Here is a 54,032-nt window from a genome sequence, read left to right on the forward strand (position 1 = left end):
AGTAGCTCGAGGAAAAGACATCAACCGAGATTCCGAAAGTAGTGGCGAGCGAAATCGGAAGAGCCTGTTAGTGATAGCACAAGACTTAACGGAACAGCTTGGAAAGGCTGGCCATAGCGGGTGATAGCCCCGTACGTGAAAAGACCTGTGTGGTACTGAGCTAACGACAAGTAGGGCGGGACACGAGAAATCCTGTCTGAATATGGGGGGACCATCCTCCAAGGCTAAATACTCATCATCGACCGATAGTGAACTAGTACCGTGAGGGAAAGGCGAAAAGAACCCCGGGAGGGGAGTGAAATAGATCCTGAAACCGCGTGCTTACAAAAAGTCGGAGCCTCGTAAGGGGTGACGGCGTACCTTTTGTATAATGGGTCAGCGACTTACATTCAGTGGCAAGGTTAACCGAATAGGGAAGCCGTAGAGAAATCGAGTCCGAATAGGGCGTCCAGTCGCTGGGTGTAGACCCGAAACCAAGTGATCTATCCATGGCCAGGATGAAGGTGCCGTAACAGGTACTGGAGGTCCGAACCGACTAGTGTTGCAAAACTAGCGGATGAGCTGTGGATAGGGGTGAAAGGCTAAACAAACTTGGAAATAGCTGGTTCTCTCCGAAAACTATTTAGGTAGTGCCTCAAGTATTACCGTCGGGGGTAGAGCACTGTTTTGGCTAGGGGGTCATGGCGACTTACCAAACCAAGGCAAACTCCGAATACCGACGAGTACAGCTTGGGAGACAGAGCACCGGGTGCTAACGTCCGGACTCAAGAGGGAAACAACCCAGACCGCCAGCTAAGGTCCCTAAAATTGGCTAAGTGGGAAACGAAGTGGGAAGGCTAAAACAGTCAGGATGTTGGCTTAGAAGCAGCCATCATTTAAAGAAAGCGTAATAGCTCACTGATCGAGTCGTCCTGCGCGGAAGATGTAACGGGGCTAAGCCAGTTACCGAAGCTGCGGATTTGCAATTTATTGCAAGTGGTAGGAGAGCGTTCTGTAAGCCTGTGAAGGTGCGTTGTAAAGCGTGCTGGAGGTATCAGAAGTGCGAATGCTGACATGAGTAGCGTTAAAGGGGGTGAAAAGCCCCCTCGCCGTAAGCGCAAGGTTTTCTACGCAACGTTCATCGGCGTAGAGTGAGTCGGCCCCTAAGGCGAGGCAGAGATGCGTAGCTGATGGGAAACAGGTCAATATTCCTGTACCGATGTGTAGTGCGATGTGGGGACGGATCTTAATAGGTCATCCGGGTGTTGGATATCCCGGTTTAGTTGGAAGTAGGCGATGGGTAGGCAAATCCGCCCGTCATATACCGAGGCCAACGATCGAGCCAGCTTGCTGGTGAAGTGACTGAACGAGGTTCCAGGAAAAGCCACTAAGCTTCAGCTACACACGACCGTACCGCAAACCGACACTGGTGCGCGAGATGAGTATTCTAAGGCGCTTGAGAGAACTCAGGAGAAGGAACTCGGCAAATTGACACCGTAACTTCGGAAGAAGGTGTGCCCTATTAGTGTGAAGTGAACAACGGAGCATGAATGGGTTGCAAAAAATCGGTGGCTGCGACTGTTTATTAAAAACACAGCACTCTGCAAACACGAAAGTGGACGTATAGGGTGTGACGCCTGCCCGGTGCTGGAAGATTAAATGATGGGGTGCAAGCTCTTGATTGAAGTCCCAGTAAACGGCGGCCGTAACTATAACGGTCCTAAGGTAGCGAAATTCCTTGTCGGGTAAGTTCCGACCTGCACGAATGGCGTAACGATGGCCACACTGTCTCCTCCTGAGACTCAGCGAAGTTGAAATGTTTGTGATGATGCAATCTCCCCGCGGAAAGACGGAAAGACCCCATGAACCTTTACTGTAGCTTTGTATTGGACTTTGAACAGATCTGTGTAGGATAGGTGGGAGGCTTTGAAGCAGGGTCGCTAGATCTTGTGGAGCCAACGTTGAAATACCACCCTGGTGTGTTTGAGGTTCTAACCTAGGTCCATTATCTGGATCGGGGACAGTGCATGGTAGGCAGTTTGACTGGGGCGGTCTCCTCCCAAAGCGTAACGGAGGAGTTCGAAGGTACGCTAGTTACGGTCGGACATCGTGACGATAGTGCAATGGCATAAGCGTGCTTAACTGCGAGACTGACAAGTCGAGCAGATGCGAAAGCAGGACATAGTGATCCGGTGGTTCTGTATGGAAGGGCCATCGCTCAACGGATAAAAGGTACTCTGGGGATAACAGGCTGATACCGCCCAAGAGTTCATATCGACGGCGGTGTTTGGCACCTCGATGTCGGCTCATCTCATCCTGGGGCTGTAGCCGGTCCCAAGGGTATGGCTGTTCGCCATTTAAAGAGGTACGTGAGCTGGGTTTAAAACGTCGTGAGACAGTTTGGTCCCTATCTTCCGTGGGCGCTGCAGATTTGAGGAAGCCTGCTCCTAGTACGAGAGGACCGGAGTGGACACACCTCTGGTGTATCGGTTGTCACGCCAGTGGCATTGCCGAGTAGCTAAGTGTGGAAGAGATAACCGCTGAAAGCATCTAAGCGGGAAACTCGTTTCAAGATGAGATCTGCCGGGGCCTCGAGCCCCCTGAAGAGTCGTTCAAGACCAGGACGTTGATAGGTCGGGTGTGGAAGCGCAGTAATGCGTTAAGCTAACCGATACTAATTGCTCGTGCGGCTTGACCCTATAACTTTGATCTACGATCAAGGTGTTATGCCAAGTTGACGCATTCAAAACACTCAAAGCTGATTCCAAACTCTATGAATTCGTTGTATTGACCCAGTCAATACAACAACCCTTTATGCCTGATGACCATAGCGAGGTGGTCCCACTCCTTCCCATCCCGAACAGGACAGTGAAACGCCTCAGCGCCGATGATAGTGCGGGTTCCCGTGTGAAAGTAGGTCATCGTCAGGCTCTTACAGCCCCAAAAAGCCCAACCAGAAATGGTTGGGCTTTTTGCTTTTGAGCGCCTCGCACGGCCTTCTGCGCGCGCCTGGACTCCAACCAGTGCCGATGCAGGAAAGCCAGCAGCCGCGCCTCAGCGGAGTGAAGCCGGCGCACACTTTTAGTTCTGCCAGCGATCTCCTGCCAGATGTCGTTCATGGCGCCCGCATCGCCTGCCAGTTTCGAGCCGAGTGCCAGAACGGCCGGATGCACATAGGCTTTCTTGCAGACTGCCGGCGTATTGCCGAGCTGCTTGGCCATGACGCCCAGGATCTCCTTGGCGCTGTAGCGCATGGCGGGTGACGCGTCCGCCGGATCGACGTCAAGCCAGCCGTGTTAGTTCGAGCGCCTGCACGGTGCCGTGCCAGGTCCGGAAATCCTTCGCTGTGAAATTGTCGCCGGCGGCCTCGCGCAAGTAATCGTTGACGCCGCAGGTGCCGGGGGCGCGATGCGCGCCCGCCACCGCGATCACGCTCGCGATCAAGCGCAGCCTGGCGAACTGACCGCAGTGGCAGGGCGCGTGCCGGTGCGTTGAAGAAGCCTAGAACAGCGAGGCGGTAGCCGCCGCCGCTTCGGCCAGGCCGCGCGACCGGTTCGCCGCCCTTGGAAGCGCGTCGGCCGAAGAAGCCTCGGGACTGTTCGCCTTCACCAGCGCGCCCACGCGCACACCCAGGAGCCGCAGCGGCCGATCGAGCGGCACGCGCTTGAGGCACAGTCCGGCGGTCCGCCGGATCGTCTTCGCGTCGGCGGTGAAGCTCTCGATGGTCTGGTCGCGCGTGGCGATCTTGAAGTCGTCGTAGCGCAGCTTGATGCCGATGGTCTTGCCGACGTAGCCCTTGCGCTGCAGGTCCTCCGCGACCTTCTCGCACAGGTGCGTGAAGATCGCGCCCAGTTCGGCGCGGTCGCGCACCGCCTGCAGGTCGCGGTCGAAGGTGGTCTCGCGGCTCATCGACACCGGCTCGCTCTCGGTTACCACGGGCCGCTCGTCGCGGCCCCAGGCCACCTCGTGCATCCAGGCGCCGGTGGCCTTGCCGAAGTTCTCGACGAGCCAGTCGCGTTCCCTCGCCGCAAGCTCGCCGATGGTGCGGATGCCGAAGCGCTGGAGTTTCTCGTCGGCCTTGGGCCCGATGCCGTTGACCTTGCGGCAGGGCAGCGGCCAGATGCGCGTCTGCAGATCGCTCTCGAACACGACGGAGATGCCGTTGGGCTTGTCGAATTCGCTCGCCATCTTGGCCAGGAGCTTGTTGGGCGCGATGCCGATCGAGCAGGTGAGGCCGGTGGCATCGAAGATCGAGCGCTGGATCAGCCGCGCCAGCACGCGGCCGCCCTCGCGCTGGCCGCCCGGCACCTCCGTGAAGTCGATGTAGACCTCGTCGACGCCGCGGTCCTCCATGACCGGCGCGATCTCGGCGATCACCTGCTTGAACCTGCGCGAATACTTGCGGTACTCGTCGAAGTCGACCGGCAGGATCAGTGCCTGCGGACACAGCTTCGCCGCCTTCATGAGTCCCATTGCCGAGCCGACGCCGAACTGGCGCGCCGGGTAGGTCGCGGTCGTGATCACGCCGCGGCCGGCATAGTCCTTGAGCAGCGGAAAGGCCTCGACCGGAATGTCGGCCAGCGTGCCGCCCACGGGCAGATTGCGGATCGCTTCGTCGACCTTGCGCCGCCCGCCGCCGATCACCACCGGCAATCCCTTGAGTTGCGGATAGCGCAGCAATTCCACCGAGGCGTAGAACGCATCCATGTCGAGGTGGGCAATGCGGCGGATCGGGGCGGCTGTCACGGTACCGATTTTGAACGCTTCGGCGCGGGTGCTGGTGCGCGAGGGGCATCGATGACATCATCATGGCCATGCAAATCGTTGCCACCATGTTCTGGCGCCGGCTCGACCTGCCCGGCCATGACGCCTGCCGTCTCGAAAAGCACGGCAACGGGTGGCAGCTCGACGGCGCCGCGGTGTTCCGCAACGAGGACGGCCGGCCCGTGCGGCTGGACTATCGCGTGCATTGCGACAACGCGTGGCATGCGCAATGGGGCCGCGTGCGCGGCTGGATCGGTTCTGCGGCCGTCGACTTCGCGATCGCGCGTGGCAGCAACGGCGAATGGTCTTTCAACGACCAGGTGGTGCCTGGTCTGGCCCATTGCACGGACCTGGATTTCGGCTTCACGCCTGCCACCAACCTCGTGCAGTTGCGACGCCTCAACCTCAAGCTCGGCGAGAGCGCCCAGGCGCCGGCGGCCTGGCTCGACCTCGATGACGACAGCCTCGGCCCGCTGATGCAGACCTACGAGCGGCGCGCGGACAGCGAATACTGGTACCAGGCGCCGCGCTTCGACTACGAGAGCATGCTGGTGGTCACGCCGGAGGGCTTCGTTTCGCAATACCCGACGCTCTGGGCCGCCGAGGACTGAAGCCCTATTCGAACAAGGCCGCTTGGCCGGCCACCAGTGCCTGGTTGCGTTGCCGGTCGAGCGCGATCTCGCGCGCGAAGGCGTCGACGCTGCCGATGGCCGGCAGGTTGTGCGCTTCTCGAAGCCGCTCGCGCAGCACGCTGCCCTCCAGCGCACGATTGATCTCCGCATTGAGCCGCCGCACCACCGCGTCCGGCGTGTGTGCCGGCGCGAAGATGCCGAACAGCGACGCCAGGTTGGCCTGTGCGAAGCCGAGCTCTGCCAGCGTCGGCACCTGCGGCAGCGCATCGAGCCGCACCGGCGCGCCCACCGCCAGCGCCTGCAGGCGGCCGGCCTGGATGTACTGCAATTGCTGCGCGGCCACGTTGGTCGAAAGCACCTCGAACTGTCCGCTCAGCGCGTCGTTGAGCTGAGGCCCGCCGCCCTGGTAGGGGATGTGCGTGATCGTGGCGCCGCTCCTGATGCGCACCTGCACCAGCACCATGTGGCCGATGGTCGCCACGCCCGAGCTGGCCCAGCGCACGGCCCCCGGCCGCGCTCGCGCGAGCGCGATCATCTCGTCGAAGTCGCGGCTGCCGAAGGCCGGTGTGCCCACCACTAGCACCGGCGTGCGCATCACGCTGGCCACCGGCGTGAACGCGCGCAGCGGGTCGTAGCGCACGCGCGCGAGCATCGGCTGCAGGGTCAGCGGGCTGATGGCCGAGAAGGCGAGCGTGTGGCCGTCCGGCGCCGCGCGCGTCAATGCATCCATGCCGACGCTGCCGCCCGCGCCCGCGCGATGCTCGACCAGCACCGGCACGCCCAGCGACTGCGCGAGCGGCTCGGCCAGTGCGCGCGCCATGCTGTCGCTGACCCCGCCGGGCGGGTAGACGACCAGCAGACGAACCGGCCGATCCGGCCAGGATGCGGTTGCCGCCCGTGCAGCGAAGGGCGCTGCCAGCGTGGCGAGCCCCCACCGTCCCAGCGTGCGGCGCTGCAGGTGCGTCATGCCGCGGCCAGCTCGCGCAGCAGCGCGGCGAAATGCAGGGCCGGCAGGTTGTCCTCGTCCTCGCGCGACACCAGCGTGAGCGGCGCATCGAGCCGCTCGCTGCCGGCCAGCGGGCCGTAGCGGATCGCGTGCGGATGCACGCCGCCCATCGACGCCGGCACCACCGACAGCCCGACCCCGGCGGCGACCAGGTTCAGGTTGGTCATCATGCGGTCCACCTCGGCCACCACGCGCGGGCTGAGACCCTGCGCGTTGCACAGCGCCAGCAGGTCCGCGTACAGCCCCGGCGCACCGGGGCGCCGCACGAGGATCATGTCTTCCTCGCACAGCTGCGCGAGCGACAGGGGCGCGCCCGCCTCGCCGGCACCGGCGAAGCGATGGTCGCGCGGCATCGCCACCAGCACCGGCTCGCGCAGCAGCATCTCGAACCGGAACCCCTCGGGCCGCGCCACCGGCACGCGCAGCAGGCCGCAATGCAATCGGCCGGCGGCCAGCGCCTCGGTCAGTTCGGCGGCATTGTTCTCGCGCAGCCGAAGCTCCACGCCGGGGTGGCTGCGGCGAAAGGCGCGCAGCGCATCGGGCATGAAGCGGTGCGCCGCCGCCGAGCTGGTGAAGCCGAACGAGAGCACGCCTTCCTGCCCCTTCGCGACGCGTGCCATGCGCTGCTTCACCGTCTCCATGTCCTGCAGCATGCGCAGGGCTTCGGCCTGGAACTGGCGGCCCGCATCGGTCAGCGCCATGCCGCGCGGATGGCGCCGGAACAGCGCCACGCCGAGCTCGCGCTCGAGCCCCTTGATCTGCTGGCTGAGCGGTGGCTGCTGGATGCCCAACTGCTCGGCCGCGCGCGTCATGTGGCCGGTCTCGGCCACGGCCGCGAAGTAGCGAAGTGCTCTTATCTCCATATTTTTTTCGTATTGAACAAGGCTTGTTATTTTATTTGACGCTAGGTCAGGCGTCGCGCATCTTCGGTGCCCCAGCCAAGAGGCCCCCATGAGGCCTCATTCCGGAGACATACCCATGCGCCTCTCGCGCTTTCGCACCTTCATCGCTTTCGGCCTCGCCTTGCTTCTTTCCGCCTGCGGCGGAGGCGGCGGCGGCAACGCCGGTTTCGCCGGCTTCTCGAATCCGCCGGCCAGCTCGCCCGGCAGCTCGGACACCGACACCGATCCGCCCGTCACGCCGCCCGGCCCGATCGCGCCGCGCGTGGCCTGCGCCTCGCTGGCCGGCATGAGCCTGGCCGCGGCGCAGATCGGCCTGGCGACAGGCGGTGCGACCGTGAATTCCGCAGTCGAGGTGGCGGCCAACGAACCCGGCAATATGCTCGGCGCGCACTGCCGCGTGCGCGGCAGCATCCAGCCGGTCGACCCGAACGCGCCGGCGATCAACTTCGCCGTCAACCTGCCGCAGCAGTGGAACCAGAAGGTGATTCACTTCGGCGGCGGCGGCTTCAACGGCCGCCTGATCGACGGCACCGAAACCATCCGCTTCGGCCCGCCGGGCAAGCCCGCGCCGCTGGCGCTCGGTTACGCGACCTTCGGCGACGACTCCGGCCACCAGAGCAGCAGCATCACCGACGGCCGCTTCGCCGCCAACGACGAGGCGCTGGCCAACTACGGCGGCCAGTCGCTCAAGAAGACGCATGACGTCGCGCTGCTGCTGGTGCGCGCGCACTACGGCAGCGAGCCGAAGAAGGCCTACTTCCTCGGCACCTCCACCGGCGGGCGCGACGCGCTGGCCTACATCCAGCGCTGGCCCGGCGACTATGACGGTGTGATCGCCAACGAGCCGGCGCTCAACTACAGCGGCACGCGCCTGTCGAACGTGGCGGTGGGCCGCGCGCTCTATGCCAATGGCGGCGCGGGCTGGGTCAACGTCGCCAAGACCCTGCTGGTGCAGCGCACCGTGCTGCAGGCCTGCGACCGGCTCGACGGCGCGAGCGACGGCATCGTGAGCAACGTCGAGAGCTGCCGCCAGCTCAACACGCAGATCCTGGCCTCGCTGCGCTGCAGCGGCGGCACCGACAACGGCGATGGCTGCCTCTCCGACCCGCAGCTCGCGAGCATCCGCGCGATCGAGTCGCCGCTGGTCTTCACCAGCTATGCGCTAGCCAACGGCGTGCGCCGCGCCGGCGGCTACAACATCCTCGAAGGCGCGCTCGTGGCCGGGCCCTACACCACGCGCGACCTCGGATCGCGGCCCGTACCTGCCAACCCCGCGACCTCGGCCGACGCCAACATGTACGTCACCGGCGACCAGTGGGTGAAGTTCTTCGTCACGCGCATCGAGGCTTTCGACTCGCTCGGCTTCGATCCGCTCGACCCCGGCCCCTATGCGGCGCGCGTGACCGAGGTGTCGGCGATCACCGACGCCACCAACCCGCAGCTCGGACCCTTCCTCTCGCGCGGCGGACGGCTGATCCTGCTGCACGGGCTGGCCGACGAAGTGATCAGTCCCAATTCCACCATCGACTACTACCAGCAGCTGATCGCCACCGTCGGCCAGGACGCGGTGGACCGCGGCGTGCGCTTCTACACAGTGCCCGGCATGGGTCACGGCACCGGCGTCTTCATCCCGGCCTGGGACTCGCTCGCGGCGCTCGAAGGCTGGGTCGAAGGCGGCCTGGCGCCGGCCACCGGCGTGGCGATGGACAGCGTGGCCGGCAGCTTCGGCCGCACGCGGCCGCTGTGCCAGTTCCCGGCCTGGCCCAAGTACCGCGGCAGCGGCAGCCTCGATGCGGCGATTAACTACAGCTGCGTGCAGGAAGCGGGCGACCCGCTCGCCTGTCCGAATCTGCCGGCCGCGGCCACGCACTACAAGGGCGGCAACAGTTGGGGCGAGGAGCTCGACGTGCTCGTCGATCCGTCGATGATGGCCTACACGGTCACCATCGATGCCAGCCTGCAGCGCGCGGCCGGCACGCAGCGCAGCGGCACGCTTATCGCGCAGGGCAACTGCAGCTACGGCAGCACCGAGAACGGCGCGGTCTTCAGCTTCGCCGCCGGCGGCGTCCTTCAGGGGGGCGTGGCGGCGCCCGCGGGCAGCAGCTTCCTGCCGCTCGTCGCTTTCCGCAACACCTTCGAGAACGCCGCCACGCCGACCGTGTTCAACCCGGTCGCGAACATCTTCAACGCGGTCGGCGTGCAGCAGGGCACGGGCGGCACCGCGGCCCATGCCGCGGCCGTGCGGCTGCGCAATGCGGGTACCTTCCAGTACTGCCGCGACCCGGTGACCGGCCGCTTCATGACCTACGACCCCAACTGCCCCCAGACCGAGAAGGGCTACATCAGCTGGACCGCCGCGCGCGGCGCCTTCGACGTCTACAACCACCTCGCCGACCGGCGGCGCCACCACCACCGGCGGCACGCTCAGCGGCTCGATGGTGATCGGCCTGGTCAACGGCGCTGCGGTGCCGCTGCACCTGGTGCGCGAGTCGACGGCCAACCAGGGCATGCGCCTGCTGGCGATCCAGCAGAGCCTGGCCTCCGGTGCGGCCGACGGCGTCTACGCCGTTGCCAGCGTGCAGGGCGAAACGCGCGAGGCCACCGTCGCAGGCAGCAGCTTCAACCTGGGCGGCGCGGCGGCCGTGCTCGGCTACGACACGCCCGTGGTCGGCGTCGTGCAGGCCGATGCCGGACGCCCCGGCAATTTCATCTTCAACCAGGGCGTCCTCGGCTTCGTGTCCACCTCGGGTTCGAACGCCGCACTGGAACTCGGAGTGCGGCATTGATGAAGAAAAAGGAAGCGATCCTCGTCCTGCTCGTCGGCCTCGCGGCTGCATGGGCCACCCACGCGGCATCGCCGGCGAGCTGCCCGGCCCCGGTGCCGAGCACCGCGCGCTGCTACACCGGCCAGGACGGCGCCGGCGCCTTCTACTGGATCGCGATCCCGCGCGACTGGAACAAGGTGCTGGTCATGCATGCGCACGGCGGCCCTGAGACCGGCCCGCCGGCGCTCGAGCGCAGCCGGAAGGACCTGGAGCGCTGGGCCGTCACGGTGAATGCCGGCTATGCCTGGGCCGGCTCGACCTACCGGCGCGGCGGCTACGGCGTGACGATGGCGGCCGAGGACACCGAGCGCCTGCGCGCGCTCTTCGTTGCGCACTTCGGCGCACCGCGTCGCACGCTGCTGCACGGCCAGAGCTACGGCGGCGCCGTGGTTTCGAAGGCGGCCGAGCTCTATGCGCAGGTCGACGGCAAGCCGGGTCCCTACGACGGCGTGCTGCTGACCAACGGCGTGCTCGGCGGCGGCAACAGCGCCTATGAGTTCCGGCTCGACCTGCGCGTGGTCTACCAGTACGTCTGCCGCAACCATCCGAAACCCGAGGAGCCGCAGTACCCGCTGTGGATGGGCCTGCCGAAGGATTCGAAGCTCACGCGCGCCGAACTCGCGGAGCGCGTGAAGGCCTGCACCGGCGTGGGCATGCCGGCCGCGCAGCGCTCGCCCGAGCAGGCGGCGCGGCTGAAGACCATCCTCTCGGTGGTGAAGATTCCCGAGCGCACGCTGGTAGGCCATCTCAACTGGGCGACCTGGCTGTTCCAGGACCTGGCGCAAGATCGCCTGGGCGGCCGCAATCCCTTCGGCAATGTCGGCGTCGTCTACCAGGGCTCGGCCGACGATGCGGCGCTCAATGCCGGCGTGCTGCGCTATGCGGCCGATCCGCAGGCGCAGGGCGCGCTCGCGAGCGACAGCCGGCCCACCGGCCGCACCACCCTCCCCACGCTCACGCTGCACGCGATCCACGACCCGACCGCTTTCGTCGAACTGGAGAGTGCCTACCGCGCGATCCGCGAAAGCGCCGGCACCGACGACCGCCTGGTTCAAAGCTTCAGCGATGAATCCGAGCACAGCTATCTGAGCGAGCCCGAATACCCTGCGCTGTTCGCGGCGCTCGTGGACTGGATCGACAAGGGCGACAAGCCCACGCCGGCTTCGCTGGCGACGCGTTGCGCCGCCTTCGAGCCCACCTTCAACGACGGCGGCAAGGACCGCTGCCGCTTCAAGCCCGACTACCGCAGCCCGCCGCTCGAATCGCGCGTGCCGGTGCGCTAGGGCCTGTTAACAGGCCCTAGAACGTGCCCGGCAGCAGGATGCTCGAATCCACCTCGTCGATTTGCGTGCGGCCGCAAAACGCCATCGTGAGATCGAGCTCGCGCTGGATGATTTGCAGCGCGCGCGTCACGCCGGGCTGGCCGAAGGCACCCAGGCCGTAGAGGAAGCTGCGCCCGATCAGCGTGCCACGGGCGCCCAGCGCGCGCGCCTTCAGCACGTCCTGGCCGCTGCGGATGCCGCCGTCCATCCAGACCTCGATCTCGGTGCCCACCGCCTCGGCGATCGCAGGCAGCGCCTCGATGGAGGAGGGCGCGCCGTCGAGCTGGCGCCCGCCGTGGTTCGAGACGATCAGCGCATCGGCGCCGCTGGAGGCCGCGAGGCGCGCATCTTCCACATCCATGACGCCCTTCAGGATCAGCTTGCCGCCCCAGAGCTTCTTGATCCACTCGACGTCGGCCCAGCTCAGCGTCGGGTCGAACTGCTCGGCCGTCCAGGATGAGAGCGACGACAGATCCTTCACACCCTTCGCATGGCCCGCGATGTTGCCGAAGGTGCGGCGCTTGGTGCCCAGCATGCCCATGCACCAGCGCGGCTTGGTCGCCAGGTCCATCAGGTTGGCGAGCGTGGGCTTGGGCGGCGCAGTGAGGCCGTTCTTGATGTCCTTGTGCCGCTGGCCGAGGATCTGCAGGTCCAGCGTGAGCTGCAGCGCCGAGACGTTGGCGGCGCGCGCGCGCTCGATCAGCCGCTCGATGAAGTCGCGGTCGCGCATCACGTAGAGCTGGAACCAGAAGGGATGCCGGTCGGTGTGCTCGGCGATGTCTTCCAGCGAGCAGATGCTCATGGTCGAGAGCGTGAACGGAATGCCGAAGGCCTTGGCCGCGCGCGCGCCGAGGATCTCGCCGTCCGCGTGCTGCATGCCGGTCAGCCCCGTGGGCGCGATGGCCACCGGCATCGCGACCTCCTGGCCGATCATGGTGCTGGCGGTCGAGCGGCCCTCCATGTTGACGGCCACGCGCTGGCGCAGCTTGATCTTCCGGAAGTCGCTTTCGTTCGCGCGGTAGGTGCCCTCGGTCCAGGAGCCGGAGTCGGCATAGTCGTAGAACATGCGCGGCACGCGCTCTTTGGCGATCACTCGCAGGTCTTCGATGCAGGTGATCCGGGAAAGGTCGGGCACGCGAGGTCTCCTTGGTCGTGAATGGCGTTGGGTGTCGATTATCGGGGTGCACCAACCCGGCACGCCTGTTGCTTGCATCTGGTGCATGGAGACCCCCGTCCTGCCGACACCAGCCAGCCACCCGCTCTGGCAGCACCAGCTCGGGCTCCTGCTGGAGTCCACCGGCGAGGGCATCTTCGGCATCGACCTCGACGGCCACTGCATGTTCATCAACCGTGCCGGCGCGCAGATGCTCGGTCACGCGCAGGCCGAGGTGCTGGGCCGCAACATGCACGAGCTCACCCACCATTCGCACCCGGACGGCTCGCATTACGCCGACACCGACTGCCCGATCTTCAACGCCTTCCGCCGCGGCCTGCCCTGCCGCATCGACACCGAGGTGTTCTGGCGCGCCGACGGCAGCGCTTTCGCGGTCGAGTATTCGAGCCACCCCATCGTGGACGGCGCCCAGGTGCGCGGCGCCGTCATCACCTTCGTCGACATCACCGAGCGGCGCCGCGCGGCCCGCGCGCTGCAGCAGGCCAAGGACGAGCTGGGCCTGCGCGTCGACGAGCGCACGCGCGAGTTGAGCGACGCGCTCGCCAAGCTGCGCGAGCTCTCGGCCTGGCTCGACAAGGTGCGCGAGGACGAGCGCACGCGCATCGCGCGCGAGGTGCACGACGAACTCGGCAGCCTGCTGGTGGCGCTCAAGATGGACGTCAACTGGATCGGCAAGCGTCTCGGCGAACAGCAGGAGCGCAGCCCGGCAGCCGCCGAAGACATGCGCACGCTCATGCGCGGCAAGTGCCAGAACATGAGCGGGCTGATCGAGCGCGCGGTCGACAACGTCGGCCGCATCATCACCGACTTGAGGCCCAGCATCCTCGATCACCAAGGCCTGTGGGCCGCGCTCGAATGGCAGGCGCACGAGTTCGTGCAGTCGGCCGAGCTCGAATTGGCCTGGCACATGGAGGTGCAGCCCGGCATCGAGCTGCCCGAACCGGCGGCGATCGCGGTGTTCCGCATCTTCCAGGAGATGCTCAGCAACGTCGGCCGCCATGCGAAAGCCTCGCGGCTCGACATCCGCATCGAGGCCGATGCGTCGTTGCTGCGCATCGCCGTGCGCGACAACGGCATCGGCGCTCCGGCCCATGTCTTCGAAGCTGCCACCGCCTACGGCGTGCTCGGCATGCGCGAGCGCGCACGCCACTTCGGCGGGCGCATCGAGATCGAGAGCGAGCCCGGCGCCGGCAGCGTGTTCCAGCTGGAGATGCCGCTGTGACGAAGCCCAAAGACATCCGCGTGCTGATCGGCGACGACCACCGCATCGTGCGCGAAGGCCTGAAGCAGGTGCTGGGCGACCTGTCGAACGGCGTGCCCGAGATGCTGGTCGTGGCCGAGGCGCAGACCGGCCCCGAGGTGCTGGAGAGCGTGGCCGCGCTCGGCGGCACGCAGGGCCTGGACGTGGTGCTGCTCGACATCGCGCTGCCGGCGCGCGACGGCCTCGACGTGCTGCAGGCGCTGCGCAAACAGTGGCCCGCGCTGCCGGTGCTGATGCTCAGCACCTACCCCGAGAAGCAGTACGCCGTGCGCTGCATCAAGCTGGGCGCGGCCGGCTACCTCAACAAGAGCGCCGATCCGGACGACATGGTCGGCGCGGTGCGCAAGGTGGCGGCCGGCGGCAGGTATGTGTCGGCCGCCACGGCCGAGGCGCTGGCGGCCGCCGTCGGCAATGCATCGGCGCTGGGCGCCGAGGCGCTCTCGCACCGCGAGCACCAGGTGTTCCGCCTGCTCACGGCCGGGCAGACCGTGAGCGAAATCGGTGCGCAGCTCGGCCTGGCGCCCAACACGGTCAGCACCTACCGTGCGCGCATCCTCGAAAAGACCGGTACCAAGAACGACGTCGAGCTCGCCTTGTATGCCGAACGGCACGCCAAGCCGACATCCATGTAGTGCTGGCCCTACACGGCGTCGACCGGCCTCCCGCGATTTCGCGTGAAGAGGCGTGAAGAGGCCGCGCAGGTGCGCAACCGGCCCGGCCCTTGCATCGCTGCTGCATCTTTTCAACGAGGTGCACCATGTCCCTACTGCCTGACGCCAAAGCCTGCGACCCCTACGACGCCGACCGGCCTTTGGTGATGCGCTGCGCGTGCGGGCGCGACCATGCGCCCGGCGAGCATGTGGGCGCCATCGAAGACTCGAACGCCAAGCTCGAGGCCAGCCTCATGAAGGCGCTGTTCCCGGTCGACAGCGTGCGCCGCAACTTCCTGCGCGCGGTGGGCGCCAACACCGCGCGCGCCGCGATCATGTCGGTGCTGCCGCTGGGCGCGCTGCAGGCCATGGCGCAGGAGAAAGGCCCGCTCGAGAAGAAGGATCTGAAGATCGGCTTCATCCCGATCACCTGTGCCACGCCCCTGATCATGGCGCACCCGCTGGGCTTCTATCAGAAGCAGGGACTCAACGTCGAAGTGGTCAAGACGGCGGGCTGGGCGCTGATCCGCGACAAGATGCTCAACAAGGAATACGACGCCACGCACTTCCTGTCGCCGATGCCGCTCGCGATCTCGATGGGCGCCGGCTCCAACGCGGTGCCGATGAACGTGGCGACGATCCAGAACACCAACGGCCAAGCCATCACGCTGGCCAATAAGCACAAGGACAAGCGCGACCCGAAGATGTGGAAGGGCTTCAAGTTCGCGGTGCCCTTCGAGTACAGCATGCACAACTTCCTGCTGCGCTACTACGTGGCGGAAGCGGGCCTGAACCCCGACACCGACATCCAGATCCGCGTGGTGCCGCCGCCCGAGATGGTAGCCAACCTGCGCGCCGGCAACATCGACGGCTATCTCGGCCCCGACCCCTTCAACCAGCGCGCCGTGTTCGAGGAAATCGGCTTCCTGCACATCCTCACCAAGGACCTGTGGGCCGGCCATCCTTGCTGCGCCTTCGGCAGCTCGACCGAGTTCATCCAGAAGAACCCCAACACCTTCGCCGCGCTCTACCGCTCGGTGCTCACGGCTTCGGCGATGGCGCGCGATCCGAAGAACCGCGAACTCATCGCCAAGGTGATCGCGCCGGCGCAGTACCTCAACCAGCCCGAGACCGTGCTCACGCAGGTGCTCACCGGCCGCTTCGCCGACGGCCTGGGCAACATCAGGACAGTGCCCGATCGCGCTGACTTCGATCCGATCCCGTGGCAGTCGATGGCGGTGTGGATGCTCACGCAGATGAAGCGCTGGGGCTATGTGAAGGGCGAGGTCAACTACAGGCAGATCGCCGAGAAGGTGTTCCTGCTGACGGATGCCAAGAAGCACATGAAGGAACTGGGCCAGACGCCGCCCGAAGGCGCTTATCCCAAGTTCACGATCATGGGCAAGGTGTTCGACCCCGCGAAGCCGGAGGACTACGTCAAGAGCTTCGCGATCAGCAAGATGGCCTGACGCCATGCACAAGGTCATGAACCTCAAGGCGGCGCTGCTCTCGGTCTTGCTCTTCGCCGTGTTCCTCGCGGTATGGCAGGTGGCGACGATGTCCGCAGGCGGCGCTGCCTCGCAGGCCGGCATGTCGGCCGAGCAGATCGAGTACCAGAAGATGCTCGGCAAGGATCCGGGGCAGGTGAAGTCGGCGGGCTTCCCGACGCCGGGCGAGATGGGTGCCACCGCGTGGAAGCACCTGTCGAATCCCTTCTACGACAACGGCCCCAACGACAAGGGCATCGCGATCCAGCTCGCCTGGTCGCTGGGCCGCGTGGGGCTGGGCTTTCTGCTGGCTTGCCTGGTCGCGGTGCCGCTAGGCTTCGTGATCGGCATGTCGCCCTTGCTGCAGAAGGCCTTCGATCCCTTCATCCAGGTGCTGAAGCCGATCTCGCCGCTCGCATGGATGCCGCTCGCGCTCTACACCATCAAGGACTCGTCGGTGAGCGGCATCTTCGTGATCTTCATCTGTTCGGTCTGGCCGATGCTGCTCAACACCGCCTTCGGCGTGGCCTCGGTCAAGCGCGAGTGGCTCAACGTCGCGAGCACGCTGGAAGTGAAGCCGCTGCGCCGCGCCTTCCGCGTGATCCTGCCCGCGGCCGCGCCGACCATCCTCACCGGCATGCGCATCAGCATGGGCATCGCCTGGCTGGTGATCGTGGCGGCCGAGATGCTGGTCGGCGGCACCGGCATCGGCTACTTCGTGTGGAACGAGTGGAACAACCTCTCGCTCACCAACGTGATCTTCGCGATCCTGGTGATCGGTGTCGTCGGCATGCTGCTGGACCTGGCGTTCGCCGGCCTGCAGAAGAAAGTCACTTATGTGGAGTGATCGCTCTTTCCAGGCCCGCGCCATGACAACCAACGCTGCTGCGGCTCGCCCCGGCGCCGGCTTTCTGCGCATCGAATCGCTTTCGAAGTCCTTCGTGCCCGGCAAGCCGGTGTTCGCCGACGTGTCCTTCACGCTCGACCGCGGCGAGTTCGTCTGCATCATCGGCCACTCGGGCTGCGGCAAGACCACCATCCTCAACGTGCTCGCGGGCCTCGACACTGCGTCGGGCGGCCACGTGTTCATGGACGGCCGCGAGGTGGCCGGGCCGAGCCTGGAGCGCGGCGTGGTGTTCCAGAGCCATGCGCTGATGCCCTGGCTCACGGTGCGCAAGAACATCGCCTTCGCAGTGCAGTCGCGCTGGCTCGACTGGTCGGCCGCGCAGATCGACGAGCAGGTGCGCAAGTTCGTCGCGCTGGTCGGCCTCGACGGCGCGATCGACAAGAAACCCTCGCAGCTCTCGGGCGGCATGAAGCAGCGCGTGGGCATCGCACGCGCCTTCTCGATCCAGCCCAAGATGCTGCTGCTCGACGAACCCTTCGGCGCGCTCGACGCGTTGACGCGCGGCACGATCCAGGACGAGCTGATGAGCATCGTGCGGCAGACGCAGCAGACCGTCTTCATGATCACGCACGACGTCGACGAGGCCATTCTTCTGGCCGATCGCATCCTGCTGATGAGCAACGGCACGGAAACGGCCGGTGGCTATAGACCCGGCAACATCGCCGAGACCGTGGTCAACCCGCTGCCGCGCGAGCGCACGCGCGCCGGGCTGCATCACCTTGACGGCTACTCCGCGCTGCGCAACCACATCGTCGACTTTCTCGTCACGCGGGCCAAGGCCACGTGAGCCCTTTACCCATTTCAATCAGGAGCACCCGCATGAACCGCAACGACATCACCGAAAAGATCATCACCGTCAAGGTGGCCAAAGGCATCCAGTGGGCCGACGTGGCCAAGAAGGTCGGCCTCTCGAAGGAGTGGACGACGGCCGCCTGCCTGGGCCAGATGACGCTCGACGACAAGCAGGCCAAGATCGTCGGCAAGATCTTCGGCCTCACGCCCGAGGAGCAGAAGTGGCTGCAGGTGGTGCCCTACAAGGGCTCGCTGCCGACGCCGGTGCCGACCGATCCGCTGATCTACCGCTGGTACGAAGTCGTGAGCGTGTACGGCAGTACGATCAAGGAACTGATCCACGAAGAGTTCGGCGATGGCATCATGAGCGCGATCGACTTCAGCATGGACATCCAGCGCCAGGCCGATCCGAAGGGGGATCGGGTGAATGTGGTGTTGTCGGGGAAGTTCCTGCCGTACAAGACCTACTGACGATCGGCGTCGAGGCGCAAGGCGTCAGGGCTTGTCGAGCAGGCGTCCGAGCAGACTTTCCAGTTGCCGAACGTCTATGGGTTTGGTGAGGTGGGCATAGAAGCCGGCGTCGAAACTGGTATCCCGGTCCGACGCTTGTCCATACCCGGTGACCGCGATCAAGGCCGGAGGATTGGCGACCTCGCGGCGAACCCTTTGGGCCACTTCCACGCCGCTGAGGCCCGGCAAGCCGATGTCCATCAGCACCAGGTCGGGTTGCTCGTTCTTGATCGCCTCCAGCGCCGCATACCCGTCGAAGGCGGTGCTGGTGACGTAGCCCAGGTTGTCGACCAGGACGGACATCGTCTCCGCCGCATCCATGTTGTCGTCGACGATGAGAACCCGCTTGCCGGCTTCCGGCCCATCGGCCCTGCGCATCTCCAGAGGCGCCGCGATGGTCGGCAGATGGATGACGAATTCGCTTCCCTGGCCCGGCACGCCCTTGCTGAAAGCGCTGATCTCGCCGCCATGGAGCGTCACGAGCTGCTGCACGAGCGTGAGCCCCAGGCCCAGCCCTCCCTGCGAGCGGGAAACGTCCTGATCGCCCTGGGCGAACATCATGAAGATTCGAGGCAGATGCTGGGGCGGAATGCCGGGCCCGTCGTCGCTCACGCTGATCTCCGCATCGCTGCCCGCCGCTTGCAGGCGGACCTTGATGTGCCCGCCGCCCGGCGTGAACTTGACGGCGTTGTTCAGCAGATTGCAGACCACCTGGATCATGCGGGCACGGTCGCCGCTGATCCATAGGTCCTTGGCGGGCGTGTCGAGCGCAAGCGTATGCCGTTTGGTGTCGGCCATCGGCTTCACGGTCTCGACGGCTTCCGCGATCACCTCGGAGAGCTTCACCGGCTTGGCGTCGAGGTGAATCTTGCCGCTCGTGATCCGGCCGACATCGAGCAGGTCGTCGACGAGCCGCGTGATCTGCTTGAGTTGACGCGAGATGATGCCGGACATTCTCTTCAGCGTCCCGCCCTCCGCGTTCGGATGTTCGACGATCGCCAGCGCGTTGGCGATCGGTGCGAGCGGGTTGCGCAGCTCATGCCCCAGCATCGCCAGGAAGGTCGTGATCCGCCGTCCTTCGTCCTCGAGAATGGACGCACGCCGGCGCTCGGTCAAGTCGCGCGTGACCTTGGCGAATCCCCGGTGGCGACCGGTCGCGTCGAAGAGCGCGGTGATCACGACGCTGGCCCAGAACCGGCTGCCGTCCTTTCTCACGCGCCAACCCTCGTCCTCGTATCGTCCGACCTCGCGCGCTATTTCGAGCTCCTTGTCGGGGAAGCCCGTCGCGGCCACCTCGGGCGGATAGAAGACCGAGAAATGCCGGCCGATGATTTCCCCGGCTTCGTATCCCTTGGTGGCCTTCGCCCCGGTGTTCCAGCTGACGATGTAGCCGCCGGGATCGAGCATGAAGATCGCGTAGTCCTTGACGCCGTCCACCATCAGCCGGAAGCGCTCTTCACTGGTGCGAAGCAGGTCTTGCTGTCTTTGGCGTTCCGTCAGATCCCGGGTGATCTTCGAAAAACCGCGCAGCGACCCGTCCGGTCCGGTCAGCCGGGTGATGACGATGCTGGCCCAGAAGCGCGTCCCGTCCTTGCGCAGCCGCCAGCCCTCGTCCTCGAGCGTCCCCACCTCGGCCGCGACCTTGAGCTCGTGCTGGGGCCACTCCTTCTCCAGCAGCTCCGGGGGATAGAACATCGAGAAATGGCGCCCGATCACCTCTTCGGCCTGGTAGCCCTTGAGCTGTTTCGCCCCGGTGTTCCAGCTGAGAACGATGCCGCTGGGGTCGAGAAAGAAGATCGCGTAATCCGCGATCGTATCCACCATGAGGCGGTAGTCAGCGTCCGTGACGACGCCCAGGTCAAGGGGTCTGCTGACGTCAGCCATTGTTCTGGTCTCGATTGAAGGCGACAAGGCAGGCATATGGCCATTTACGGCGGGAGAAAGTCGTGTCGGCGCGACTTTCGTATGGATCGTCCGACGCCAGGGTGCGCAAATGTCCCAAGCCGGCGTAGGACACGCGGTTCAGGGTTTCGGCGCACACCGGTGTCCTGAGCGCCCTCAGGATCAGCTTGCCGCCCTAGCGCTTGGCGTTGGCCACGACGCCGGCGCCGCGCACCTCGAGCTTGACCTGGTCGAGCACCTGGCCGCGCGCATCCACAAGCTCCACCACGTGCCGGCCCGGCCAGGGCAGCCACTGTGCGCTGCTGCCGCGCGCGAAGAGCTTGCCGTCGATGCGCCACTGCAGGCCACGGCCTTCGGCTTCGAAGCGCACGCGCTGGTGACGCGGCGGGATGTCGGGGTCGAGCGCGATGATGGTGCCGTCCGAAGGCGCGGTGATGCGCGGCGCCGACTCGGCCGCGGCGCCGGGGATGGCGAACAGCGGCTGCTCGGTGCCCGCAATGAACCATTCGTCGCGCGCCGCTTCGAGCTCGTCGCCGAAGCGCACGCGCGAGCGCACCAGGCCCTGCGACGGCGCGGGCGCGCGGCTGGCTTCGTTGCGATGCAGAAAGCCCATCAGCTCGGCCCACACGGGCGCCGCGCCGCTGGTGCCGCTCACATCCCACATCGGCGCGCCGCTCGCATTGCCGACCCACACGCCGACCGTGTAGCGCTCGGACCAGCCGATGGCCCAGTTGTCGCGCATGTCCTTGCTGGTGCCGGTCTTCACCGCGCTCCAGAAGCGCGTGCCGAGCACGCTGTCGAGGCCGAAGGTGCGGGCGCGCGCATTGGCGTCGCTGAGGATGTCGCCCACGATGAACGCAGCACGCGGATCGATCGCAGGGCTGTCGCTCCTTCCCCCTCTGGGGGAAGGCGGGGATGGGGGCACGCGCGCCATCAAGAACCGCGTCTCCCCAACCCTCCCCCAATTCGCCAGCGTCCGATACGCATTCGTCAACCCCAGCAGCGACACCTCCGCACTCCCCAGCGCCAGGCTGTAGCCGTAGTAGTCCCCGTTCTGCGCGAGCGGCAAGCCCACCGCGCGCAGCTGGCGCGCAAAGGAGGCCGGCGACACCATCACCAGCGTGCGCACGGCCGGCACGTTGAGCGAGGCCGCCAGCGCGGTGCGCACCGACACATGGCCCTTGAACTGGCGGTCGTAGTTCTGCGGGATATACAGCCCGCTCGCGGTGCTGATCTGCGCCGAGGAGTCGTCGAGCAGCGAGGCCGCCGTGAGCCGCCGTTCGGCAATGGCCTGCGCATAGAGCAGCGGCTTGAGCGTGGAGCCCGGCTGGCGCTGCGCGAGCACGCCGTCGACTTCGGCCGCGCGGCTCAGCTCGCCCGAGGAGCCGACCCAGGCCAGCACCTCGCCGCTCGCGTTGTCGAGTACCACCAGCGCGCCGTCCTCGACATTGCGGCCGCGCAGCTCGCGCAGGTGGCGTTGCAGCGTGGTAAGTGCAAAGCGCTGCAAGGGCGCGCGCAGCGTCGTGCGGATCCCGTCTTGCTCCCTCTCCCAGAGGGAGAGGGTTGGGGTGAGGGCGCGGCGCGCCAGATGCGGTGCGATTCCTTCGCTCGCCTCGAAGGACTTGCGCTGCAAAGCCGCACTCGCAAACATATCCAGCGCCTCGCAATCCACCTTGGTGCCCGCTTCCATCGCCCGCAACACCTCGCAGGCGCGCTGCGCCACCAGCGCCGGCTTCGCATTGGGTGCGCGCACCAGCGCCGCCGCCACCGCCGCCTCGCGCGCGTCGAGCCCGTGCGGCGCCTTGCCGAACAGCGTGCGCGAGAGGGCATCGATGCCGACGATCTCGCCGCGGAAGGGCACGCTGTTGAGGTAGGCCTCGAGGATCTGGTCCTTGCGCCAGTTGCGCTCCAGCTGCTGCGCCGCCACGGTCTGCCCGAGCTTCTGCGTGAGATTGCGCCCGCCGCTGCCGCGCCGCAGATCGTCGTCGAGCAGGCCCGCGAGCTGCATCGTGATGGTCGATGCGCCACGCGTGCGCGTATTCCACGCATTGCCCCAGGCCGCGGCCGAGACCGCGCGCCAGTCGACGCCGCTGTGCGCGTAGAAGCGCTTGTCCTCGCTCAGCACCATGGCCGTGCGCAGGGCCGGCGACACCTCGGCCAGCGCGATCCACTGGCCGCGGCGCACCTGCGGGTCGGTGCGCACGCGCTGCAGCAGCTCGCCGTTGCGGTCGAGCACCCGCGTGTCCGAGGGGCGGAACTCGCGCCGCACTTCGTCGAAGCTGGCAAATGCCTCCGCCTCGCCGGCGAGGACGGCAAGCAGTGTTGTCAGCGCCAGCAGGGCGGCTCGGGTGCGTGGCATGGGGCCGCTAGCTTGCCACAGCCAGCCACCGCGTCCTAGCCGGCGGCCACCTGCTGCACGTGCGTGCAGATCGCGCCCGGCATGGTGAACCAGACCGCGCCCCGGTCGCGCATGCGCGCCAGGTGCGACAGCGCGCGGCGCAGGTGCCGCAGCCGGTAGGGTTGCCCGACGATGTAGGGGTGCAGCGCGACGCCCATCACCAGCGGCTGGCGGCGCGACTGTTCGAGCATCTCGTCGGCGTTGTCGATGATCATCTGCGCGAAGTCCTTGGCGTCCATCTGGCGCGCGACGATCATCGGGATGTCGTTGAGCTCCTGCGGGTAGGGAACCGACCACAGCGTGCGGCCGCTGCGCGTGCGCATGGGCACCGGCTGGTCGTCGTGGCACCAGTTGAGCGTGTAGCCGTAGCCGGCCTCGGCGAGCAGGTCGGGCGTGAGTCGGCTTTCCGAAATCCACGGCGAAAGCCAGCCCACCGGCGCCCGGCCGCTTTCCTCGCGCATGCGTGCGCGGCACTGCGCGAGCAGGGCGGCTTCGGCGCTTTCATCCATGTCGGCCTGGCGCTCGGAATTGGTATGACCGTGGCCGATGAGCTCGTCGCCGCGCGCGACCGAGGCCGCCACGAGTTCGGGACAGTGGTCATAGAGAGCGGTGTTCAGCAGCGTGCTCGATGCGAGGCCCAGGCTGTCGAAGAGTTCGAGGCAGCGCCACGCGCCCACGCGGTTGCCGTATTCGCGCCACGCGTAGTTGAGCACGTCGGGATGCGGCGCCGCAGGACCGATGCAGGCCCCCATGCCTTCGCCGAAGGCGAAGTGCTCGAGGTTGAAGCCGATATAGACCGCGAGCCGCGCGCCATTCGGCCACGCATGATCGACACGGCGCGTGATGGGCTGGTAGTCGAAGCGGCCGTGCGCGGGCAGCGGGCCGGGGTAGCGGGTGTTCATCGATGCTTCCGGGTTGCTTTTCGAAGCGCCGCAAGTTGCATGCCGATGCATGAAAGCGGTCTGGGCCTACTCGCGAACAGGTGCCCGCGCCGGTTGCGGCAGCGCGGCGTACTGAGCATCTTGGATGGGCACATCCGGTAACCAGCTTCACGCAAAGGCGAAGGGCGGATACCGGCCGGACACCGGCGCAGCCGATGATGGCTTCGTCGGGTCTACCCGATCGACCGAAACTCAAGGAGAACCAAATGAAAACACTGCTCGCACTGCTCGTTGCATCCGCCACCCTGGCCGGCTGCGTGGCCGTCCCCTACGACAGCGGCCGCCCGCCGCCGCGCTATCACGGCGCGCCGGGACAGGGCTATGGCGACAGGGACCGCGACGGCATACCCAACCGCTACGACCGCGATCGCGATGGAGACGGTGTGCCGAATCGCTACGACAGCCGGCCGGGGAATCCGTACCGCTATTGATCGATCGTCGATCAAGACCTCAGCAGGCTGTGAAGCTCCTGGATTGAACGCTTGGGGTGAATTCCAGGCGGCAGGTGAGGGGCGACTTGCTTCGCGAAGAACTGATCCGCCTCCGCTTTCGATTGCCACACTTCAATGATTCGCCAGCCCCCTTCGATGGGATGCGCTGCGTGAAGCACGAACCCCGGCGCCTGCTTGAGACCGTCGGAGAGTGCGCTGAACATGCCTTCGTAACCCTGCCGGGTTTGGCCTTGGACTTCTGCGGTAACCAGGACTGTCATGATTGCTCTCCTTCTTGACGCAGGGATACTGCCTACTCCGTGGGCGGAAACTCCGGGTAGCGGGGCAGGGGGTCGGCGAAGTGCACCCAGGGCAGGCGCTTCGACTCCCAGTAGTGGAGCGTGGGCGGCACCCGGCCGGGGTCGTCCAGGCTGCCGATCGTGATGTCGATGAGCCCCGGAATGTAGCCCGCGGTGAAGCTGATCTGCGTGCCGCAGCGCGCGCAGAACCCGCGGCGCGCACCCGGCGACGACTCGTAGAGGGCCGGCCCGTTGTCGGGAAAAACCACCTGCGATTCCTGGTACATCGCCCAGGCCACGGCCGGCGCTGCGTTCGCGCGCCGGCACATCGAGCAATGGCACAGCGCCGCCATCACTGGATCGCCCGTGATGCGGTAGCGAACCGAGCCGCATTGGCAGCCGCCTTCGAGAACAGAGGGGTTTGGCACGAAGTCTCCTTTTCTTGCAGATGTCAGTCTCGGTAGGGTTCGCTGCTACGGGGCGCTTGCGGAAGCTGTTTGTCCAACGATTCGCGGTAGCGCAGGCAGCCCCGGAGGAACTGTGGCCAGTCGGGCACGACAGGGACCGGATCCGAGCGCTCGGGCAGCAGCGCCCACAAGGCCGGGTGATGCCAGCACAGCGCGTGGCCCGTGCTGTCGCGATGTTCGCGGATGCCATGGCGCAACTTCTTCACTTCGGCGACCAGCTGGTCGCGCGACATGTTGTCCAGATCGGTGTCCATGCCGCCTCCTTCACAACACCACTTCGTAGTGGCGAGCGCTTCGGTCGTACTCCACCATCATGTCCTGTACTTTCCGGGGAACGACAGCCGTCTCCGCATCCTCGCCCGCGAAACCGTGGATCGCCTCGAGAGATGCCCACTGGGTGACGACCAGGAACTCCACACCCAGCGCCTGGGAGCGACGCAATATCGATGCGCTGATGAATCCGGGCATCGTGTTCAGCGCCGGAAAGGTCTCGATGCGCAGATGCTCGACATAGGCATCTGCCTGGGCCGGCTTCGCCAAGCCTCGCCAGTGACGCGAAATCATGAGTGGACCTCCATGGTGCGCGCCTCAACCTGAGGTGCACGAGTGAGCCAGCTCCCTGAGTGTTTGAACCTGCCAAGTGTGCTCGGCTTCGAAGGCCGTCGGGTCGTTGACCGCATAGCCGCCATAGGCATAGACCGAGGCATAGGCAGCATAGCCCGCCGCTTCGAGAGCCTGCCCGGCAAGTGCCTTGGCCACGGCGTAGGTCGCGGAGACTGCCGCATGGGCCGAGCCGTCGATCGAGTTGGAGCCGCGATGGCTGTTGGCCACGGCCGCGGTCTCCTGCGCGGCCTGGAGCAGCGCGGCCCGATCCGACCGGCCTTCGACAAAGGCCGCCAGAACCGAGACGCCGTCGATCGCTCTGGGGTCTTCGAGCAGGTGCTGTACGCGGCGAACACAGGCAAGACCGAAGGCGAGGCGAAGCGGCTCGTGCTGCTGCGCATCGATGCCGAGTTCGGCCGCGAGTCGTGAGAGTTCCTGGTTCATGGCAGTCTCAAAGGACTTTCCACTTGAGGAGCACGGCGGCGACCGCCGGCAGGCCGAAGATCAGCAGAAAGATCGGCAGCTCCTCGGCCACCGAATAGCCGGCCTTCGCCACCCCGATCCACATGTTGACCGCGGCGATCACGAACCAGAGCGCCACGAAGGCAATGGTCGCCGTGCGCATGGCATCCGCGAGGCCGTTGGACAGGAGTTTTGCCGCACCCAGGCATGCCGCAAGAAGCACGAACCCTCCGACGATGAAGATCAGCGTGCGCATCAAGGTCCTTTCCGGTTCAACGGAAAAGCGTAGAGGACGAACGGCTCCGGATCTTCGATGGCGCCCGCCGCCGCGTACAGGCCGCGAGCCGCCTCGTTGTCCGGCTCCGTGGCAACCCAGGCTTCGGTGCAGCCCAGCGCCCTGGCGCGCGAAAGCAATGCCGCGACCAGCCGGCGGCCGATGCCCCGGCGCTGGTGGCTGGGCGCGACGCCGACCTCGTTGATGAAGAGCTGCGCACGTTGGTCGGGGTGGATGTAGTGGACGCCGGAAGCCATGCCCACGACCTGCTCGCCATCCAGCGCGACCGCCAGATGGTGCCGCGGATCGTTCAGAAACTCCTCGGCGAGCTTCGACTGCACATCGAAGTCGAACACGTCCGGCGCAACGTTCGCAAGCACCTCGGCCTCTTCGGGACCGAGCAATCTCACGACGACGGATGTGCCTTTCATGAAGCTCTGCCGCTAGGCATCCATGACCAGCTGCGTCTGCGTGACAACGGCGCACAGCTTGCCTTCGGCGGAGCGGATCGTCGTCTGCCACACCATGGTGGTCCGCCCGCGGTGCAGGGCGAGGCATTCGCCCGTGATCGTCGTGTTCGCGCGCGCGCCGCCGATGAACTTGGTGCTGGAGTCCGTGGTCGTCGTTCGCTTGCCCTGCGGCATGTTGATGAAGGTACCGACCGCGCCGAGCGTGTCGGCGAAGGCCATGTAGGCCCCGCCATGCAGGATGCCGCCGGTGGTGCAGAGATCGGGCCGCACGGCGAGCTCGGCCACCACGCGCTCCGCTTCGAGCGCGACGATGCGCACGCCCATCAGGCCAGGGAACAGCGGGTTCAGGATCTGCTGGACGGCTTCGACGGAGGGGAGCGGCTGGGCTGTCATGGGTCGGCTCTCGTGTTCTTGATGTAGGCCGGTGCCTGCGCATGATTCTCGTAGCCGCCGTACCTGGTGGAAGAGGGGTAATACTCCGCGCCGAACTGCACCTTGCCGGCAGCCTCTTCACCGGCTTCGCTGGCAATGAAGGCGAGCATCAGATCGGTACCGGCGGAAACGCCCGCCGACGTCCAGACCTTGCCGTCCTGCACGTAGCGCTGCTCAAGCACCTCGACATCGCCGAGCGCGCGCAGGCGCTCCAGCGAGCCCCAGTGCGTCGTTGCCTTCCTGCCCGAGAGCAGGCCGGCCGCGTGCAGCACGAAGGCGCCGGTGCAGACCGACATCACCGCTCTGCAGTTCTTTGCCTGGTGGGCGACGAAGTCGACGAACACGGGGTTGTTGACTTCCCGGCGCGTGCCTTGACCCCCTGGAACGAGCAGGTAGTCCAGCGCGGGGCAATCGGCGAAGGACACATGCGGGTTGATCGACAGGCCCTTCGCGCAAGTGACGGGCCCGGGCGATTGGCTCACGATGAGGCAGTTCTGCGGGCCGTCGGCGTGCCGGCTCCACATGGTGAGCATTTCCCACGGACCCACGAAGTCGAGCTCCTCGACTTGCTCGAAGACCAGCATGCCGAAGTTCATGAAGCTTCCTTCAAGGGCCGGTATGGCTGCGCCCCGAATCGGTTCGCCGACCTGGCGCGCGCCCGTTCGGCCTCGATCTCGCGGTCGCGCGGATCGGCGGTGGTGACCAGCGACTCGATCAGGACGCGGGCCGCGGTCGCGACGTCTTCCACCGCGCGGTCGAAAGCCTCCTGATTGAGCCTGGACGGGCTGTTGAAGCCGCTGAGCTTGCGCACGAACTGCAGGGACGCAGCCCGTATTTCATCTTCCGTCGCGGGAGGTTCGAAGTTGAACAGCGTCTTGATGTTTCTGCACATGGTCGCTCCATGAGTTCGGTCTTCAAGTCTAGAAGGATACGCAGGCCATCGCTTTGACGCGCAGCACGGCCTCCTGCTGGAACTGCGCCTTGTACGCCGCGACGAGTTCCTGCACGGCGCTCTCGCTGGCCGTGTCGTCGGGATGAATGAGCTGGAGCACCTGCGACGCCTCTTGAACGATCGCGCCATCGGCGCCGCGCCACTGCCCTGACGCGGGCGACACGGTCAGGCCCTGCGGAAAGCGCGGCGTGACGTTGCCCTTCAGGAACTCGGCCCATTCCGCGGGCGTCACCACGCCGCCGCGGGGTTTGCCGGTACCGAAGAACAGCGAATCGTGGACGAGCGCCTGCTCTCCGCTTGCGCAGCCGGTGCCGTGCATCGGCGCACATGCGGTGAGCATGGCCGCCAGTACAGTGATAAGCGCGAAGCGGTCGAGGGACATCACGCCCCGCGTTTTAGCGCGTCTCTTTTCGTTTGCGCAAGCCGTAGGCCAAAAAGCCAAGCCCCAGAGCTGCGATGGGAAGCAGGTACAGCAGCACGCCGAGCCGGGGTTTGCTTCTGTCGATCACGGCCTGCGTGGGATCGGCCTTGTCCACATACACATGCACCGAGCTTCCCACCGGGAAGCGCGCCACGACCGCCTCCACCGAAGCGGCATCGCGCCATCCGTCGCCGGCAAAGAAGTAGCGATCGCTCTGGTACGCCTTACCGCCCATGTTGTAGCGGTAGACGATGCGCGGCGAGAAGGATCCGCCATGCGTGGCCGCCGTGCTGCCGCTGGATCGAACCGAGGCCTCGACGACCGTTGCGCCGACGGGGATGAAGGAGGAATGCGCTTGCGACTGCCGCACGTAGGAACCGAGCGCGGCGTAGATGAAATAGAAGGCCGCGATCAGGATGACGAGACCACCCACGGCGATGTCATAGCGGCGTGTCGGCACCGGGTATTTCCTCGAGCGCGTAGTACACGGCCTTTCCGTGCTGCCTGGCGAGGGCCACCATCTCGTCGGCGCCCGCAGACGCACCGCCGATGCGCAGGCAGCCATCGCACTGGGCGACCAGCCTGCGCGAGATGGGGTGGAAGATCTCGTTGAACACGGCATCTCCAATGCGCTTGGAGCCCGCGTGCTCGATGAGCGGAAGCGCGAACCACTCGCCCATGACGGGCAGGTGGCCGGCGCGGAACAACTGGAGCGAGGCTTCGGTCATCGCCGCGACGTTCCGGGCGATGAGCAAAGGGTCGTCGTTCGTGCCGGAACGGTAGGGGCCGGCGACCAGGATCATCTGGGGGCTCACCCTTCACTCCTGTTGGGCAGGCGGTTCTGCTCGGTGGCTTTGGTTCCGATCACGAGGGGCTGATAGAAAGCCCCATCGACACGCTTGACGTCCTGAAAGCCGGCTTTGTGCATCAGCTCGCAGAGCTTGTCGATGGAAACGGCGTAGTACTTCGACCGCATGGCGTATGTCTCGACTTCCAGAGTGGAGAGATCTTCTTCGATGAAGAAGAAGCTCAGGTCGTAGTGCTCGCCCACGAAGTCCCAGACTTGGAACAGCAGATAGCGCTTGCCGTTCTCGGTGCGAACGCCATAGGGCTTGACGAGATTCTTGCCTCGCGCTTCCAGCGCATAGTCTCTGACGGAAATGATGCATCCACCACCCGTGCGCAGGCAAGCGAACATCTGCCGGAACGCAAGCAGAAGATCATCGTCGGTGAGCAGGTGCGGCACGGAGTTGTCGCACGAGATGACCAGGTCGAATCGCGAGCCGTGAAGAGCGTGAGCCTCGCGCATGTCGCCCACCGAGAAATCGATATCGATCTTCCTGGCGCGCGCTTCATGTCTTGCTCGCTCGATCTCCTTGGCGGACAGGTCCGAGCCGGTCACCGAATAGCCACGCTCTGCGAGCGCGATGGCTTGCGTCCCGATTCCGCAGGACACGTCCAGCACGCTCCTGTGGCCTGGCCATTCGGACTCGATGAGCTTGGAGAGCTGCTCGCCTTGCCGGCGAACGCTGGCATCCCAGTCCTGGTAGATCAGGTGATAGAAGGGAGCGAGTTCGTCGTAGAAGTCCGTCATGTGCGGGCTACCCCTCACTCGGTTCGCGAAAGAGCCGGCCACCCGGCACGAGCGGCTCTGCGCATGATGGACTGAACCACCAATCGATGGAAGGGTGCGATGAGCCGGATGTACGTGCGCCCCAGGAGGTTGTGGCAATGCACGACGGTGGACACGACCAGGTAGGGCGCGCTTTCCGTGGCGACGGTCCGCGTCTGGTGCAACACCGACACCCGGAAGTCCAGGTGCTTGTCGTCTTCGCCCAGCAGGATTTCGTGCGTGCCCTTCTCATAGATCTTGAAGATGGAGATGCGGTCGTTGCGCGACCTGGAAGAAGGGCTTTTCAGATGCCCCGAGGTCTTGAGGCCGAAGCCGGCAACGAGCGTGTCACGGATTCGCATCAGGCCTGCTACCCACGGCGCTTGCTGGGAGAAGAGAAAACGCGCAAGCAGCTCGGGATCGGTGATCGCATCCTTCGGCAGGCGGACCGCGTAGGCGTCGGCCAGGTCCGTCGTCGCGTACGCGCGAGCGACGCGTGATTCGCTGGGAAGCGCCACGGAGGCGACGGACCAATCGTTGTCATGCATGGGGAGGCGCTCACACGGGACGCAACTGCTCGCTCAGCGAGCGGGTCTTCTCGGTAACGACATCGCCCGTGTGCAGCGTCGACTTGCGCTCGATCAGCATGAGATGGCATTCCTCTTCGGCCACCGGGTTGTGGCGCACGCCCTTGGGAACGACGAACATCTCGCCTTCGCCGAGCTCGACCGGGCCGCTTTCCATTTCGATGCGCAAGTGACCCTTGAGCACGAGGAAGAGCTCGTCCTCGTTCTCATGGCTGTGCCAGGCCAGCGAGCCGCGAACCTTGGCGACCTTGATGTAGGCGTCATCGACCTCCGCGACGACGCGCGGCGACCAGAACTCGGTGAGCGAAGCAGCGACCTGCTTGGGGGAGGCGACATTCGGCATGGATTCTTTCTGTGGGGTGAGCGTCAACTGGAGCGAACACGCGAGGCTTCGATCTTCCCGAGCAGCCATTGCAGCCCCGCCAGGTGCTGCTGGTCATGGCTGCAAAGATAGTGCACCAGGCTGCGCAGCGACAACGGGCCGTAGCCTTCGAACTCCGCGGTGCGATCGAACTGTTCGTCGCTCAAGCCGGTGATGAGCGCGAGGGTCTTCGTTCGTGCCTCCCTGAAAGAGGCAAAGACGGCGGCCGTATCGGCCGTGGCGTAGGAGCGCGACTTGGCAAGCTCCTCGCTTTCGATGGATGCGAGCAAGGGGTTGGACTCATTCAGCGTGCGCTGGAAGCGCACGTGATAGCCCTCGATCTCGATGTCGCGCACATGGCAGACCTGCTCGATGGCGGTGAATGCTTCGCTGGGCACGCCATCCCAGGACGGCGGTGCCCAGTGCTTGAACGCCGCCGGAATGGCGGCGTAGTGCGCCTCCAGCTGTTGTGGGAAGCTTTCGAGTGCGTGGAGCGTGATGGGGTTCATGAGAATTGCGTGAGCTGCGACTGCCGGCCTCAGGCTTGTGAACGCTTCCGGGCCGTGACTTCGATCTCGATCTTCATGCGCGGGTCCGCCAGCCCGGCAGAGATCATCATCGCCGCCGGGCGCACCTCGCCGAAGTACTTGCGCAGCACCGGCCAGCATGATTCGAACTCGGCGCCGTTCGGCAGCACGTAGGTGACACGCACCACGTCCTTCATGTTCGCATCGGCCCGCTGCAGCGCGGACTCGATGTTCTTCAGGCACTGCTCGGCCTGCTCGACCACGCTGTCCGAGATGGTCATCGTTGCGTAGTCGAAGCCCGTGGTGCCTGAAACAAACACCCAGTCGCCATCGACGACGGCGCGCGAGTAGCCGATCTGCTCTTCGAAGGTGGAACCGGAGCTGATGAGTTTTCGGGTCATGGGGTATCCATCGAGGTGAAGTGGAGGAAAAGATCGAAGGCAGGCGTTCTTATCGAAAGAAGTTCAGGCATCTTGTGGCTCGACACCTGACTCTCCTGCGAACTGAGGCAAGGCATCGTTGATGGTGTGCCATGCTGCCTTGTGGCTGACGAAGTAGTGAGCGGAGGGTTTGGCCGGTAGCTCGCCCTCGATAGCGCCCGCGGGAACGCCAACTACATTGGAGAAGCGAGCGTCGCTGGTGTAGACGTGCGAGCCGCAGACCTTGCAAAAGTGGCGCGTGACATTCTCGGTGGCCTGGAAGACTGAAAGAGAAGCCTGCCCTGAGAGGCTGAGTGCTTCCTTGGCGAAACTCACCCAGGTGGTGAACGCGGCGCCGCTCAAACGACGGCACTGCCCACAATGGCATTGGACGACACTTCGTGGTGTGCCCCCACAGCGGAACCGGACTGCTCCGCAGCAGCAGCCGCCGGTTGCGACGATGGGTGCGGGTGCTTTCATGAGGGGTGTGAAGAAAGCGCCTAAGGGTTGACGCAAGCGGCGCCGCTGGGCGTCTGCTTGATTGATGGGTTAGCGAAGTAATCGGCCCGCTTGCGCCGCAAATCGCCCCGAAGAAACACGTGGCGTGTCGCGCCAGATCGTGGCACGGTGGAGCGTGGCGCCGGGGAAGACCGAAGCAGCAATGGTGCAAATTGCCCGCGGGTTAGCGTGGTCTTGGGCTGCGTCATCGACATTGGTGAATCGTCATGCGGGTTGTTGGCTCGCACGGCGATATCCCGTTTGAGAGAGTGATCAAGACGACGTACCCGATCCGGCGCCACGTTCCAACCTCAATCATGGAGGACCCCATGGCGCAACGCAACCGGATGATCTCCCGAGGCGGTCTCAGCCTCACCCACCCCAACGCGGCCGGCATCGACATCGGCTGTGCCTCGCACTTCTGTGCGGTGCCACCGGAGCGCGACGACGAGCCCGTGCGCGAATTCAAGAGCTTCACCGCCGATCTCGAGCGCCTGGGCGACTGGCTCGATGCCTGCGGCGTGGACATCGTGGCCATGGAGTCCACCGGCGTGTACTGGATACCGCTGTTTGAACTGCTGGAGCGGCGCGGCTTCACCGTGTTATTGGTCAACGCGCGTCACGTCAAGAACGTCTCGGGGCGCAAGAGCGATGTCATGGATTGCCAGTGGTTGCAACAACTCATGAGCTTCGGGCTGTTGCGCGGCGCGTTCCGCCCGGCCGATGAGGTCTGCGTACTGCGTGCGCTGACCCGCCAGCGCGCCACGATCCTGCGCACTCAGGCACGCCATGTGCAGCACATGCAAAAGGCGCTGACGCAGATGAACATTCAACTGGCCAACGCCATCTCCGATGTGGCCGGCGAGACCGGACAGAAGATCCTGCGCGCCATCGTGGCTGGCGAGCGCGACGGTCGCAAGCTCGCCGCACTGAAGAACTCCCGCATTCACGCCAGCGAGAGCGAGATCGCCGCCAGCTTGCAGGGCAGTTGGCGCGCAGAACATCTGTTCGCACTCAAGCAGGCGTTGGACGCCTTCGACTTCTGCGGCACCCAGCTCGGCCAATGCGACAGCGAGATCGAGGCCCAACTGCAGCGCCTGCACACCCACGATGGCGACCCCGCCAAGGGCAAGAAGCGTGGCCGCGCTCGCAATGCCCCGAGGTTCGATCTACGCAAGCAACTGTTCCAGATGTGCGGGGTGGACTTGACCCGCATCGATGGCATTGACGTCACCACTGCACTGGTCGTCATCTCCGAGATCGGTGCCGACCTGGCACGCTTCCCCAGCGACAAACACTTCGCCTCGTGGCTGGGCTTGTGTCCAGGAACGAAGATCACCGGAGGCAAGGTGATGAGCGGCAAGACCAAGCGCTGCGCCAACCGCGCCGCACAGGCCCTGCGTCTGGCAGCCGCCGCGCTGCGCTCCAGTCACTCGGCATTGGGTGCGTACTTCCGGCGTCTGTGCTCACGCATGGACAAAGGAAAAGCTGTCACTGCCGCTGCTCACAAACTCGCACGGCTGATCTACGCGATGCTCACCAAGGGCGAGGAATACACCGATGCAGGGCAAGACTACTTCGAGGCGCGCTACCGCGAGCGCGTGCTGCGAAACCTCACCGAACGCGCAAAGAAACTCGGCATGCAGATCGTGCCCGTCGCTCAATCCGCATGAATACACCGTTAAGAATCAATCACTTGCGCGGTGTTTCTTGAGAGACCGCATACTGCCACCGCAGACCATGCGGGAGTGAACGCGGGCCGAAGACGAAGTGTAGGACGCGACGGCGGCTCTTGCCTGCGGCCTTGGACGACGCGTGCAACAGCAGGGGGCGCATGACGAGGGCCGCTCCTTGCTCGGCTTGGCACCTCATCTCTGTGGCTGCGTTGCGGGTGAGAACGGCAACGTTGGGCTCAATGCGGCCGTGAAGATGCGAACCAGGGACAACACGAAGAGGGCCGTCATCCGCTGTACAGGCGTCAAGATGGACGCGCACGGCGACCAATTGCTCCAGGAGGTCGACAGGCGCTTGAACGAAGAGCGATCCCTCCTTTTCCGACCAGCCGCGAAGGCTTGGTTCGTCGACCCGATCAGCGACGGGAATGCTGAGATCCTGGTGTATGGGCACCAGCCAGTTGTGTGCGAGGGACTTCTCGAAGTACGTGCATTGGACGGCAACATGCTCTGTCGGAACCAGCAAGGATGGAGCCATGTGCTGGCGAAGGCGCCGCGCCAGCGAGGCGCACCACGATTGCGGCAGCAGGCAACGCGTGCCGCCTGAGGGTGTGCTGGGTTGCAAGTGGGCAGAGATGGATTCGCATTCTTCTGCCCGTAGCACGTCCGGGACGAGCGAGAAGCCTTCAGCCGCGAACGAATCGGCCTGCGAACGGAAACCGATCGGACGAGGTGATTCGCTGAAACGACAGGTTGGCCGGGTCACATGCGGCCCTGGCATCAAGACGGTTGCGGACCGTCGTAGCCCTCGATGATGACCAGGTCGATGGTGGAAACAGGCACACGCAACTTGAGCGCTTCCTGATACTCGGCCGACTTCCAGCAGTCGAGGGCAGCCTGGTACGACGGGAACTCGATCACGACGTTGCGCGTGCGGCTGGTGCCCTCGGGATTCTCGAAGCGGCCGGCGCGCACGAGGAAGTGCGCCCCGAATATCTTGAAAGGCTTTGCATTGGCTTCGACGTAAGCCTTGTAGGCCTCCGTGTCGGCGACGTCGACCCGGGCGATCCAGTATCCCTTTGGCATTTGCGTTCTCCTTCGATCGCAGGAATTCTTGCTCAATTGCCGGGAGGCCGGCAACTCAACGCGGAAACTTGAGGCACCTGAGACGTTGACGGCTCAAGTGGGCTTGAGGCGCACGACGGGTCGCTGCGGCTTGCGACGCGCAACTTCCTTGAAGCCCACGCGGTCGTACATCGACTTGGCACCGAACCACATCTGATCGTCATTGGCCCGGCCGGGTTTGTCCACGGGGTAGGCCTCGAGCAGCTTGGCGCCCTGTTTCCTGGCGTAGGCAATGGCTCCGTCGAGGAGCGCCTGCGCCACGCCCTGGCCGCGATGCTCGGATGGCACAACGAAACAGATGATCGACCAGACGGGCCGGTCGTCGACCGCCTTCATCACGGGTGAGCGCTTGAGCCTGGCATATTCCTCGCGTGGGCCGAGCGATACCCAGCCGACCGGGACTTTGCCGCGATAGCCGATGAGGCCTGGTGGCGTGCCGGCGTCCACGAGTTCTTTCAGGTCCGCGCGATCGGCGTGAGCACGCGTTGTCCCTGAGGGCAAGGCTCCGTGAGCGCCGCTTCGGCGGTAGTGCATGCACCAGCACCCACGAGCCACCGAGCACCCCTTGGCATTGAACAGCGCTTCGAGGTCAGGCCAGCGCTCGGGCGTGAGGGGCAGGACTGTGAGCTTCATGGGGCCTGCTCAGGGCGCCATGTCGGCATGCGCGGGCCACTCTTCACTTCGCCGCCTCCACCTTCACCCGCCCATTCGGCACCTCCCCGAACATCTCCGGCGCATACAAGGCCTCGACCCGGCTCGGCGGCAGCGCAAAGTCCCCGACGTTGTTCAGGCGAACCGTGTACTCCATCTTCACCGCCCCCTTCGGCAGGTGCTGGTAGTAGCTGCGGAAGGCCTCGAAGCTGCGTTCCTCGAAAGCCGGCCAGCCGGCGCCGGAGCGCTTCTCGCCCTGCGTCGCGATCTGCGAATCGCGGCCCAGGCCGCCGCCGAGGATGGTGGCGCCGCCGGGGATCGGGTCGGTGATCGCGACCCAGGTCATGTCGGCGCTGGCGTTGACTTCCAGGCTCACGCGCAGCACGTCGCCGCGCGTGTAGATGCCCTGCACGGCCTGCTCGACCGGGGTGATGGTCTTCTTGATCGCATAGCCGGCCGCGAAAGGCGCCTTGAGCTGCACGGCAGCGATGGACTGCAGCGTGAGCCAGGGCTTGCCGCTGCCGGACTGCGTGACCAGCAAAGTGTCGCGCGCCGCGTTCGATGCCGGCCAGGGCAGGAACATGGCGTTGTTGCGCAGGTTGCCCGGCGAGGCGGGGGCGCCGAAGGCCGTGGTCTGGTTCGGCGCGCCGTCGGCGTCGCTGGTCTTGACGCGCTCGACCTTGCGCCAGTCCACCTGGGCCTTGATGGCGCCGAGGTTGGCCGCGGTGATGCCCGCGACCGGCGCGCTTTCGAACTGCTTCGAGAATTTTTCCAGCGCCAGCCCGCCCCACAGGTTGGCGGTGGTGGTGTGCCACGCGCCGTTCTGCTGGCGGCCGATGAAGCCGGTGGCCAGCTTGCCGATGTCGTCCTTCCAGGCCGGATCGTCCAGCACGGTGAGCAGCAGGCGTGCGGTGTTGACGTCGCCGTTGGTCATCAGCCACCACCAGTAGTCCTCGCGCTCGGTGCTGAAGACCAGCTTGGTCCCTTGATAAGACAGGCGCGCCTTGAGCACGTTGTCCGCCTCGGCCATGCGCTGCTGGCGCTGCGGCACGTCTTGCACGCGCTTGAGGATGTTGAGCCAGTCGATGACGGCGCTGGTCGGCCACTGGTTGGGCGCGATGGTGATGCTGCCGGCCATGCGGCCCTGCGCCTTGCCGTAGCGCGAGAGCGCTTCCAGTGCGGCGAGCTTGCGCACGTCGAGATCCTTCTGCGGGCTCCAGAACTCGCGCTGGATCCTGCCTTCGACGAAGGCGATCAGGCCCTGCTCCATGGGCGCGCGCGCCGCATCGGGCAGCGCGAAGGCCGGATCGAGCGCCGCCGCTTCGTGCGTGGCCGCGAGCAGGTAGGCCGTCAGGATGTCGCTGCCGCGGTTGGCTTCACCGTCGCGCGGCGGGAAGTAGTTGGCCAGGCCGTCGCTGTCGAGGTAGCTCGGCAGCTGCGCCACCACCGTCTGCCAGGCCTTGCCGTCGCGCAGGCCGATGGACTTGCTGGCCTTCTGCTCCAGGCAGGCATAGGGGTAGGCGGCGAACCAGTCGCGCACGCCCGTCAGGCCTTCGGCCAGCCGGGGCTGCAGGGAAAGCTTCAAGCCGCCGCGGCCGGGCAGGGCGTCGGCGGGCGGCGCCACGTCGAGCGTGAAGGGCCCGTCGAGCTGCACCAGCGTGGCCTGCTGCACCGTCAGCGGCACGCCCGGCACGATGCGCTGGCGCAGCTTGAGCGCATCGCGCGCGCCGCCGATCGTGTCCTTGGCCTCGATCTCCCACAGCAGCGCCTCGGCGCGCGTCTGCGCGAGCTGCGCGGGCGCGGTCACGCTCCATGCGAGCTCGCGCGCCTCGCCGGGCGGGATATCGACCGTCTGCGCCTCCAGCTTGAGGAGCGTGGCACGCGGCGTGGCTTCGACCTTCATCGCCTTCTGCGTCGTATTGCGCAGCGTGATCTGGGCGCGGAACTGGTCGTCCTCGCGCACCAGCGGCGGCAGGCCGCTGACGATCTGCAGGTCCTGCGTGGCCTGGATCGAGGTCTGGCCGGTGCCGAACAGGCCGGTGCCCGCGTCGGCCACCGCGACGATCTTGAAGGTGGTCAGCGCGTCGTTGAGCGGCACCGTCACCGTGGCCTGTCCGTTGGCGTCGAGCACCACCGCCGGGTTCCACAAGAGCAGGGTGTCGAGCAGCTCGCGCGTCTGGCCCTTGCCGCCGCCGCCGCCCGCGGGCACAGCCTTGCGGCCGTAGTGCCGACGGCCGACGATTTCCATCTGCGCCGTCGAGGTGCTCACGCCCCAGCTGCGCCGCTGCAGCATGGCTTCGAGCAGCTTCCAGCTGTCGTTGGGCATCAGTTCCAGCAGCGCCTGGTCGACCGCGGCCAGCGCCACCTCGGCGCCGGCGGCTGGCTTGCCGTCGGGCAGCTTGGCCGAGATGGTGACCAGCGCCTTGCCGCGCACCGGATAGCTGGGCTTGTCGCTCGACACCTTGACCTCGATCTGATGCGCCTGCGTGCCGACGCGGATCTCGGCCAGGCCCAGCCGGTAGGCCGGCTTGCTCAGGTCGACCAGCGCGGTCGGCGCCACGTACTCCTTGCCCTCGTACCAGAAGGCGGTCCACCATTCGCGCGGCGCCTTGAAGCCCCAGGTGAAGAAGCTGTACCACGGCACTTCGCGCAGCCGGCCGCGCAGCGCGAGCACGCTCACGTAGGCGTTGGGCCCCCACTCGGGCTTGACCCGCAGGCTCACCGTCGGATCCTGGCCGTTGAGCTGCACCACCTGCGTCTCGATCACGCCCTCGCGCTCCACCGACACCAGCGCAGTCGCAAAGCGGAAGGGGCTGCGCACCTGGAACTTGGCCGTCTCGCCGGGCTGGTAGCTCTTCTTCTCGGGCAGCACGTCGATGCGGTCGTGGTCCTCGCCGCCGAACCAGAGCTCGCCCTGCTTCGTGACGTAGACCGAGCTCGCGGCGCGGCTGTCGCGGCCGTCTTTGTCGGTGGCGCTGGCGATCAGTTCGACCTGGCCGGCTTCCTTGAGCTCGGCCTCGCACAGCAGCAGGCCGCGCGCATCGCTCTTGCCGCTGCACACGGTGCCGATCTCCTTGACCTCGGTCTTGTTGTCATAGGTGTAGAAGCCGCCCACCATGCGCTTGCGGCTGGTGGTGGTGATGCGCGCGATGGCACGCACGTTGAGCGTCACGCCTTCCTGCGGCTTTCCGCTCAGTCCAAGCGCCAGCGCCTGGAACTTGAGCTTCTGGCTGGTCGAGACCCAGCCCTCGGTCTTGATGCCGGCGATCACGGCCGCGGGCCACAGCGTCTGCACGCTGCGCAAGGTCTGCACCTCGCCGTTGGGGTCGGAGTAGGTGGCTTCGAGCAGCAGCTCGCGCGGCGTGGCCTTGGCAACGGGAATCTTCTCGATCGTGAGCTTGCCGGCGCCGTCCTTGCTGAGCGTGAGCGGCAGCTTGTCGGCGATCACCCGCAGGTCCTGTGCGGCCGAATCGGATTCGTCGGCGTCGACCGCGATGAGGCCATCCTTGCGCGGCGGCGAGAAGCTGAAGGCGTCGAAGTCGGCGAACGAGAGGCTTTTGGCTCGCACCGCCGCCGACACGCGCACCGGCAGGTTGGCCGCGGCGCCGCCGGCCACGTAGTTGATCTGCACCTCGGTGGGCAGCGAAGTCGCGGCCACCAGCGGTTTCTTCTCGCTGGGCGCGATGCGGCCTTCGAGCACCGGCAGGCGGAACTCCTCGACGCGGAACTGGCCGGTGCTGGAGCTGCGCATGCCGCCTTGGTCGCCGTCCGTGCCTTCCTTGCCGCTCTTGAGCTCGACCTGGTAGACGCCGAGCTTGGCCGCGGACGGAATCGCGAAAGTGTTCTCGCCGCTCTGCCCGCCGGTCGCGGTCTTGCGCCACTTGAGCGGCTGGGTGTACTGCTGGCCGCTGCCCACATGCGTCACGACCAGCGTGTCCGGCAGGGTCTGCGGCAGCCCGAATCCCTTGCTGGTCTGGGTGCGGATCAGGTGCTTCATCGACACGGTTTCGCCGGCGCGCAGCAGCGTGCGGTCGAACACCGTGTGGGCGACGCGGTCGGGCTGCGGCTCCAGGCTGGTCGGCACGTTGAAACGCCAGGGCTCGATGCCGCGCTGCCAGTCGCTCCAGGTGAAGGCGAGGTCTTCCACGCCCTTGTCGTCCTTGGCGCGGGCGCTCACGAAGTAGGCGTCGCCGCTGTAGTCGTCTTCGGTGGAGCAGCTCGGCGCGTTCGGCGCGATGCCGGCGAGCTGCACCAGCCCGCGCGCATCGGTGCTGCCCGCAGCCACCTCGCGGCCGTTGCAGTCCGAGACGCGCACGGTGGCGTTGGCCACCACCTTGCCCTTGTCCAGCGTCGTGACCCAGGCCACCGCGTTCTCGCGCCCCAGCTTGAAGTGCACCGCGAGGTTGGTGGCCAGCGCCGTGGTGCGCACGTACATCGTGCGGCCGGTGCCGTAGCGCTCGTCGAGCAGCGCGTCGCCGAGTTTTTGCGATGCGATCTCGAGCACGTGGAAGCCGGGCGTGAGCGGGATGCCGATCACCTCGAAGGGCCGCGGATCGCCGCCCTCGGCCTTGGGCATGTCCAGCGTCTTCACGTTGGCCTGGCCGCCGAGCAACGAGACCATGCGGGTCTGGATGCGCTCGCGCTCGTCCTTGTCGATCACCTTGGGCAGCGCACCCTTCACGTCGCGCGCGGCCTCCTTGCGGTCGATCGTGTAATTGCTGTCATAGCGCCGGACCTTGCGGAACCACGCGATGATCTCGGCGTCGGTCTTCGGGTTCATGTCGCTGACCTTGCCCGGGGTGAGCGCCTGCACCTGCAGCGCGGGCTCGACGCGCCGCACCGTCACCGGCATCAGCGCCGCGCCGCCGGGCTCGGCCAGGCGCTCGACCACGCCGAAAGGCGAGGCGGCGAACTTGGCCAGCGGCGGCATGGCGCCGGTCGCGACCTTGAGCGGAAAGCTGTCGGGCGAGGCCAGCGCGCGGCCCGAGGCATCCACGAACTTCGCCGGCAGCTCGATCGTGAAGGGCGTCTGCTCGGCGAAAGGCGGTGGGAAGCTCACCGAGTCGACCACCGCATCCTCGGCTGCGTTCTCGTCGTCGAACTTCGGCTTGATCGTCTTGCCGCCGCCTTTGAGCGTGATCTGCGCCGCCAGCTTGCGCGACACCGGCGCATTGAACTGCAGCACCATCGGCTTGAGCGGCAGGCAGGCCGACTGCGCGCTCTCGCGCTCGCAGCTGAAGGACACGGCGAAGGGCTCGCGCACCTGGAAGCTGAGCCGCCGCTCGATGTTGTTGAGCACGCCCGAGGGCGTGGCGACGCCCTTGCCGTAGACCAGCTGCACGCGGCCGCCCGGCGTCAGCGTGCGATTGCACTGCAGCGTGACGAAGCGCAGCGGCGTCTTCTCGGCTTCCTTGTCGCGGCTGAAGGCCTTGAGCAGGGCAGTGCGTTGCTCGCCCTCGACGAGCTTGACCGGAATGCGCTCGCCGACGCCGTCGGCCTGGCACCATACGTTCTCGCGCACGCTCTCGAGCGTGGCCGGCCCGTTGAGTTCGAGCATGAACTGCTGCTCTTCGTCGATCTTGCCGTAGCTCGGCTGGTGGTTGCGCACGAAGGGGCCGCCGCTGTTGAACTGGTAGCGCTCCGGGCCGGTGAGGTCGGCGCCGGAAGCCGACTTGAACGAACTCACCCGTGTCACCGTGCAGCGCACGCCGGGCGGCAGGTCGTTCTCGAAGTCGTACACCCACTGCTTCTCGCCGGCCCAGCGACCGGTGCCCTTGGCCGCCTGCGCGTCGGTGCAGCTCACGGCCAGCGGGGCGGGTGCCTTGGGGTCGCCGAAGTTGACGGCCGCCTGGTCGAACTTGGCCACCACCTGCCGGATGCGCGCCACCTCGCCCTGCGGCGTGAGGCTGGTGATCTGCAGCGCATGGGCGCCGAGAGAGATAAAGGCCAGTGCGGCGGCCGCGAGGGCACGCGTTGTCGTTCTCGTTTTCAACAGACTTCTCCTTCGGGGCGCGAGCGTAGCGCAACTCGGCGGTTTCGCCCCTGGCACGCCATAGGCCTCCACTATGATCGATCGATATGAAACTGTTGTTGAGCCACCCTGCAGGCAACCAGAATGTGCGCGCGATGCTCGATGGCTTGGAAACAGCCGGCATGCTGGCCCGCTTCTCGACCACGCTCGCCGTATCGCCGGACAGCTTTGCACTGAAGCTGGTGCCCGAGGGGCTGAGCCGCGACCTGCTGCGGCGGCGCTTCAAGGTGCCGCGCGAGAAAATCCTCCAGCACCCCTGGCGCGAGGTAGCGCGGGCCGTGTGCAACAAGGTCGGCTGGAGCTATCCGCTGCGCCACGAAAATGGCTTTGCCTCGATCGACGGCGTGCTGCAGGATTTCGATCGCTTCACCGCCGGGGTCTTGCCGGGGGTGCACCGGCAGCACGGCCTGGGCGCCGTCTACACCTACGAGGACTCCGCCCTCGACACGTTCAAGGCTGCGAAAGCGCTGGACCTGAAATGCGTCTACGACCTGCCCATTTCCTTCTGGGAAGTAGGTCGCCGGCTGATGGAGGATGAACTGCAGCGCCTGCCGGCCTGGGCCGGCGCCATGGGCGGCGGCATGTCCGACTCGCCGGCCAAGCTGGAGCGCAAGGCGCAGGAGCTGGCGTTGGCCGACTTGGTGGTGGTGCCCAGCCGCTTCGTGGCCGACTCGCTGCCCTCCTGGGCCGCGCAGAAGGCCAAGGTGCTGTCGCCCTTCGGCTCGCCGGCAACGACCGGCACGCCCTCGCGAGAGGCGCCCGATCCGTCGCGGCCGCTGCGCGTGCTCTTCGTGGGCTCCATGGGCCAGCGCAAGGGCCTGGCCGACCTGTTCCAGGCCATGCAGCTGCTCAAGGGCGAGAACATTGAGCTCGTCGTCATGGGCTCCCTGCTCAACGACCTGGCCTTCTACCGCAGCCAGTACCCGGGCTTCACGCACGAGAAGGGCCGCCCGCATGCCGAGGTGCTGAAGCTGATGCGCAGCTGCGACGTCTTCTGCCTGCCCTCGCTCTACGAAGGGCGCGCGCTGGTGATGCAGGAGGCGATGAGCCAGGGCCTGCCGGTCGTCATCACGCCCAACACCGGCGGCGAGGATCTCGTGATCGAGGGCAAGACCGGCTTCCTGGTGCCCATCCGCTCGCCCGAGAAGATCGCCGAGAAGCTCGCCTGGTTCAACCAGAACCGGCAAGAGCTTCCCGCGATGAAAGAGGCGGCGATGCAGCATGCGGCCAGCTACACCTGGCAGAACTACAGCCAGGTCGTGATCGACGCGATCCGCAAGCTGGCGCCGTAGCGAATCCACCTGCCTGACCGCCGAGCAATGACGCCCGGCACCCCTCCGATGAATCGCTACTGGGAAATCGATGCGCTGCGCGGCTTGATGCTCGTGCTGATGACGGTCACCCACCTGCCGACGCGCTTCACCGATCCGCTGGGGCAGCCCTTCGGCTTCGTCTCGGCGGCCGAGGGCTTCGTCCTGCTGTCGGCCTTCGTCGCCGGGCTGGTCTACACGCGCATCGGGCAGCGGCAGGGCGTCGATTCGATGCGCCGCGCCTTCTGGCGGCGCGCGCTCAAGGTCTACATGGCGCAGGCGGCGACGCTGTTGTTCCTCTTCACCATCATCGGCACGGTCGGCACGCGCATCGACCAGCCGGCTGTGAAGAACCTTCTCTCCTACTACCTCGCGGATCCGTCCGAAGCCTTCGTCTTCTCGCTGCTGCTGGTGTACGAGCCGGCCTTGCTCGACATCCTGCCGATGTACATCTTCTTCATGCTGATGAGCCCGTGGGTGCTGGCCTTCGCGCTGCGCCACGGCTGGACCGGCGTGGTGGTCGCCAGCGCGACGCTGTGGGCGCTGGCGCAGTTCGGGCTGAGCGAGCGGCTCTATGAGCTGGCGGTGCGCTATCTCGGCCTGCCCGTGCCCTTCCACGAGATGGGCGCCTTCAATGCCTTCGCCTGGCAGTTCCTGTGGTTCGCGGGGCTGTGGATGGGGGCGAGCCGCAACGCGCCCGATGCGAAGCCGTTCCGGTTCCCGAATTGGCTGGTGGCGCTGGCCGCGGCGGCAGCGTTGTACGGCTTCTGGTGGCGGCACCACGGTATCAATGGCCAGGCGCCCTTCGGCGGCGACGAGCAGATGAACCTGCTGTTCGACAAGTGGCAGCTCGGGCCGCTGCGCATCGTCAACCTCGTGGTGCTCGGCATCCTCGCAGTGCGCTTCGGGCCGGCCTTCATGCGGCGCATCCCGCGAATGCGCCGGCTCGAAGCCATGGGCTCGGCATCGCTGCCGGTGTTCTGCGCGCACCTGGTGGCGGTGCTGCTGGTGCTGGCCTTCTATGGCGACAGTCAGACGGCGCGGCCTTGGTGGGGCGATGTGCTGCTGCTGGTGGCGGTGTTCGGCTGGCTCTACGCAGTTGCACGCACCGCGCTCTGGCTGGGGCGCCGGGCCCGGGCCCGGGACAAGAACGACGACGCCCCCACCGTCTGGCCGGACTGAGCATTAGTTCACGCAAGTCGATGGAAATTTCGGCACGCGCGTGGGACGGGCCGAGCCGTGCGCCGGTTCGCGACAGCATCGCGGGGAGGAGAAATATGACCATCGAACTGAACGCAAGACCGCTGCGGGCCGGCGGCTACCTGTTGGCCATGCTCGCGCTCGTGGCCTGTTCGCCGCGCGTGCCCAGCAAGCTCGACGAGCCCATGATCCAAAGCCTCACCAGTGCGGGTGCACGCGCGGCCGCGCAGCGTGATGCCACTGCCTTGTGCAGCCAGCTCACCGACGACGCAAAGATCCGCCTCGTGGAGGTGCGCTTCACGGGTTCGGACATCAAGCGCTTCGATAAGCCGCAGTGGTGCGAGCACCTGAAGCTAGGCTACGCGGCCATGCCTGCCAACGTGGAGGTGAGCACCAGCGTGAACCTGCGCTCCATCGCCATCGCAGCCGACGGCAAGAGCGCAAGCCTGGAGGCGGATGTCATAGAAGAAATCAACCTGGGCGGGCGCGGCCTGCGCATGACCAGCCAGCAGAGCGCTACCGTGGTGCTGGTGGCGGGGCAGGCCAAGTACGCGGAGGTGAGTGCGCGTATCACAGGCGGGCAGTGAGCTGAGGCCATCGCGCCTCGGCACTTCGGCGCTAAGGTGGCGCCGCGACAATTGATCAGATTCCCTCGGGCAGTCCCAACCCAGAATCGCGCCTGTTCCGGCGCGTGAAGGAAGCGCAGCCGGATCCGGCTGCGCTCTTTCAGGGACGGAACAACAATGAACAAGCGATTCCATCGCGTGGTCTTCAATGCCGCGCGCGGGCTGAGGGTGGTCGTGCAGGAGACTGCATGCAGGGCGGGTGGGGCGCCGATCGTGGTGGCGCTGCTCGCGGCGGGGCGCCTGCATCGGCCCAGATCGTTGGAGCACCCAACGTACCAGGCCACCTGCGGCCCACGGTGCTGGTCGCGCCCAACGGCGTACCCCTGATTAACATCCAGACCCCCTCCGCGGCCGGCGTCTCGCGCAATCTCTTCAACCAGTTCGACGCCCAGCGCGGCGGCACGATCCTCAACAACAGCCGCACCGATGTGCAGACGCAATTGGGCGGCTTCGTCCAAGGGAATCCCTACCTGGCGACCGGGCCCGCGCACATCATCCTCAACGAAGTCGTCAGCGGCAATACGCAGGGCACCGAGCAGGGCATCGAGGGCCAGAATATCGCCATCAGCACCGGCACGCTGACCAACACCTCGGGCGCCATCTGCGCCGACGTCAACACCACCATCACCAGCGGCGGCACCATTGCTGCCGTCAACACCGTCACCCTGGAATTCATCTGGAGCGGCAATGCTGCATGCGGTCTGGCCGTGACGGATGCCACGGCGCCGGATGCGCCGGTTCCTGTGCTGCCTGTGGAAGTGATCGAGGACTGTCTCGCACCAGGGTGAGCGCCACTTTCCTGCTGGAGCAATCGGACTAGGGCACAACAGCAGAGGCCGCCGCGGGCAGGTGCCCCGCAATCACCGACCGCCACAACCTGTACCCCTCGTCATTGAGATGCAGCATGTCCCCGCGGAACAACTCCGCGCGCGGCCTTCCGTCAGCACCGAGCATCGGCGTATAGATATCGATGGATTCGCTGTTCGGCAGCCGATTCAAATACGCCCCGATGATGTCGTTGGTCTCGCGCATCTGCGGCAGTAGCTTCTCGCGCGAGGGGCTGGGCTTGATCGAGATGTAGCTGATGCGCGTGTCCGGCAGTTCGGCGCGCACGGCGTTGGCGAAGCGGGCAAAGCTCTCCAGTATCTGCAGCGGCGAGCGGCCCTCGGCCAGGTCGTTGTCGCCGGCGTAGACCAGTACGTGGCGGGGCTTGTAGCGCACCACGAGTTCGCGGGCGAAGTAGCTGCAGTCGGCCATGGTCGAGCCGCCGAAGCCGCGGTTGATGACCACCGGCAATTGCGGGAAGTCCTGCGCGAGCCGGGTCCAGAAACGGATGGTGGAGCTGCCGACGAAGAGCACGCCGCCTTCGGCGGGCGGGTTCTGCTTGTCGGCACGGGCGAAAGCGGCGAGCTCGCTCTGCCAGCGGCTCTGGGCGGCAAGGTAGGCCTGCGAGGGCGCCGTGTCCGTGGCGGTGGGCTGCGCCTGCGATGGGAGCGCCGTCAGCAGCAACAGCAGTGCGAGCGGAAGAAGAAGGGCGAAGCGGGTTGCGGCAACAACAAGAGTCATCGTCAAAGCGTTTTCTCGATCAGCGGCCCCTTGAAGAGCACCGGCCCCGTCGGCCCGCGCTCGCTGGGCACGCCGCCCTTGGGTTCGAGGCTGATGGCCAGCGCCGGTACGGAGCGCACGTCGGCTTCCTGCGCCGTCAGCTTGAGCGCCGCGTCGGGGCCGAGCACGCCGAGCGATCGCGGCGCGCCGCCGGGGGGCAGGGCCCACAGTTGCAGCGACTTGTCTTCGCCTTCGCGGTAAGCGCCGACGCGTTGCAAGACCAGCTGGCGGTTCTTGGGGTCGAAGGTCACCAGCATGGAGGGCGCCGCCTGGTCGTCCGACAGCACGGCGACGTACTGCACGGCCGGCGCGTTGCGCACCTGTTCGCTGAGGTTCACGCCGACCAGGACGGCCATCACGGTGGCGAGTGCGCCGGCCGCCGCCGCGCCGCGCCAGAGCGCCAGGCTGCGCAACCAGCCGGCCTTGGGCGGCGCCGCTTCGGGCGTGGCCGGCATGGCGCGCTGGCGTGCGATGGCCTGCTGCTCATGCTCGGCGTCGATCAGGTTGCGGATGCGGGTCCAGACGGCGGCATCGGGCACCACCGGCTTTTGCAGCTCGGCCATGCTGGCGAGCCGGCCTTGCCAGACCAGCGCGGCGGCGCGCACCGGCGCCTGTTCGCGCGCGATGGCTTCGAAGCGCCGGCGGGCGCCGCCGCGCAGGGTGCCGAGCGCATGGCTCGCGGCCAGCAGGTCGAGCAGTTGAGGGTTGGCGGGCAGGTTCATGGTGCTGCGGCTGTCTTCTTCATGCGAACCGGTGCATGCAGGTGCGAAGTTTCTCCAGGCCGCGCCGGATCCAGGTCTTGACGGTGCCCAACGGCAGCTTCAATTGCTCGGCCAGTTCGCCGTGGCTGAGGTCGCGCAGATAGGCCAGGCTCAGCACCTCGCGCTGCCGGCCTTCGAGTTGGCTCAGGCACTGGTGCAGCGCCCAGGCCTGCTCGCTGGCGTCCGCGGCGTCCATCGGGTTCGGCGCATCGGACTCGAGGGTGTCGGCCATCAGCTCGTCGAATTCCTGGGTCAGCTGGGCACGGTCGGCGGTGCGGCGGCGCAGCAGGTCGAGCGAGCGGCTGCGCACGATCAGGCCCAGCCAGGCCAGCGGCGGGCTCAGCGAGCTGCGGTAGTCGCCGGCCACGCGCCAGATGGTCAGGAAGGATTCCTGCAGCACGTCCTCGGCCCACTCGCGCTGCCGCACGACGCGCATCGCCAGGCCGAAGAGCTTGGGCGCGGTGCGGTCGTAGAGCAGGCGCAGCGCCGCTTCGTCGCGCCGGCCGATGCGGTCGATCAGTGCCATCAGTTCGGCGTCGGGGCTGGGTGCACTCATGCGCGGATTGTGGAGCATCGGTTGTCATAGGGACGATACGGCCGCGGCAACCCGACGGATTCAAGGCGGGCTGAATCCGGCAGCGCCGATGCCGCGTATGAGCGGATGAGCTTCCCCTCCCTCATCACCCTCAGACCAAAGGAATCGACCATGACCATCCGCAGCCTCTGCGCCCTCGCGGCCGCCGCCAGCCTCGCCGCTTGTTCCGGCATGGGCATGAACAGGCCCATGATGTTCTCGCAAGCCAGCCTGCCCGATAGCGTCAAGGTGCCGACCGGGCACCAGGTCGCGATGGAAACGGTCGGCGCCGGCGACATCAGCTACGAATGCCGCGTCAAGGCCAACGCCCCCGGCCAGCACGAATGGGTCTTCGTCGGCCCCGACGCCAGGCTGATGGACCGCGGCGGCAAGCAGGTCGGCAAGTACTACGGCCCGCCGGCCACCTGGGAGAGCATGGACGGCTCCAGGCTCACAGGCACGCAAGTCGCCGTCGCGCCCAACGGCACCGGCAACATTCCCTTCCAGCTCGTGAAGGCCAACCCGGCGATGGGCAGCGGCGCGATGCAGGGCGTGAGCTACATCCAGCGTGTCGCCACGCAGGGCGGCGTGGCGCCGGCCATGGCCTGTGGCGCGTCGTCGTTGGGCCAGAAGCAGGTGGTCAAGTACCAGGCCGACTACATCTTCTATCGCGCGATGTAGGCGGTTGGCAACAACGCGAAACATATACTGGGCGCTCCCTTGTTGGAGCGCCCATGCAAGAGCAAACAAGCCCTGCGCCTCGCCCGTTCTGGCACCGCCTGAACACTTTCTTCGCCTTTCCCTTCCAGCTCCAGCCGCTCGGCTATGCGGCGCTGCTGGCGCTCAGCAGCCTGCTGTTTCACGTGGTGTTCTTCCTGCCGCAGGCGCTGGTCCTGCTGCTGGTGGAGCTCGGCATCGTGCTGGCGGCCAGCCGCTACGGCTTCAAGGTGATGGCGCTCGGCGCGCGCGGCATCGTGCGCGCCAGCGATTTCCCGCGCAACCTCGAGGACGAGTGGACGAACCTGCCCTGGAAGCTGTTCGCGTTGCTGGTGCTGCAGGGCGTCGTGGCCGGCCTCGTGGGCGCCTGGAGCCAGGCGCTGGGCTATGTCGCGCTGTTCGTGCTCTCGTTCACGCTGCCTGCGACCACGATGGTGCTGGTGCAGTCGGGCAGCTTCTGGCAGGCGCTGAATCCGGGTTATGTGTGGGAGACGATGCGCGCGGTCGGCTGGCCTTACGCGCTGCTGTGCGTGTTCCTGTTCCTGCTGAACTCCGGCGCGCAGATCGCGATCGTCATGCTGCTGCCGGTGATGAGCGGCTGGTTTGCGCTGCCGGCCGTCAACTTCGTGATGATCTATTTCAGCTGGGTCATGGCCAGCCTGCTGGGCTATGTGATGTACCAGAACCATGCGGCGCTCGGCATCGACCTGCTGCCGGGTGCCGGCGCCGACGACCATGCGCTCGACACCCGCACGCCGGCGCAGGTCGCCCAGCAGATCACCGACTCGCTGGTGGCGCAGATGGTGACCGACGGCGACATCGTCGGCGCGCTGGCGCTGGCCTACGAAGAGCAGCGCACGCAGCCGGAGGACCTGGTCGCGCAGCGCCGCTACCACCGCATCCTGCTGCTGGCGCCGGACAAGACGGCCACGCTGCTGGACCATGGGCGGCGGCTGATCGCGATGCTGCTGGCGCGCGATCTCGCCTCGGAGGCGCTCAAGGTCTACAAGGCCTGCCGCGAGAAGGATCCTGCCTTCGTGCTCGAGGACCCGCTGGGCACGATGGCGCTGGCGCGCGCCGAGTGGCGCAACGGCGAGGCGAAGGCGTCGCTGGCGCTGCTGTCCGGCTTCGACAAGCGCTTTCGCGGGCATACCGCGATTCCGCAGGCCTACGAGCTGGCCGCGCGCGTGCTGGTGCAGGGGCTCAACCGGCGCGACATGGCGCAGCCGATCCTGACGACGCTGGAAGCGCGCTATCCCGAGAGCGAGCAGACGCAGGAGGTGCGCTGGCTGCTGCGGGAGGTGCCGCAGGGTTGAGAGGTCTTGCTCCCTCTCCCAGAGGGAGAGGGCAAAAAAGTCAGCCCTTCTGCAGCATCCGCGTCACCATGTCCTCGGGCGCCAGCCGCAGCAGGTGCGGCAGCCAGCCGAGCGCCTGCTCGCGCCGCCCGGCCTGCATCAGCCCGTTGGCGCAGAGCGAAAGCGTGTCGGCCAGGTCCGGATGCTCGGGCGCAGTCTTCAGCAGCGCCTGGCACAGCCGCTCGGCATCGGTGAACTGCTGAGCGCGCGTGAAGCGCCGCGCGAGCCGCGCCATGTCGTCGGGCTTGAGGCGCGCGCCGGGTTTGGCGTGGTCGAGGTAGGTCTTGTAGCTCGCATGCTGCAGTTCCAGCGTGGCAGGGTCCTGCGGCTTGAGCCGGAAGATGCGGTGCGCCGCGCGATGGAAGTCGTCGCCGGCGGGCCAGAGCTTCGCGGTGTTGAACCAGGCGCGCAGGGTGTCGGCGTCGTCGGGCTGGAGTTGCGCGGCCGCGCGCCATTCGGCACAGGCCGCTTCGAATTTCATCTCGCCTGCGAGACGGCGTGCCGACGCGACGTGCTGTGCAAAGGCGTCCGGTGTTTTCGAAGCCGGCGCCTCGGGCAGTTGAAGCCGGCGCCAGCGCATCGCCGCGGCCATCAGCAGGGCACCCGTCAGCAGACCGCCCAGGTGCGCCATGTAGGCGATGCCCTGGCCGCCGACGAAGTGCTGCAGCAGCTCGTTGGCGATCCATGCGGGTAGCAGGATCAGCGCCGGCGCGGTGACGTAGTTGAAGTAGAAGAAGAGCTGGTAGAAGAAGCGGATGCGCCGCAGCCGGTACATCACCGCGTACATGCCCATCAGCGCCGACACCGCGCCCGATGCGCCGAGGCCATAGCTGCCCTTGCCCGCATAGGCCCAGGCCGCCAGCGCCGACGCGCCGACCGCACCGAGCAGATAGAAGCTCAGGTAGAGGCCGCGGCCCAGTGCGAGTTCGACCGAGAAGCCGAACAGGAACAGGAAGAGCATGTTGCCCAGCAGGTGGCCGGTGCTGCCGTGCAGGAAGGCCGAGGTGATCCAGGTCCAGGGCTCGAAGGCGGCATCCTTGTCGTGGTCCTGCGACCAGCGCGTGGTGAAGGGAGCGGGCAGCTGGGCCTCGTACTGCTGCCGGTCGCGCTTCCACTGGGCGTACTGTGGATGGGCGGGCGTGATCACCGCGTCGCCATGCAGCTTCTTCAGAAAGACTTTTTCCTGCTGCAGGCCTTCGAGCAGGGGCTCGAATTCGCCGCGGGCCAGCAGCCGCCGCGCCGCCGGCGCGTTCGCCGAGCGGGTTTCCTGCAACCAGGCGACGAAGGGCGGCAGCTCCAGCTTGGGCAGCACGCTTTGTACGTAGAACTGCGCGGCGCGTTGCTCCGCCTTGTCTTCGGCGCGCTGCGGTCCCCAGAACACCAGCATGTTCACGAGGATCAGCAGCACGGTCATCCATGGCGGGTTGCGCCAGGTCGGCCGGCTCTCGAGCGGGATGGCGTAGAACAAGGCGCTAGAGGCTGTTGCGCCCGATGCCCTGGTAGACGACGCCTGCTTCCTTCATCGTGCCGGGCTCGTAGAGATTGCGGCCGTCGAAGATCACCGGCGACTTCATCAGCGCCTTGAGCCGCTCGAGATTCGGGCTGCGATAAGCCTTCCACTCGGTGACGATGATCAGCGCATCCGTGCCGGCCAGGGCCTCCATCGGATCCTTGGCCGACGAGAAGCTGATGCGTTCGAGCAGCGCCGGCGCATCGGCAAAGTCGAGCTTCAGCACGCGCCGCGTCTCGTCGACCGCGATCGGGTCGTGCGCCACCACGCGCGCGCCGGCGCGCAGCAGCGCGTCGATCACCACGCGGCTCGGCGCCTCGCGCATGTCGTCGGTGTTGGGCTTGAAGGCCAGGCCCCACAGCGCAAAGGTCCTGTCGCTGAGGTCGGGGCCGAAGCGCTCCAGGACCTTGCGGGTCAGCACGCGCTTCTGCTCGTCGTTGACGGCCTCGACCGACTCGAGCACGCGCAGCGCCTGGCCGTTGTCGCGCGCGATGCGCGTCAGCGCCTGGATGTCCTTGGGGAAGCAGCTGCCGCCGTAACCCGTGCCCGCGTACAGAAAGCTGTAGCCGATGCGCGGGTCGGAGCCGATGCCCTGGCGCACCGCCTCGATGTCGGCGCCCACGCGGTCGGCCAGGTTGGCCAGCTCGTTCATGAAGCTGATGCGCGTGGCGAGCATCGCGTTGGCCGCGTACTTGGCGAACTCGGCGGACTTCACGTCCATCACGCGCGTGCGCTCGTGGTTGCGGTTGAAGGGCGCGTAGAGCTTGCGCATCTCGGCCAGCGCTTCGCGGCCGGTCTCGTCGTCGCTGTAGCCGATGACGATGCGGTCGGGCCGCATGAAGTCCTCGACCGCCGCGCCTTCCTTGAGGAACTCGGGGTTGCTCACCACCGAGAAGCGCAGGTCGGAGCGGCCGCGCTTGTCGAGCTCCTCCTGGATCACGGCCGTGACCTTGTCGGCCGTGCCCACCGGCACCGTCGACTTGTCGACCACGACCTTGAAGCCGTTCATGTACTTGCCGATGTTGCGCGCCGCGGCCAGCACGTACTGCAGGTCGGCGCTGCCGTCCTCGTCGGGCGGCGTGCCGACGGCAATGAACTGGATGTCGCCATGCGCCACCGAGGCCTCGATGTCGGTCGAGAAGGCGAGCCGCTTCGCCGCCACGTTCGACTCGACGAGCTCGCCGAGGCCCGGCTCGTAGATCGGAATGCCGCCTTCGTTGAGCGTCGCGATCTTGCGCGGATCGACGTCGAGGCAGAACACGTTGTTGCCGATGTCCGCCAAACAGGCGCCGGTGACGAGACCGACGTAGCCGGTGCCGATGATGGTGATGTTCATGGGGTCAAGCTGCTGTGGATTCCGAGAGGATCTGGTCGAAGTAGGCGATGGTCTTCTTCAAGCCCTCTTCGAGCTGGGTCTTGGGCTCCCAGCCGCCGAGCTCCTTCTGCGCCAGCGAGATGTCGGGGCGGCGCTGCTTCGGGTCGTCGGCCGGCAGCGGCATGCGCACCAGCTTGCTCTTGGAGCCGGTGAGCTCGATCACCTTGTTGGCCAGCTCCAGCATCGAGAACTCGCCGGGGTTGCCGATGTTGATCGGACCGGGCACCTCGTCGCCGGTGACCATCATCCTGAGCATCGCCTCGACCAGGTCGTCGACGTAGCAGAAGCTGCGCGTCTGCTGGCCGTCGCCGTAGATCGTGATGTCCTCGCCCTTCAACGCCTGCACGATGAAGTTGGACACCACGCGGCCATCGTTCATGTGCATGCGCGGGCCGTAGGTGTTGAAGATGCGCACGACCTTGATGCGCAGCTTGTGCTGGCGGTGGTAATCGAAGAACAGGGTTTCGGCGCAGCGCTTGCCTTCGTCGTAGCAGCTGCGGATGCCGATCGGGTTCACGCGGCCCCAGTAGGCCTCGACCTGCGGATGGATCTCGGGATCGCCGTAGACCTCGCTGGTGGAGGCTTGCAGGATCTTGGCCCGCACGCGCTTGGCCAGGCCCAGCATGTTGATCGCGCCGTGCACGCTGGTCTTGGTGGTCTGCACCGGATCGTGCTGGTAGTGGATCGGCGAGGCCGGGCAGGCGAGGTTGAAGATCTCGTCCACTTCCACGTAGAGCGGAAAGGTCACGTCATGCCGCATCAGCTCGAAGCGCGGATGGTCGAGCAGATGCTCGATGTTGCGCTTGGTGCCGGTGAAGAAGTTGTCGACGCACAGGACGTCGTGACCCTGCTCGATGAGCCGGTCGCACAAATGGCTGCCCAGGAAACCGGCGCCGCCGGTGACGAGCATCTTCTTGGAAGCGTTGTATTGGCGCATGCTGCGAAATCACTCCGTAAGAAAAATCAGTTGAGCCGCTGGGGTAGCTGGGTACTGCGCTGCTCGTACATCTTCGCGTCGACCAGCATGCGGAACCACAATGCCTGAAAAAAAGCGAAATAGAAGCCGGTGGTGCCGTCCAGAAAGCCAAGCCGGAAGATGTAGCGGTAGACGAAATAGCTCAGCGAGCGCAGGCCGGTCGGCAGCTTGTAGTAGAGCTCCTTGATGAAGCGCGTGCGTTCCCGGGCGTCGCCCATGAGCCGCGGCTGCAGCACGTTGTCGCCGCCCAAGCGGGGGCCGAGCTTTTCCTTGGCC

The 54,032-nt window shown here is 66.2% G+C and carries 55 protein-coding genes, 2 rRNA genes and 1 pseudogene (2 of these 58 only partly in view); 19 read left to right on the forward strand and 39 right to left on the reverse strand.

The genetic code is table 11. From position 1 onward, the window contains the following. Positions 1 to 2,678, forward strand: a 23S ribosomal RNA gene (locus ACSQ9I_RS06940) (it extends 195 nt beyond the left edge of the window). Positions 2,679 to 2,796: 118 nt separating this feature from the next. Then, a 5S ribosomal RNA gene (gene rrf / locus ACSQ9I_RS06945) occupies positions 2,797 to 2,909 on the forward strand. Here the strand turns inward: rrf and ACSQ9I_RS06950 are convergent. Genes ACSQ9I_RS06950 through ACSQ9I_RS06960 form a run of 3 tightly spaced genes read right to left on the reverse strand, consistent with a single transcriptional unit; the run spans position 2,904 to position 4,686 of the window. Beyond that, positions 2,904 to 3,233, reverse strand: a complete 330-nt coding sequence (locus tag ACSQ9I_RS06950) for a hypothetical protein (protein ID WP_436312675.1) — start codon at positions 3,231 to 3,233, stop codon at positions 2,904 to 2,906. The two genes, rrf and ACSQ9I_RS06950, sit on opposite strands and share 6 nt — an antisense overlap. A gap of 28 nt (positions 3,234 to 3,261) precedes the next feature. After that, positions 3,262 to 3,423: a hypothetical protein gene (locus tag ACSQ9I_RS06955; RefSeq protein ID WP_436312676.1), complete on the reverse strand. Its 162-nt coding sequence runs from the start codon at positions 3,421 to 3,423 to the stop codon at positions 3,262 to 3,264. A 57-nt stretch (positions 3,424 to 3,480) separates the two neighbouring features. After that, complete coding sequence (locus ACSQ9I_RS06960; RefSeq protein ID WP_436315724.1) at positions 3,481 to 4,686, reverse strand: Y-family DNA polymerase; 1,206 nt, start codon at positions 4,684 to 4,686, stop codon at positions 3,481 to 3,483. 101 nt (positions 4,687 to 4,787) lie between these two features. Between ACSQ9I_RS06960 and ACSQ9I_RS06965 the strand changes: the two genes are divergently transcribed. Then, a complete protein-coding gene (locus ACSQ9I_RS06965) occupies positions 4,788 to 5,354 on the forward strand; it encodes a putative glycolipid-binding domain-containing protein (protein WP_436292556.1) in 567 nt (188 codons plus the stop codon). A 4-nt stretch (positions 5,355 to 5,358) separates the two neighbouring features. On the opposite strand, the gene ACSQ9I_RS06970 is transcribed toward ACSQ9I_RS06965, so the two are convergent. Next, positions 5,359 to 6,342, reverse strand: a complete 984-nt coding sequence (locus ACSQ9I_RS06970; RefSeq protein WP_436312677.1) for a tripartite tricarboxylate transporter substrate binding protein — start codon at positions 6,340 to 6,342, stop codon at positions 5,359 to 5,361. Continuing rightward, complete coding sequence (locus ACSQ9I_RS06975) at positions 6,339 to 7,244, reverse strand: LysR family transcriptional regulator (protein ID WP_436312678.1); 906 nt, start codon at positions 7,242 to 7,244, stop codon at positions 6,339 to 6,341. Before ACSQ9I_RS06975 ends, ACSQ9I_RS06970 begins: the two co-directional genes overlap by 4 nt. A gap of 115 nt (positions 7,245 to 7,359) precedes the next feature. On the opposite strand from ACSQ9I_RS06975, the gene ACSQ9I_RS06980 reads away from it, so the two are divergent. Further along, complete coding sequence (locus ACSQ9I_RS06980) at positions 7,360 to 11,391, forward strand: alpha/beta hydrolase family protein (protein ID WP_436312679.1); 4,032 nt, start codon at positions 7,360 to 7,362, stop codon at positions 11,389 to 11,391. A 16-nt stretch (positions 11,392 to 11,407) separates the two neighbouring features. Here the strand turns inward: ACSQ9I_RS06980 and ACSQ9I_RS06985 are convergent, their stop codons facing one another. Then, positions 11,408 to 12,565: an alpha-hydroxy acid oxidase gene (locus tag ACSQ9I_RS06985; protein ID WP_436312680.1), complete on the reverse strand. Its 1,158-nt coding sequence runs from the start codon at positions 12,563 to 12,565 to the stop codon at positions 11,408 to 11,410. Between the two features lie 85 nt (positions 12,566 to 12,650). On the opposite strand from ACSQ9I_RS06985, the gene ACSQ9I_RS06990 reads away from it, so the two are divergent. The 6 genes from ACSQ9I_RS06990 (at position 12,651) to cynS (ending at position 18,172) form a co-directional block, all read left to right on the forward strand. Next, positions 12,651 to 13,826, forward strand: a complete 1,176-nt coding sequence (locus ACSQ9I_RS06990; RefSeq protein WP_436312681.1) for a PAS domain S-box protein — start codon at positions 12,651 to 12,653, stop codon at positions 13,824 to 13,826. Beyond that, positions 13,823 to 14,497 carry a response regulator gene (locus ACSQ9I_RS06995; RefSeq protein WP_093106809.1) on the forward strand — a complete coding sequence of 225 codons (675 nt, stop codon included), beginning with the start codon at positions 13,823 to 13,825 and terminating at the stop codon, positions 14,495 to 14,497. The genes ACSQ9I_RS06990 and ACSQ9I_RS06995 overlap by 4 nt, the downstream gene beginning before the upstream one ends. 125 nt (positions 14,498 to 14,622) lie before the next feature. Then, positions 14,623 to 15,984: a CmpA/NrtA family ABC transporter substrate-binding protein gene (locus tag ACSQ9I_RS07000; protein WP_436312682.1), complete on the forward strand. Its 1,362-nt coding sequence runs from the start codon at positions 14,623 to 14,625 to the stop codon at positions 15,982 to 15,984. A 4-nt stretch (positions 15,985 to 15,988) separates the two neighbouring features. Beyond that, positions 15,989 to 16,849: a nitrate ABC transporter permease gene (ntrB, locus tag ACSQ9I_RS07005; protein ID WP_436308645.1), complete on the forward strand. Its 861-nt coding sequence runs from the start codon at positions 15,989 to 15,991 to the stop codon at positions 16,847 to 16,849. Between the two features lie 22 nt (positions 16,850 to 16,871). After that, positions 16,872 to 17,696, forward strand: a complete 825-nt coding sequence (locus ACSQ9I_RS07010; protein WP_436312683.1) for an ABC transporter ATP-binding protein — start codon at positions 16,872 to 16,874, stop codon at positions 17,694 to 17,696. Between the two features lie 32 nt (positions 17,697 to 17,728). Next, positions 17,729 to 18,172 carry a cyanase gene (cynS, locus tag ACSQ9I_RS07015; RefSeq protein WP_436303096.1) on the forward strand — a complete coding sequence of 148 codons (444 nt, stop codon included), beginning with the start codon at positions 17,729 to 17,731 and terminating at the stop codon, positions 18,170 to 18,172. A gap of 24 nt (positions 18,173 to 18,196) precedes the next feature. Here the strand turns inward: cynS and ACSQ9I_RS07020 are convergent, their stop codons facing one another. The 3 genes from ACSQ9I_RS07020 to ACSQ9I_RS07030 all read right to left on the reverse strand — a co-directional run bounded on the left by ACSQ9I_RS07020 (position 18,197) and on the right by ACSQ9I_RS07030 (position 23,413). Further along, complete coding sequence (locus ACSQ9I_RS07020) at positions 18,197 to 20,131, reverse strand: hybrid sensor histidine kinase/response regulator (RefSeq protein WP_436312684.1); 1,935 nt, start codon at positions 20,129 to 20,131, stop codon at positions 18,197 to 18,199. A gap of 157 nt (positions 20,132 to 20,288) precedes the next feature. Beyond that, positions 20,289 to 22,472, reverse strand: coding sequence for a penicillin-binding protein 1C (gene pbpC, locus ACSQ9I_RS07025; protein ID WP_436312685.1), 2,184 nt, complete (start codon positions 22,470 to 22,472; stop codon positions 20,289 to 20,291). A gap of 35 nt (positions 22,473 to 22,507) precedes the next feature. Continuing rightward, on the reverse strand, positions 22,508 to 23,413 hold the full coding sequence (locus ACSQ9I_RS07030) for a polysaccharide deacetylase family protein (RefSeq protein WP_436312686.1): 906 nt from the start codon (positions 23,411 to 23,413) through the stop codon (positions 22,508 to 22,510). Between the two features lie 245 nt (positions 23,414 to 23,658). On the opposite strand from ACSQ9I_RS07030, the gene ACSQ9I_RS07035 reads away from it, so the two are divergent. Continuing rightward, positions 23,659 to 23,883 carry a hypothetical protein gene (locus ACSQ9I_RS07035; RefSeq protein WP_436292566.1) on the forward strand — a complete coding sequence of 75 codons (225 nt, stop codon included), beginning with the start codon at positions 23,659 to 23,661 and terminating at the stop codon, positions 23,881 to 23,883. Between the two features lie 11 nt (positions 23,884 to 23,894). Here ACSQ9I_RS07035 and ACSQ9I_RS07040 read toward each other — a convergent pair whose 3' ends face one another. The 19 genes from ACSQ9I_RS07040 to ACSQ9I_RS07130 all read right to left on the reverse strand — a co-directional run bounded on the left by ACSQ9I_RS07040 (position 23,895) and on the right by ACSQ9I_RS07130 (position 32,249). Further along, positions 23,895 to 24,164: a hypothetical protein gene (locus ACSQ9I_RS07040; protein ID WP_436312687.1), complete on the reverse strand. Its 270-nt coding sequence runs from the start codon at positions 24,162 to 24,164 to the stop codon at positions 23,895 to 23,897. A gap of 32 nt (positions 24,165 to 24,196) precedes the next feature. Further along, on the reverse strand, positions 24,197 to 24,610 hold the full coding sequence (locus ACSQ9I_RS07045; RefSeq protein ID WP_436312688.1) for a GFA family protein: 414 nt from the start codon (positions 24,608 to 24,610) through the stop codon (positions 24,197 to 24,199). 23 nt (positions 24,611 to 24,633) lie between these two features. Then, entirely contained in the window at positions 24,634 to 24,903 is a 270-nt protein-coding gene (locus ACSQ9I_RS07050) for a hypothetical protein (RefSeq protein ID WP_436312689.1), read from the reverse strand. 10 nt (positions 24,904 to 24,913) lie between these two features. Continuing rightward, positions 24,914 to 25,213: an antibiotic biosynthesis monooxygenase family protein gene (locus ACSQ9I_RS07055; protein ID WP_093106780.1), complete on the reverse strand. Its 300-nt coding sequence runs from the start codon at positions 25,211 to 25,213 to the stop codon at positions 24,914 to 24,916. Between the two features lie 24 nt (positions 25,214 to 25,237). After that, positions 25,238 to 25,696, reverse strand: a complete 459-nt coding sequence (locus ACSQ9I_RS07060; protein WP_436312690.1) for a hypothetical protein — start codon at positions 25,694 to 25,696, stop codon at positions 25,238 to 25,240. Positions 25,697 to 25,703: 7 nt separating this feature from the next. Continuing rightward, positions 25,704 to 25,970: a hypothetical protein gene (locus ACSQ9I_RS07065; protein ID WP_436303107.1), complete on the reverse strand. Its 267-nt coding sequence runs from the start codon at positions 25,968 to 25,970 to the stop codon at positions 25,704 to 25,706. Then, the gene (locus ACSQ9I_RS07070; RefSeq protein ID WP_436312691.1) at positions 25,970 to 26,419 is read right to left on the reverse strand and encodes a GNAT family N-acetyltransferase; all 450 of its coding nucleotides are present in this window, start codon (positions 26,417 to 26,419) and stop codon (positions 25,970 to 25,972) included. Before ACSQ9I_RS07070 ends, ACSQ9I_RS07065 begins: the two co-directional genes overlap by 1 nt. A gap of 12 nt (positions 26,420 to 26,431) precedes the next feature. Next, complete coding sequence (locus ACSQ9I_RS07075) at positions 26,432 to 26,851, reverse strand: PaaI family thioesterase (protein WP_436303108.1); 420 nt, start codon at positions 26,849 to 26,851, stop codon at positions 26,432 to 26,434. After that, positions 26,848 to 27,486: a DJ-1/PfpI family protein gene (locus tag ACSQ9I_RS07080; RefSeq protein WP_436312692.1), complete on the reverse strand. Its 639-nt coding sequence runs from the start codon at positions 27,484 to 27,486 to the stop codon at positions 26,848 to 26,850. The genes ACSQ9I_RS07075 and ACSQ9I_RS07080 overlap by 4 nt, the downstream gene beginning before the upstream one ends. Next, positions 27,483 to 27,782 (reverse strand): DUF2277 domain-containing protein, encoded by a 300-nt coding sequence (locus tag ACSQ9I_RS07085; protein ID WP_436312693.1) that lies wholly within the window; start codon positions 27,780 to 27,782, stop codon positions 27,483 to 27,485. Before ACSQ9I_RS07085 ends, ACSQ9I_RS07080 begins: the two co-directional genes overlap by 4 nt. A 28-nt stretch (positions 27,783 to 27,810) precedes the next feature. After that, on the reverse strand, positions 27,811 to 28,224 hold the full coding sequence (locus ACSQ9I_RS07090) for a DUF3574 domain-containing protein (protein WP_436312694.1): 414 nt from the start codon (positions 28,222 to 28,224) through the stop codon (positions 27,811 to 27,813). Positions 28,225 to 28,237: 13 nt separating this feature from the next. Then, on the reverse strand, positions 28,238 to 28,723 hold the full coding sequence (locus ACSQ9I_RS07095; RefSeq protein WP_436312695.1) for a DUF3592 domain-containing protein: 486 nt from the start codon (positions 28,721 to 28,723) through the stop codon (positions 28,238 to 28,240). Next, a complete protein-coding gene (locus tag ACSQ9I_RS07100) occupies positions 28,704 to 29,078 on the reverse strand; it encodes a DUF4406 domain-containing protein (RefSeq protein ID WP_436312696.1) in 375 nt (124 codons plus the stop codon). The genes ACSQ9I_RS07095 and ACSQ9I_RS07100 overlap by 20 nt, the downstream gene beginning before the upstream one ends. Next, entirely contained in the window at positions 29,075 to 29,899 is an 825-nt protein-coding gene (locus ACSQ9I_RS07105) for a class I SAM-dependent methyltransferase (protein WP_436312697.1), read from the reverse strand. Before ACSQ9I_RS07105 ends, ACSQ9I_RS07100 begins: the two co-directional genes overlap by 4 nt. Continuing rightward, positions 29,872 to 30,423 carry a DUF2867 domain-containing protein gene (locus tag ACSQ9I_RS07110; RefSeq protein ID WP_436303115.1) on the reverse strand — a complete coding sequence of 184 codons (552 nt, stop codon included), beginning with the start codon at positions 30,421 to 30,423 and terminating at the stop codon, positions 29,872 to 29,874. The genes ACSQ9I_RS07105 and ACSQ9I_RS07110 overlap by 28 nt, the downstream gene beginning before the upstream one ends. 10 nt (positions 30,424 to 30,433) lie before the next feature. Next, positions 30,434 to 30,805, reverse strand: a complete 372-nt coding sequence (locus tag ACSQ9I_RS07115) for a cupin domain-containing protein (RefSeq protein ID WP_436312698.1) — start codon at positions 30,803 to 30,805, stop codon at positions 30,434 to 30,436. Between the two features lie 23 nt (positions 30,806 to 30,828). Continuing rightward, entirely contained in the window at positions 30,829 to 31,332 is a 504-nt protein-coding gene (locus ACSQ9I_RS07120; protein ID WP_436312699.1) for a DinB family protein, read from the reverse strand. A gap of 29 nt (positions 31,333 to 31,361) precedes the next feature. Further along, positions 31,362 to 31,751 carry a RidA family protein gene (locus tag ACSQ9I_RS07125; protein WP_436303119.1) on the reverse strand — a complete coding sequence of 130 codons (390 nt, stop codon included), beginning with the start codon at positions 31,749 to 31,751 and terminating at the stop codon, positions 31,362 to 31,364. A gap of 63 nt (positions 31,752 to 31,814) precedes the next feature. Then, a complete protein-coding gene (locus ACSQ9I_RS07130) occupies positions 31,815 to 32,249 on the reverse strand; it encodes a GFA family protein (protein ID WP_436312700.1) in 435 nt (144 codons plus the stop codon). Between the two features lie 347 nt (positions 32,250 to 32,596). On the opposite strand from ACSQ9I_RS07130, the gene ACSQ9I_RS07135 reads away from it, so the two are divergent. Continuing rightward, entirely contained in the window at positions 32,597 to 33,940 is a 1,344-nt protein-coding gene (locus tag ACSQ9I_RS07135) for an IS110 family transposase (protein WP_436312701.1), read from the forward strand. 19 nt (positions 33,941 to 33,959) lie between these two features. Here the strand turns inward: ACSQ9I_RS07135 and ACSQ9I_RS07140 are convergent, their stop codons facing one another. The 4 genes from ACSQ9I_RS07140 to ACSQ9I_RS07155 all read right to left on the reverse strand — a co-directional run bounded on the left by ACSQ9I_RS07140 (position 33,960) and on the right by ACSQ9I_RS07155 (position 41,708). Next, positions 33,960 to 34,721, reverse strand: coding sequence for a phytanoyl-CoA dioxygenase family protein (locus tag ACSQ9I_RS07140; RefSeq protein WP_436312702.1), 762 nt, complete (start codon positions 34,719 to 34,721; stop codon positions 33,960 to 33,962). Then, positions 34,721 to 35,026, reverse strand: a complete 306-nt coding sequence (locus tag ACSQ9I_RS07145; protein ID WP_436312703.1) for a DUF1330 domain-containing protein — start codon at positions 35,024 to 35,026, stop codon at positions 34,721 to 34,723. Before ACSQ9I_RS07145 ends, ACSQ9I_RS07140 begins: the two co-directional genes overlap by 1 nt. Before the next feature lie 93 nt (positions 35,027 to 35,119). Next, positions 35,120 to 35,698: a GNAT family N-acetyltransferase gene (locus ACSQ9I_RS07150; protein ID WP_436312704.1), complete on the reverse strand. Its 579-nt coding sequence runs from the start codon at positions 35,696 to 35,698 to the stop codon at positions 35,120 to 35,122. Between the two features lie 43 nt (positions 35,699 to 35,741). Next, entirely contained in the window at positions 35,742 to 41,708 is a 5,967-nt protein-coding gene (locus ACSQ9I_RS07155; RefSeq protein WP_436312705.1) for an alpha-2-macroglobulin family protein, read from the reverse strand. An 86-nt stretch (positions 41,709 to 41,794) separates the two neighbouring features. On the opposite strand from ACSQ9I_RS07155, the gene ACSQ9I_RS07160 reads away from it, so the two are divergent. The 5 genes and pseudogenes from ACSQ9I_RS07160 to ACSQ9I_RS07180 all read left to right on the forward strand — a co-directional run bounded on the left by ACSQ9I_RS07160 (position 41,795) and on the right by ACSQ9I_RS07180 (position 45,671). Then, entirely contained in the window at positions 41,795 to 43,039 is a 1,245-nt protein-coding gene (locus ACSQ9I_RS07160) for a glycosyltransferase family 4 protein (protein ID WP_436312706.1), read from the forward strand. Positions 43,040 to 43,087: 48 nt separating this feature from the next. After that, a complete protein-coding gene (gene opgC / locus ACSQ9I_RS07165) occupies positions 43,088 to 44,239 on the forward strand; it encodes an OpgC domain-containing protein (protein WP_436303127.1) in 1,152 nt (383 codons plus the stop codon). 95 nt (positions 44,240 to 44,334) lie between these two features. After that, positions 44,335 to 44,844: a nuclear transport factor 2 family protein gene (locus ACSQ9I_RS07170; RefSeq protein WP_093106725.1), complete on the forward strand. Its 510-nt coding sequence runs from the start codon at positions 44,335 to 44,337 to the stop codon at positions 44,842 to 44,844. Between the two features lie 156 nt (positions 44,845 to 45,000). Next, positions 45,001 to 45,069 (forward strand): annotated as a pseudogene (locus tag ACSQ9I_RS07175) (ESPR-type extended signal peptide-containing protein); the annotation flags it as partial. 2 nt (positions 45,070 to 45,071) lie between these two features. Next, on the forward strand, positions 45,072 to 45,671 hold the full coding sequence (locus ACSQ9I_RS07180; protein ID WP_436312707.1) for a two-partner secretion domain-containing protein: 600 nt from the start codon (positions 45,072 to 45,074) through the stop codon (positions 45,669 to 45,671). 28 nt (positions 45,672 to 45,699) lie between these two features. On the opposite strand, the gene ACSQ9I_RS07185 is transcribed toward ACSQ9I_RS07180, so the two are convergent. The 3 genes from ACSQ9I_RS07185 to ACSQ9I_RS07195 are packed head-to-tail and all read right to left on the reverse strand — an operon-like array spanning position 45,700 to position 47,805. Then, complete coding sequence (locus ACSQ9I_RS07185; protein WP_436312708.1) at positions 45,700 to 46,449, reverse strand: SGNH/GDSL hydrolase family protein; 750 nt, start codon at positions 46,447 to 46,449, stop codon at positions 45,700 to 45,702. 2 nt (positions 46,450 to 46,451) lie between these two features. Then, entirely contained in the window at positions 46,452 to 47,210 is a 759-nt protein-coding gene (locus tag ACSQ9I_RS07190; RefSeq protein WP_436312709.1) for an anti-sigma factor, read from the reverse strand. Between the two features lie 19 nt (positions 47,211 to 47,229). After that, entirely contained in the window at positions 47,230 to 47,805 is a 576-nt protein-coding gene (locus ACSQ9I_RS07195) for an RNA polymerase sigma factor (protein WP_436303132.1), read from the reverse strand. Positions 47,806 to 47,955: 150 nt separating this feature from the next. On the opposite strand from ACSQ9I_RS07195, the gene ACSQ9I_RS07200 reads away from it, so the two are divergent. Both ACSQ9I_RS07200 and ACSQ9I_RS07205 read left to right on the forward strand, forming a co-directional pair. Then, entirely contained in the window at positions 47,956 to 48,504 is a 549-nt protein-coding gene (locus tag ACSQ9I_RS07200) for a DUF3455 domain-containing protein (protein ID WP_436312710.1), read from the forward strand. Between the two features lie 53 nt (positions 48,505 to 48,557). Then, complete coding sequence (locus tag ACSQ9I_RS07205; protein WP_436312711.1) at positions 48,558 to 49,856, forward strand: hypothetical protein; 1,299 nt, start codon at positions 48,558 to 48,560, stop codon at positions 49,854 to 49,856. A gap of 40 nt (positions 49,857 to 49,896) precedes the next feature. Here the strand turns inward: ACSQ9I_RS07205 and ACSQ9I_RS07210 are convergent, their stop codons facing one another. The 4 genes in view from ACSQ9I_RS07210 to ACSQ9I_RS07225 are tightly spaced (at most 26 nt apart) and all read right to left on the reverse strand, a layout consistent with a single transcriptional unit that may run on beyond the window. Next, positions 49,897 to 51,363: a rhomboid family intramembrane serine protease gene (locus tag ACSQ9I_RS07210; protein ID WP_436312712.1), complete on the reverse strand. Its 1,467-nt coding sequence runs from the start codon at positions 51,361 to 51,363 to the stop codon at positions 49,897 to 49,899. A gap of 4 nt (positions 51,364 to 51,367) precedes the next feature. Next, a complete protein-coding gene (locus ACSQ9I_RS07215; protein WP_093106700.1) occupies positions 51,368 to 52,741 on the reverse strand; it encodes a UDP-glucose dehydrogenase family protein in 1,374 nt (457 codons plus the stop codon). Between the two features lie 4 nt (positions 52,742 to 52,745). Continuing rightward, complete coding sequence (locus ACSQ9I_RS07220; protein WP_093106697.1) at positions 52,746 to 53,717, reverse strand: UDP-glucuronic acid decarboxylase family protein; 972 nt, start codon at positions 53,715 to 53,717, stop codon at positions 52,746 to 52,748. A 26-nt stretch (positions 53,718 to 53,743) separates the two neighbouring features. Beyond that, a protein-coding gene (locus tag ACSQ9I_RS07225) for a glycosyltransferase family 2 protein (protein ID WP_093106694.1) crosses the window boundary here: on the reverse strand, positions 53,744 to 54,032 show its 3' end. 563 nt of this gene lie beyond the right edge of the window; only the last 289 of its 852 coding nucleotides appear in the window; its start codon lies beyond the right edge, outside the window; it ends in the stop codon at positions 53,744 to 53,746.

Source organism: Variovorax sp. LjRoot84, from assembly GCF_964254305.1.
Lineage (GTDB): Bacteria > Pseudomonadota > Gammaproteobacteria > Burkholderiales > Burkholderiaceae_C > Variovorax.

What these genes read in the sequence shown, in the direction of transcription:
- ACSQ9I_RS07190 (WP_436312709.1), bottom strand. Translation starts at nt 47,210, where the DNA reads ATGAACCTGCCCGCCAACCCTCAACTGCTCGACCTGCTGGCCGCGAGC.
- ACSQ9I_RS07160 (WP_436312706.1), top strand. Translation starts at nt 41,795, where the DNA reads ATGAAACTGTTGTTGAGCCACCCTGCAGGCAACCAGAATGTGCGCGCG.
- ACSQ9I_RS07125 (WP_436303119.1), bottom strand. Translation starts at nt 31,751, where the DNA reads ATGACCCGAAAACTCATCAGCTCCGGTTCCACCTTCGAAGAGCAGATC.
- ACSQ9I_RS07170 (WP_093106725.1), top strand. Translation starts at nt 44,335, where the DNA reads ATGACCATCGAACTGAACGCAAGACCGCTGCGGGCCGGCGGCTACCTG.
- ACSQ9I_RS07085 (WP_436312693.1), bottom strand. Translation starts at nt 27,782, where the DNA reads ATGTGCAGAAACATCAAGACGCTGTTCAACTTCGAACCTCCCGCGACG.
- ACSQ9I_RS07060 (WP_436312690.1), bottom strand. Translation starts at nt 25,696, where the DNA reads ATGAACCAGGAACTCTCACGACTCGCGGCCGAACTCGGCATCGATGCG.
- ACSQ9I_RS07050 (WP_436312689.1), bottom strand. Translation starts at nt 24,903, where the DNA reads ATGGACACCGATCTGGACAACATGTCGCGCGACCAGCTGGTCGCCGAA.
- ACSQ9I_RS07090 (WP_436312694.1), bottom strand. Translation starts at nt 28,224, where the DNA reads ATGTCCCTCGACCGCTTCGCGCTTATCACTGTACTGGCGGCCATGCTC.
- ACSQ9I_RS06980 (WP_436312679.1), top strand. Translation starts at nt 7,360, where the DNA reads ATGCGCCTCTCGCGCTTTCGCACCTTCATCGCTTTCGGCCTCGCCTTG.
- ACSQ9I_RS07010 (WP_436312683.1), top strand. Translation starts at nt 16,872, where the DNA reads ATGACAACCAACGCTGCTGCGGCTCGCCCCGGCGCCGGCTTTCTGCGC.
- ACSQ9I_RS07200 (WP_436312710.1), top strand. Translation starts at nt 47,956, where the DNA reads ATGACCATCCGCAGCCTCTGCGCCCTCGCGGCCGCCGCCAGCCTCGCC.
- ntrB (WP_436308645.1), top strand. Translation starts at nt 15,989, where the DNA reads ATGCACAAGGTCATGAACCTCAAGGCGGCGCTGCTCTCGGTCTTGCTC.
- ACSQ9I_RS07020 (WP_436312684.1), bottom strand. Translation starts at nt 20,131, where the DNA reads ATGCCTGCCTTGTCGCCTTCAATCGAGACCAGAACAATGGCTGACGTC.
- ACSQ9I_RS07120 (WP_436312699.1), bottom strand. Translation starts at nt 31,332, where the DNA reads ATGAACCCCATCACGCTCCACGCACTCGAAAGCTTCCCACAACAGCTG.
- ACSQ9I_RS07110 (WP_436303115.1), bottom strand. Translation starts at nt 30,423, where the DNA reads ATGCATGACAACGATTGGTCCGTCGCCTCCGTGGCGCTTCCCAGCGAA.
- ACSQ9I_RS07030 (WP_436312686.1), bottom strand. Translation starts at nt 23,413, where the DNA reads ATGAACACCCGCTACCCCGGCCCGCTGCCCGCGCACGGCCGCTTCGAC.
- ACSQ9I_RS06965 (WP_436292556.1), top strand. Translation starts at nt 4,788, where the DNA reads ATGGCCATGCAAATCGTTGCCACCATGTTCTGGCGCCGGCTCGACCTG.
- ACSQ9I_RS06950 (WP_436312675.1), bottom strand. Translation starts at nt 3,233, where the DNA reads ATGCGCTACAGCGCCAAGGAGATCCTGGGCGTCATGGCCAAGCAGCTC.
- ACSQ9I_RS06960 (WP_436315724.1), bottom strand. Translation starts at nt 4,686, where the DNA reads ATGGATGCGTTCTACGCCTCGGTGGAATTGCTGCGCTATCCGCAACTC.
- ACSQ9I_RS07075 (WP_436303108.1), bottom strand. Translation starts at nt 26,851, where the DNA reads ATGACAGCCCAGCCGCTCCCCTCCGTCGAAGCCGTCCAGCAGATCCTG.
- ACSQ9I_RS07070 (WP_436312691.1), bottom strand. Translation starts at nt 26,419, where the DNA reads ATGAAAGGCACATCCGTCGTCGTGAGATTGCTCGGTCCCGAAGAGGCC.
- ACSQ9I_RS07115 (WP_436312698.1), bottom strand. Translation starts at nt 30,805, where the DNA reads ATGCCGAATGTCGCCTCCCCCAAGCAGGTCGCTGCTTCGCTCACCGAG.
- opgC (WP_436303127.1), top strand. Translation starts at nt 43,088, where the DNA reads ATGAATCGCTACTGGGAAATCGATGCGCTGCGCGGCTTGATGCTCGTG.
- ACSQ9I_RS07215 (WP_093106700.1), bottom strand. Translation starts at nt 52,741, where the DNA reads ATGAACATCACCATCATCGGCACCGGCTACGTCGGTCTCGTCACCGGC.
- ACSQ9I_RS07205 (WP_436312711.1), top strand. Translation starts at nt 48,558, where the DNA reads ATGCAAGAGCAAACAAGCCCTGCGCCTCGCCCGTTCTGGCACCGCCTG.
- ACSQ9I_RS07185 (WP_436312708.1), bottom strand. Translation starts at nt 46,449, where the DNA reads ATGACTCTTGTTGTTGCCGCAACCCGCTTCGCCCTTCTTCTTCCGCTC.
- ACSQ9I_RS07040 (WP_436312687.1), bottom strand. Translation starts at nt 24,164, where the DNA reads ATGACAGTCCTGGTTACCGCAGAAGTCCAAGGCCAAACCCGGCAGGGT.
- ACSQ9I_RS07035 (WP_436292566.1), top strand. Translation starts at nt 23,659, where the DNA reads ATGAAAACACTGCTCGCACTGCTCGTTGCATCCGCCACCCTGGCCGGC.
- ACSQ9I_RS07220 (WP_093106697.1), bottom strand. Translation starts at nt 53,717, where the DNA reads ATGCGCCAATACAACGCTTCCAAGAAGATGCTCGTCACCGGCGGCGCC.
- ACSQ9I_RS07080 (WP_436312692.1), bottom strand. Translation starts at nt 27,486, where the DNA reads ATGAACTTCGGCATGCTGGTCTTCGAGCAAGTCGAGGAGCTCGACTTC.
- ACSQ9I_RS07180 (WP_436312707.1), top strand. Translation starts at nt 45,072, where the DNA reads ATGCAGGGCGGGTGGGGCGCCGATCGTGGTGGCGCTGCTCGCGGCGGG.
- cynS (WP_436303096.1), top strand. Translation starts at nt 17,729, where the DNA reads ATGAACCGCAACGACATCACCGAAAAGATCATCACCGTCAAGGTGGCC.
- ACSQ9I_RS06970 (WP_436312677.1), bottom strand. Translation starts at nt 6,342, where the DNA reads ATGACGCACCTGCAGCGCCGCACGCTGGGACGGTGGGGGCTCGCCACG.
- ACSQ9I_RS07140 (WP_436312702.1), bottom strand. Translation starts at nt 34,721, where the DNA reads ATGCCAGGGCCGCATGTGACCCGGCCAACCTGTCGTTTCAGCGAATCA.
- ACSQ9I_RS07145 (WP_436312703.1), bottom strand. Translation starts at nt 35,026, where the DNA reads ATGCCAAAGGGATACTGGATCGCCCGGGTCGACGTCGCCGACACGGAG.
- ACSQ9I_RS07130 (WP_436312700.1), bottom strand. Translation starts at nt 32,249, where the DNA reads ATGAAAGCACCCGCACCCATCGTCGCAACCGGCGGCTGCTGCTGCGGA.
- ACSQ9I_RS06975 (WP_436312678.1), bottom strand. Translation starts at nt 7,244, where the DNA reads ATGGAGATAAGAGCACTTCGCTACTTCGCGGCCGTGGCCGAGACCGGC.
- ACSQ9I_RS07065 (WP_436303107.1), bottom strand. Translation starts at nt 25,970, where the DNA reads ATGCGCACGCTGATCTTCATCGTCGGAGGGTTCGTGCTTCTTGCGGCA.
- ACSQ9I_RS07000 (WP_436312682.1), top strand. Translation starts at nt 14,623, where the DNA reads ATGTCCCTACTGCCTGACGCCAAAGCCTGCGACCCCTACGACGCCGAC.
- ACSQ9I_RS06990 (WP_436312681.1), top strand. Translation starts at nt 12,651, where the DNA reads ATGGAGACCCCCGTCCTGCCGACACCAGCCAGCCACCCGCTCTGGCAG.
- ACSQ9I_RS07135 (WP_436312701.1), top strand. Translation starts at nt 32,597, where the DNA reads ATGGCGCAACGCAACCGGATGATCTCCCGAGGCGGTCTCAGCCTCACC.
- ACSQ9I_RS07055 (WP_093106780.1), bottom strand. Translation starts at nt 25,213, where the DNA reads ATGATTTCGCGTCACTGGCGAGGCTTGGCGAAGCCGGCCCAGGCAGAT.
- ACSQ9I_RS07195 (WP_436303132.1), bottom strand. Translation starts at nt 47,805, where the DNA reads ATGAGTGCACCCAGCCCCGACGCCGAACTGATGGCACTGATCGACCGC.
- pbpC (WP_436312685.1), bottom strand. Translation starts at nt 22,472, where the DNA reads ATGCCACGCACCCGAGCCGCCCTGCTGGCGCTGACAACACTGCTTGCC.
- ACSQ9I_RS07150 (WP_436312704.1), bottom strand. Translation starts at nt 35,698, where the DNA reads ATGAAGCTCACAGTCCTGCCCCTCACGCCCGAGCGCTGGCCTGACCTC.